The sequence below is a fragment of the Pseudonocardia sp. NPDC049635 genome (assembly GCF_040659795.1).
Classification (GTDB): Bacteria; Actinomycetota; Actinomycetes; order Mycobacteriales; family Pseudonocardiaceae; genus Pseudonocardia.
Genome location: NZ_JBFAON010000020.1, coordinates 1 through 57,170 on the forward strand (window position 1 = coordinate 1; position 57,170 = coordinate 57,170).

Here is a 57,170-nt window from a genome sequence, read left to right on the forward strand (position 1 = left end):
TCTACCCGACGCTCTTCCGATCTGCCCGCGCCGCGCGCGAGCTGGCGGGCGCGGGCGAGCGCCCGCGTGGCAGGTCCGGCCGGCCGTCGGACGCGCTGACCGCGCAGGAGCTGCGGATCGCGCGCCTGGTGGCCACGGGCGCGACGTCCCGGGAGGTCGGTGCGCAGCTGTTCCTGAGTTCGCGCACGATCGAGGCGCATCTGCGCAGCATCTTCCGCAAGCTGGGCATCTCCTCCCGCCGGCAGCTCCGGGACGTGCGGCTCCCCTGACCGGAGCCGCGGTGACGTCGCCCTCGCCGCCGCCGGTACGGCAGCGGTGGGCGGGGAGCCACGACATCGCGTCGTCCACCGGGGCTGTGCCGGTCCTCGCACGGTGCCGCTCACCGGTTCGGTGAACCGCGGTGCCGCCCTACGTGGCTTCTACCGACGCGAAGGCGCCGTCGGCGCCACGAGTGTGAGGCGGGAGGCACCGACCGGATCGACATCGAGAGCGACGGAGGCACCCACGTGGCACGGCCGGACAGCGAGGAGTCACCTGTGAACGTCCACGACCGGACAGCCGAGCGGAAGGTTGTGCGATGACCACGCAACGACGGCGGGTCGCCATCGTCACCGGCGCCGGGAGCGCACAGGGGATCGGGTTCGCGGCAGCTCGTCTGCTCGGCGCAGGCGGGAGCGCTGTGGTGATCACATCGACGACCGATCGCATCTTCGAGCGGGTCGCGGAACTGCGCGCCGCCGGTATCCGAGCGGAGGGGGTGGTCGCCGATCTCACCGATCGGGCCGACGTGGACGCCGTCGTGGGGCGCGCGTCGGATGCGTTCGGCGGCACGGACATCCTCGTCAACAACGCCGGGATGACCTCGGTGTCCGGCGCGAACGCCTCCGGTGCGATCGACGGACTGGCTCTCGCGGACTGGCACGCCTCACTCGACCGGAACCTGACCACGTCGTTCCTGATGATCCGCGCGGTGGCAGGCACCATGCAGGACGCCGGTTACGGCCGCATCGTCAACGTGTCATCGGTGTCGGGGCCGGTCGCCGCCTACGCCGGTGACGTCGCCTACCACGCGGCGAAGGCAGGCGTGGTCGGGCTGACGCGCGCGGTGGCGATCGACATGGCTGCCGCGGGCGTCACGGTGAACGCCGTCGCTCCGGGGTGGATCGACACGGCATCTGCCTCCGACCACGAGCGGGCGATGGGTGCGGCCACCCCCGTCGGCCGCTCCGGCACCGCAGACGAAGTAGCGAACGCGATCGCGTTCCTCGCCGGTGACGGCGCATCGTACATCACGGGGCAGCTCATCACGGTCGACGGGGCGAACTCCATCAGCGAGGAGCGCGGGCGATGGAGGACCCCGGCGTACTCCTTCCCCCGCGCGTGACGGCGCCCCGCGGCGGACGAGCGAGCCCGCGTGACGGCAGCGTCCCGGAGCCGGTCACCGCCGTCGCCGCCGACGAGTCGTGGGGCGTCGCGGGGGCGCCACCGGCTCCGGAGCGGAGCTCGACATCTCGTCGGCGTCGAAGACCGACATGATGACCGTGGCGGTGCTGGTGAAACCGATGGCGAGGGAGAGAAGGAGAGAGGGGACGAAGTCCGTCCGCGACGGGATCCAGCCGCCGAGGATCCACGGCAGGACGGCCAGGGCCACGACTGCGAGCGAGGTGAGGATCTCGTTCGCGGCCAGAGCGAAGGATCTCCTCGTCGCGCCCCGTTTCACGATCCGGCGGGTCGTGTCGACGGTGGCGGCCATGAGGGTCGCCGCGCACCCGGAGAACGCGACGACCGCCCAGACGGGATCCGCGCCGACCAAGGCGAGAGCAACCATCAGGGGCAGGCTGTAGGCGATGAGCACCCACCGGGTGCCGGCCCGCATGTACCGGTCCGGCGTGCTGCCTGCGGCGCCGCGGGACCGGTGCAGCGCCGAGTCGAGGTAGAAGAACACCGCCACGATGAACGTGCCGACGAGGGTCGCTGCGATGCCCGCAACGGCGAGCGGAACTCGTCGGTCACCTCACGCACCGTCGTCACCCTCCCTGCCCCGGTCGCTCCGCGGTCGGGTCCCAGACTCCCGGGGACGGCGCCCCGCGCGCGTCGGTGGAACTCCCTCATCCGGGCACCGAGCACGGCACGGCAGAAAGCGGTGTGCCTCGGTGAGAATCACCGAGATCGACCCGGTGCTCGGGGGCGGCGGGCGCGGACGGAGATCAGCGCGAGTCGTGTCGTAGGTGGTGCGGGCGTGCCGGGGCCGGCGCGGGCGCCGTGCCGTGAGCGAAGGGCCCCTGAGCCACGCCGCCGCAGCTCAGAGGCCCTCCGGGCGGCTCTGCTCAGTCCAGGTAGTCGCGCAGCACCTGGGACCGCGAGGGGTGCCGCAGCTTCGACATCGTCTTCGACTCGATCTGACGGATCCGCTCCCGGGTCACGCCGTAGACCTGGCCGATCTCGTCGAGCGTGCGCGGCTGGCCGTCGGTCAGGCCGAAGCGCAGCCGGACCACTCCGGCCTCACGCTCCGACAGCGTCGCCAGCACCGACTGCAGCTGGTCCTGCAACAGGGTGAAGGACACCGCGTCCACCGCGACCACGGCCTCGGAGTCCTCGATGAAGTCACCGAGCTGCGAGTCGCCCTCGTCGCCGATGGTCTGGTCCAGCGAGATGGGCTCCCGGGCGTACTGCTGGATCTCCAGCACCTTCTCCGGGGTGATGTCCATCTCCTTGGCGAGCTCCTCGGGAGTGGGCTCACGCCCGAGATCCTGGAGCAGCTCACGCTGGATGCGGCCGAGCTTGTTGATGACCTCGACCATGTGCACCGGGATGCGGATGGTGCGGGCCTGGTCGGCCATCGCGCGGGTGATGGCCTGCCGGATCCACCAGGTGGCGTAGGTGGAGAACTTGTAACCCTTGGTGTAGTCGAACTTCTCGACCGCACGGATCAGGCCCAGGTTGCCCTCCTGGATCAGGTCCAGGAACGCCATGCCGCGGCCGGTGTAGCGCTTGGCCAGCGACACCACAAGCCGCAGGTTGGCCTCGAGCAGGTGGTTCTTCGCGCGCTCACCGTCCCGGACGATCCAGCGCAGGTCGCGCCGCATCTGCGGCGAGAGCTTCTCGTTCGACTCGAACACCTTGCGGATGCGCTCCGCGCCGTAGAGGCCGGCCTCGATCCGCTTGGCGAGCTCGACCTCCTCCTCGGCGTTGAGCAGCGCGACCTTGCCGATCTGCTTGAGGTAGGCACGGACCGAGTCGGCGGAGGCGGTGAGCTCCGCGTCCTTGCGCGCCTGGCGCAGCGCCTCGGACTCCTCCTCGTCCCAGACGAAGTCGGCCGACTTCTGCTGGGACGCGCGGGTGGTCGGGGCCACGCGGTTCTTGCCGGTGTTGGTCTCGTCGTCGGCGTCGTCGTCCTCGTCCGGCTCGTCGACGGTGTCGGTCTCGTCGGCGGCCGCCTCGGCGATGTCGGCCTCGATGTCATCGGCCTCGATGTCACCGTCGTCGAGGACGACGGCGGCCTCGTCGAGCTCGACACCCTCGCCGTCGACCGGGTCGGCGCCCTTCTTCGGGGCCGCCTTCTTCGCGCCGGTCTTCGGAGCTGCGGTCTTGCGGGTACGCGTGGCCGCCTTCTTGACGGTGCCGTTCGCCATGGTGGTGGATGCGGTCGCACCGGACGTACGGCGGCTGCGGGATGCGGGACCCGACGTCGGTTCGACGGTCGAGTCGCTGCGTGCTGCGGAGTCTGCGGCTGCCACCTGGGCCCTCTCGCTACGTGCGCTGGAGTCGTTACGCGACCGGTTCACCGGGACGCCCACCGGGCGGCGGGATCGCGTGTCGGTCGGGATGTTCTGTCCTGGCATCGTCTCGGTCGCCGGCGTCGATGGTGGTCGCCGCGCGTCCCGGAGACGGGGTGCGTGTTCCATTGTAACTGCGCACCGCGGGACGGGACGCACCTCACGCCGCCCCGCGCGTCCGGGTGGTCGCGCCCGTGGTCGGATGAGGTGGTGAGTCCGTACCAGGCCAGCGATCCCGCCACCCTCCGTGCCGTCGCCGAACAGGTCGCGGCGGAGGCCGCCGAACACCTGCGCGGCCTCCCCGCCCCCCGGGACGCGGCGGGGGGCGGGGCCACGGGTTCGGTGTCCACGAAGTCCTCGCCGACCGACGTCGTGACCGCCTCGGACGCCTCGGTGGAGCGCTTCGTGCGGGACCGGCTGGCCCGGCTGCGCCCGGGCGAGCCGGTCTACGGCGAGGAGGGGGCCGGTGACGCGGCCGCCGCACGCTGGGTGGTCGACCCGATCGACGGCACCGTCAACTACCTCTACGGCCTGCCCTGGTACGCCATCTCGATCGCCGCCGTCGAGGCAGGCGAAACCGTGGCCGGGGCGGTCGCCGAGCCCGCCGCGGGGCGGCTCTGGTCGGCGGGGCGGGGCCTCGGCGCGACCTGTGACGGGCGCCCACTGGCGGTCGCGGCGACCACGGAGATCGCTCAGTCGCTGATCGGCACCGGCTTCGCCTACCGCGCGGAGCGCCGCGCCCGCCAGGCACGGATGGTCGCGCAGATGCTGCCGGAGGTCCGCGACGTGCGCCGGGCCGGTGCGGCGTCGCTCGATCTCTGCGCGGTCGCCGCCGGATGGCTGGACGGCTATCTCGAGCACGGCTGCAACTGGTGGGACTGGGCGGCCGGTGCGCTGATCGCCCGCGAGGCCGGCGCGGTGCTGCACATCGCCGTCGCACCGGGGACCTCCGACCTGGCCGGGGACGGCCGGACGGGCGCCGGGCTGGGCGGCGACGTCACGCTCGCCGCCGCCCCCGGCGTGGCGCACCAACTGGTCGAGCTGGCCCGCCGCAGCGGCGCGGCCCAGGTCTGAGCGCGGGTCAGCAGATCCCGTCGCGGGCCCTGGCCAGCACGCTCTCGTCAGCGCGCGAGCCGCCCTCGACTCCCGGCGAGGACAGCTGGTCCAGCGCGTCGCGCGCCGCGCGGCCGGGCGCGACGTCGGTGAAGGCGGTGCCGACCACCACGTCGACCACGGCGCCGGGGCGGTCGTCCCGGATGAGCTCGACGCACGGCAGGGCCAGCGCCAGGGTCGCCGCGGCCGGCTCGCCCTCCGCCCCGAACCGCATCTGCCCGATGCAGCTCAGGTCGCCGTCCGGGAAGGCCGGGTCGTTGCCGGGCGCGGCCGCCTCACCGAACTCCAGGTCCTTGAGCTGTGCGGCCACCAGGTTCGCCTGGCCGCGCTGGCCACCCGCGTTGAGCACCTGGAACCGGACGTCGCGCGGCGCGGCGGGGGAGAACCCGGCCAGCTCGGAGCGGTCCAGCTCGGTGCCGGGCAGGGCGCCGGCGGCGGGTGCCGGGCAATCCGTCGAGGACGGGCCGTTCGAGGCGGTGCTGAGGACCACCGTCCAGGTCGCGACGGCGAGCAGGGCCAGCGCCACCGAGGTCAGGACGATCGGCCGGGAGCGGCGGCGCTCGTAGGGCCGTTCGCGGCGGGAGGTGCCGGAGAACATCAGAACCGGCCTCCGTCCAGCAGGTGGTGGCCGAGCGCCACCAGCGGCCCGACCGAACCCTCCAGGCCCTCGGCCATCTGTGCGGGCACCGATCCGGCGCGCACCCGGGCGAGGATCCCGGCGAGCACCACGGCCAGCTTGAACGCGCCGAACGCGACGTACCAGGGCAGCGGCGCGGGGTCGATCCCGGTCCGGGCGGCGTAGGCGGCGACCAGCTCCCGGCGGGTGGGGAAACCGGGCAGCGACGTCGGCCCGGGCAGCGGCTGGGCGTCCGCCCAGATCCCGGCGTCCCCGGCCTGCTTCCAGTAGACGAGCAGCAGGCCCACGTCGGCGAGCGGGTCGCCGAGGGTCGACATCTCCCAGTCCAGGACGGCGAGGATCCGGCCCGGGTCCGTGGCGTCGAAGACGCAGTTGTCCAACCGGTAGTCACCGTGGACGATCGTGTGCCGCTGGGCTGCGGGGACGTCGGCGGCGAGCCGTTCGGCGAGGCGGGTGAGGTCGGCCTCGACGGCCTCCTCGACCGGGACCGGGTCGTCGCCGTCGCGGGCGGCGGCCCACTGTCTGCCCCACCGCCGGATCTGGCGCTCCATGAAGCCCTCGGGACGGCCGAAGTCCGCCAGTCCTACCTCCGCGGGATCGACGGCGTGCAGCGTGGCGAGCACGTCGACGAGCGCCTCACCGGCCCGCCGCCGGTCGTCCGGGCTGCTGGCCCAGCCGTCCGGGAGGTCGTCCAGCGGGACGACCCCGTCGACGAGCTCCATCACGAAGCAGGGTGCATCGGTCGGGCCGTCGGCGCCGTCCGGGCTCCCGGGACCTCCGTAGGTGGCGAGCACCGCGGGCACCGGTACCTCGGTGCCGGCGAGCGCGGCGATGACCCGCTGCTCACGGCCCATGTCGTGGGCCGTCGCAGCGACCTGCCCGACCGGCGGGCGGCGCAGCACCACCGAGCCGGCGGGGGAGTCGACCCGGTAGGTGAGGTTCGACCGGCCCGCGCCGATCGGCACCAGCTCGGCGGCGGTCCAGCGCTCGTCGTCGAGGACGGTGGCGAGCCACCCGCCGACCGCGGCGGGATCGGCACCGGGGGTGGGCGTGCGGGCGCTCGTCGTCACGCCGACCGACCCTAGTCGCGACGGCACCGGGCCTGCCGTCACGACACCCGGGAGTCCGTGGCGGCCGGCCGGTGGGGACCCCTCGCAGGCCGTTGCGGGAACTGGGCTACCCTGCCGCCCGCCGGTGGCGGACCGGTCCCTCCGGGCGGATCTGGGCAGTTCGAGGCCGAACCGTCGGTGGAGTGAGACCGGCGTCACTACCGACACCGGGCACAAACCCGCTCGCCGCGACGTTCCCCTGCGGCACGCGACGACCGAACCAGGCGAAGGACCCGCTGCTCACCGGGCCGGAGTGAGCAGCACAACGTGAATGGCAAGGGTGAGACCCATGGCGACCGACTACGACGCTCCGCGTCGCAACGAGGCCGATGAGATGGCCGAGGACTCGCTCGACGAGCTCAAGCAGCGCCGCAACGAGGCGCAGTCCGCGGTCGTCGACGTCGAGGAGACCGACACCGCGGAGAGCTACGAGCTCCCGGGTGCCGACCTGTCCGGCGAGGAGCTGACGGTGAACGTGCTGCCCAAGCAGGCGGACGAGTTCACCTGCGCCAGCTGCTTCCTGGTGCACCACCGCAGCCGGTTGGCCAGCTCCTCCGGCGGGCAGTACCTCTGCCGCGACTGCGCGGCCTGACCCGCGACCGACCTCGGACGGGCCCCGGCGGATTCCGCCGGGGCCCGTCCGTGTGCCAGGGCCGTCAGGGGGCCTGTGGATGCGGTGCCCGGGCGGCGATCGCGGCCCGCAGCTCCTCCGGGCGACGGCTGCTGAGCACCCAGTACGGCTCGTCGACGGCCGGGTCGGTGATCTCCACCCGGACCAGCGGGCCGACCCAGGCCCGGTGCAGGACGTAGGCCGTCGGATCGAGGTCCGGGCCCATCGCCTGCTGCTTGTCCTTCGGCTGCACCGTGTCGGTGACACCGACCTGCGACAGCAGCACCTCCCGGCCGTTGGAGACGAGCCGGCCGTCACGCACGGTGGTGCGGCTGCGACCCATCCACCACAGCACGCCGATGCACAGCGGGATCATCGTGGCGTAGCCGATCCAGGACCGCAGGCCCGGATAACCCATGTGGATCTGGGCGCCCAGGAGGGTGCCGAGGCCGCACGCCAGCAGGTACCACCACACCGGGACGGACAACCGCTCGTCGAACGCAGTGGGGCCGGACGTCGCAGAGTCGCTCTCCGGAAGCCGATCGCTCACGCCCCCCAGGGTAGCGTCGCCCGCCGTGCCCGGTTCCGCGCCCGCTCCCCCGGACGAGCCGTTGGTCGCACCGTCTGTCGACGTGTTGCTGACCCGCCTCGACCCCGACGTCCCGACGCCCGCCTACGCGCGGCCGGGGGACGCCGGGGCCGACCTGGTGACCACCGAGGACCTGGTGCTCGCGCCCGGTGCCCGGGCGCTCGTCGGCACCGGCGTCGCGATCGCCCTGCCGGCCGGCTACGCCGGTTTCGTGCACCCCCGCTCGGGGCTCGCCGCCCGGTGCGGGCTGTCGATCGTCAACGCACCCGGCACGGTGGACGCGGGTTACCGCGGTGAGATCAAGGTCTGCCTCGTCAACCTCGACCCGGCCGAACCGGTCACGCTGCGCCGGGGGGACCGGATCGCGCAGCTCGTCGTGCAGCGCGTGGAGACGGCCCGTTTCGTCGAGGTCGCGGCGCTTCCGGAGTCGGTGCGTGGCGCCGCGGGCCACGGCTCGACCGGAGGCAACGCCGCGCTCGGACCCGCTGGAGGCACCCACTGATGCCCGGACGCACACGGGGGCGGATGTTCGACATCCGGCCCGAACACGGGGTCGAGGACACCGGCACCGGGACCTACCCGGGTTACCCGGGCTACGGCGACTCCGACGTCGCGCCCTACGACGACTACGCCGACCACTACGCGGGCGCCGACGCCGCCCGGGGCCCCGCCGACGACCGTCCGCCGTACGGTGCCGGTGGGCCGACCGGTCGTCCCGGTGCGCCGGGTGACGTTCCCGGCCGCGGCGCCGGCGGCCCCCGGGGTGCTGTGCGGCCCGGCGAGGGCGGTCAGCCTCCGCGCCGCAACGGCTCGGTACACCCCGGTCCGGCGCACAACGGGTCAGCGCACAACGGGTCGGCGCACAACGGGTCGGCGCACAACGGCCCGGCGCGCACATCACCGCCGGAGCGCGCGGCGGTGCCGTCGGCGCGCCGGGGCACCTCCGGCCGGTTCCGCAGCGCCGCCCCCGACGAGCGCGACGGCCGGGTCGCCCCCGACGGCCGCTGGGACCGCTCCGAGCCGCCGCTGCTCAGCCACCGCAGGGAGGGCGACGAACCGGCCTACGCCCGCGACCAGACCCCTCAGGGCTTCGACGGCGGGGACCCGGACGACCCGGAATGGGGTCGCCCCGGCGCCCCTGGACGCGGGTACGGCCACGACGGTGCCGGTGGGTACGGGCCCGGTGACGACGACCGGTACGGCGGCGACGGGGCCGAGTACGACGAGGCCGAGTACGACGACGGGTACGACGAGGCCGGGTACGAGGACGACGAGGCCGACCAGTACGACGACGACGAGTACGGCGTCGGCGACGCCCCGCTGTCGGTGCCCCCGCCCGGCAGCGGTGGCCGCCCGCTCGGGCCTGCCGACGTCGAGGAGCTCGACCCGTCGATGACCGACGCGCTCGCGCGGGTCGATCTCGGGGCCATCCAGGTCCCCGTCCCCTACGGGGCCGAGCTCAAACTGGAACCCGCGGGTGCCGAGCGCCCGCAGGCCGTGCACCTGCTCCTGCCCGAGGGCCGGATCGCGGTGAGCGCACTCGCCGCCCCCCGATCCTCCGGGCTCTGGGCCGACCTGTCCGCCGAGATCGAGCAGTCGCTGCGCAAGGGCGGCGCGCGGATCCGCACCGTACGCGGCGACTGGGGCCGTGAACTGCACGCCCGTACCGAGAACGCGGCATCGGTGTTCGTCGGCTGCGACGGGCCACGCTGGATGGTCTACGGCGTCGCGACCGCGGCGCTGGAGACGGTCGAGGCGCTGGACGTGGAGCTGCGCCGGGTGCTGCGCGGCATCATCGTCGTCCGCGGCAAGTCGCCCTACCCGCCGCGGACGGTGCTGCCCCTGGAGCTCCCCGAACACATGCGGGAGAAGCAGCCCGAGGTCGCGCCGCAGAAGCCGAGCATCACGGTGTCCGTTCCCCGGCCCGCCGGGGAGTCGGGGCCGACGAAGGCACCTGCCACCGGCGCCACCCCCAGGACCGGCACGGGTGCCACCCCGCGGCCGGACACCGTGCCCCCGCGTGAGGACGCCCGCCCCGCGGCGGAGCGGCGGATCCCCGCCGCAGGTCCGGTGTCCGCTCCACTGCGCCGCCCGGACGGCGCCGGCCGGGACTCGCGGACCCAGGCCCTCCCGACGGTGGATCGCCGCGCCGCGCCGGTTGCGGCGGCCCCCGAGGAGACCGCCGCCGAGCGGACGGCCCTGGCCCGCCCGGTACCGCCGCCCGAGACACCCGCCGAGCGCACCGCGATCGCCGGGCGCACCCCCGCGTTCGACGAACCGGAGCCGCCGGTGCCCGGCGCGACCGGCCGCTACGGCAGGCCCGGGCGCCGCGCCGGGGCCGCGGGCCCGGCCCGCGGAGGACCCGCCCGGGAGGACCGGGAGCAGGCCCCCCCGCGACGGCGTACCGGTCCGACGACCGGAGCCGGCCGGGTCCCCGCCGCACCCGCGGCACAGGACCGGTCCCAGCCGATCCATGCGCCGCTCCCGGCGCACGCACCGGAGCCGGCGCGGCCGCCGGAGCCCTCGTTCCGTTCCCCCGAGCGGGACCCCGGCCCCGCCGAGCGGGACCGCGGGCCGGTGCTCCCGCCCGAGCCGCCGGTCCGCCGCGATCCCGCGGTGACCGCGCTGTCGGTGGCGGACCTGCTCGCCGAGGCGCAGGCCGCGCGGGAGGAGCCCGCCCGCGGCCGCGCCGGCCGGGACGAGCGTCCGGCGCCCCCCACCCGTGCGGCGGAGGACGCGCCGGTCGCAGCCGGTACCCCGACGGCCCCGGCCGCTGCTCCGGCGGCGGAACCGAGCCGGCGTTCCCGTCGCCGCCGCTCCGAGGACCGGGACGCGGTGGACCGGATCGACGCCGCCGAACTGCTCGCACGCCGCGACACCCCGGCCGCCGAGCCCCTCGGCCGCGACACCCCGGCCGGCGGCGGGCCGGGCCGGGACGTCCTGGACGGTGACGTCCCGGGCCGTGGCAGCCCGGCCGGCGAGATCCCGGGCCGTGGCAGCCTCGCCGCCGAGATCCCGGGCCGCGGCAGCCCGGCCGGCGAGATCCCGGGTCGTGGCAGCCTGGCCGCCGAGATGCCGGACCGTGACACCGCCGGCCGCGCCGCGGCGGTTCACGACGGCGCGGACGACCGGCCGGGACCGGCGACGGCGATCGAGGACATCCCGCTGTCGGACGTCCCGCTGATGGAAGCGACGCTCGACCGCGAGCCCGAGCCCGAGCCCGAGCCCGAGCCGGCGCCCGAGCCCGAGCCGGCGCCTGTGCTGCCGCGGCGCGACCGGCGCACCCGGCCGGTCACGGCCGACCGGCCCGAGCGGACCTCCCGCCGTCGCGGCGGGGAGGACCGGGCCGGTGCCTCCGAGGAGGGCTGGATGTCCGCGGAGATCGCCGCGAGCCGGCGTTCCGGCAGGCACGGCGAGGGGGCGGGCGGCGGGATGTCGGTGGCCGACCTCCTGGCCTCCGCCGCGCTGGACGCCGGACCCGGCGGGTCCCGCCGTCGCGCCGGTTCCGGCGCCGCAGCCCCGGCGGACAGGACACCTGCCGCCGACGCCCGTGCTCGCCCCGCCGCGGATCCCGGACCCGCAGGGGACGACCTGTTCCGGACCCGGTCCGCATCCGTGGACCGTTACCAGGACGGGGGCCCCACCTCGGCGGACGAGGCCCGCAGCGCCCTGCAGGACCTCCTGCGCAGCGCGTCGGCGGCGGGACCGGACCACACGGCCGCCGCGGCCCGCGAGGACGAGCCGGTCCGGCGGCGCAACGGTGTCACCGGCCTCGCCGACTACCGGGCGAGCCGCGCCATGGCGTCGGCGCGGGGGGCCGCGCGCGATGCCGGGGAGGATCCCGACGAAGTGATCGGGGAGGCGGGTCGCGCGGCCGGCGTCTCCGGCGCGACCGGGCAGTGGTCCTCCGGTCGGCGCGGCAACGTCACCGATCCCCGTGACCTCGGGAAGCACCGGCGGGACTGAGCGGCGGCCGGACCGCTGACCCGGCGTGAGCGGCCTCCCGGTGGCGACCACCGGGCGCAGCCGGGGGACCGGTGGCCGCCACCGGCGGCCTCCGGTGAGCCCGTGGTCGGTCGGGCACGATCCGGCAACCGCGCGCGTTACCCTGGCGACGCACCACCACGGCCCGGTGGGTCGCCACACGATGTGCGGCGCACCGGCCACGCGGCGAGGAGAGACATGGGCAGCACGGACGGCGGAGCGTTCCGCCGGATGCTCCGCAAGCTCACCAGCGACGTCGACGAACTCGACGCCCGTGACCTCGCGGAGGACGTCGAGGAGACCGGCGCGCGTCCGGCCCGCGACTGCGCCTGCGGCGAGGAGGTCACGATGCTGGGGCGGATCCGCAGCGTCGAGATCTGCCCGCAGAACGCCGACGCCACACTGAAGGCAGAGCTGTTCGACGGGACCGACGGCGTCACACTGGTCTGGATGGGCCGTCGGCGCATCCCCGGCATCGAGGCGGGCCGCACGATGCGCGTGCGCGGCCGGATCTCCGTCCGCGACGGCCAGAAGGTGCTGTACAACCCGTACTACGAGATCTGCCAGCCCCAGCAGTAGCCATCCACCCGCGGCGGCCGGCCGCGACGACCGATCGGATTCCGTGAGCGACCACCACGAGGCCCCGACCACCCGGCTCCCGCGGGTCGACCCGACACCGCCCGCCGACGAGCAGACCGGCCCCGTCGGGCCCCCCGTGCCGCACGGTGGATCGGGCCCGACCCTGATGGAGCAGATGGGCGGCCTGTCCGGGATCGTCGCCTCCTCGGTCCCGGTCGCGGTCTTCGTGCTCGTCAACCTGATCGCCGGGCTGCAGCCGGGGCTCTACGCGGCGCTCGGTGTGGGTGTCGCGGTGATGGTGTGGCGGCTGGCCCGTCGCGACCCGCTCCAGCCGGCCGTGTCCGGTCTGCTCGGCGTCGGCGTCTGCGCCCTGGTCGCGCGGCAGACCGGTGAGGCCCGCGGCTTCTACCTGCCCGGTCTGTTGATCAGCTCGTTCTTCGCGCTGACCGCGATCGTGTCGATGATCGTGCGGTGGCCGATCGCCGGCGTGATCTGGAACGGCATCAACTCGCGTGGCATGCAGTGGCGGCAGAACCCGGCACTGCTGCGGGCCTACACGATCGCCACCGGGCTGCTCGCGATCGTCTTCGTGTCCCGGGTCGTGGTCCAGGGACTGCTCTACGACGCCAATGCCGAGACCTGGCTGGGCATCGCCCGGCTCGCGATGGGTTACCCGCTGCTGGGCCTGGCGCTGCTGGCGACCGTGCTGATCGTGCGCCGGGCCGAGAGATCCGCCCGCGTCCGCGGGCCGGCCCCGCTCACGGGCGGGCCAGCGCAGCCTTGATCTCGTCCTCCACCGCCGTCGTCGCCACGAAGAGCAGCTCGTCGCCCGGCTCCAGGGCGTCGTCGGGTCGCGGCACGATCACCCTGCCGCCGCGCAGGATCGTCACCAGCGCCGAGTCCGGCGGCAGCGTCACCGACCGCACCGGACGCCCGGCGAGCGGGGTGTCCGCCGGCAGCGTCACCTCGACCAGGTTCGCCTGTCCCTGACGCAGCGTCAGCAGCCGCACCAGGTCGCCGACGGCCACGGCCTCCTCGACGAGCGCCGCCAGCAGCCGCGGGGTGGACACGGCGACGTCGACCCCCCAGTTGTCGCCGAACAGCCATTCGTTGCGCGGGTCGTTCACCCGGGCCACCACACGGCGCACCCCGAACTCGGTCTTCGCCAGCAGCGACACCACCAGGTTCACCTTGTCGTCACCGGTCGCGGCGATCATGACGTCACAGCTCTCGACGCCGGCGTCCTCCAGCGACGCCAGCTCGCAGGCGTCGGCGTGCACCCACTCGGCGTCCGGGACGGCACCCGGGTCGAGCTGGGCGAGGTCCCGCTCGATCAGCATCACCTGGTGCCCCGACTCGACCAGCTCCAGTGCGATGGAACGGCCGACTGCGCCGGCCCCGGCGATCGCGACCCGCATCAGTCCTCCTCCGGCGGCGCCGCGGCGGCCGCCGTGACGTCGCTGACGGTGCCCGACACCGCGGCCACGTACACGGTGTCCTCGGCCTGCACGATGGTCGTCGCCCTCGGCAGCACGCCGCTGCCGAACCGGACGATGAACGCCACCCGCGACGCCGTCGCCTCCTCGAGATCCCGGACCGACCGTCCGACCCATTCCTCGTGCAGCGGCAACGGCAGCACCGCCACCGTGCCGGTGGGTTCGCGCCACGCCGTGGCGACACCGTCGGGGAGCAGCATCCGCAGCAGCCGGTCGGTCGTCCACGGCACGGTGGCCACGGTCGGGATGCCGAGCCGCTCGTAGACCGCGGCCCGCTTCGCGTCGTAGATCCGGGCGACGACCCGGTCCACGCCGTAGCTCTCCCGGGCCACCCGGGCGGCGATGATGTTCGAGTTGTCGCCGGACGAGACGGCGGCGAACGCGTCCGCGCCGTCCAGACCGGCCTCGTCGAGCACGCTGCGGTGGAAGCCGAACCCGACGACCTGCCGGCCGCGGAAGTCCGGTCCGAGCCTGCGGAACGCCTGCGGGTCCCGGTCGATCACCGCGACCTCGTGGCCGAGCCGCTCCAGACCGGAGGCGAGGGACGAGCCGACGCGTCCGCATCCCATGATCACGACGTGCATGGCGGGCTAGGTCCTTCCGGCGGGCGGGCGGCCCGGGACGTTCGGTTCGTTCCGGCTGTGCCGCATCGGCGGCGCCGGGGTGCGCGCGGGCGAACGCTATCGCGTCGCCGCGTCGGGCGAGGCATAGGCTTCGCCCGTGTCCAAGCTCGCCGTCGGCCTGAAGCGGCTCGTGGTCGGCCGACCACAGCGCAGTGACCGCCTGACCAGCACCCTCCTGCCGAAGCGGATCGCGCTGCCGGTGTTCGCCTCCGACGCCATGTCGTCGGTCGCCTACGCCCCCGAGGAGATCTTCCTGACGCTGTCGGTGGCGGGCGTCGCGTCCTACGTGATGTCGCCGTGGATCGGGCTGGCGGTGGCCGTCGTCCTGCTGACGGTGGTGGCGAGCTACCGGCAGAACGTGCACGCCTACCCGTCCGGCGGGGGTGACTACGAGGTCGCCACGGTCAATCTCGGCCGCAACGCCGGGCTCACCGTCGCGAGCGCGCTGCTGGTCGACTACACCCTCACCGTCGCCGTCTCGATCTCGGCGGCCGCCGCGAACATCGGCGCGCTGGTGCCGTTCGTCGCCGAGCACAAGGTGCTGTTCGCGGTCTCCGCGATCGCCGTGCTCACCGCGATCAACCTGCGCGGCATCCGCGAGTCCGGGGCGGCGTTCGCGATACCGGTGTACGCGTTCGTGCTCGGGGTCGGCACCATGATCATCTGGGGGCTCACCCGGATCCTGATCCTCGGCGACGAGGTCCGGGCCGAGAGTGCCGATCTGCACCTGGTCGCCGAGGGCGACGCCTTCACCGGGCTGGCGCTCGTGCTGCTGGTGCTGCGGTCGTTCACCCAGGGCGCCGCCGCGCTCACCGGGGTCGAGGCGATCTCCAACGGCGTGCCCGCCTTCCGCAAGCCCAAGTCCCGCAACGCGGCGACGACGCTGCTGCTGCTCGGTGTCATGTCCGTCTCACTGTTCATGGGCCTGATCGTGCTGGCCCAGTTGACGCACGTGCAGATCGCGGAGAACCCGGCCCGCCAGTTCCCGGACGCACCCGAGGACTACCGCCAGCAGACGATGATCGCCCAGCTCGCGGACGCCGTGTTCGACGGCTTCCCGCCCGGCTACTTCTTCGTCATCGTGATGACCGCACTGATCCTGGTGCTGGCTGCGAACACCGCGTTCAACGGTTTCCCGGTGCTCGGCTCGATCCTGTCCCAGGACCGCTACCTGCCGCGTCAGCTGCACACCCGGGGCGACCGGCTGGCGTTCTCCAACGGCATCGTCGTGCTCGCGGTGTTCGCGATCATGCTGGTCGTCGGCTTCCAGGCCGAGGTGACCCGGTTGATCCCGCTCTACACCGTCGGCGTGTTCGTCTCCTTCACGCTGTCCCAGGCCGGGATGGTCCGGCACTGGAACCGCGAGCTGGAGCTCGGCCCGGAACCGCCGCAACGCCGCCGGATCCGCCGCAGCCAGGCGATCAACGGGTTCGGGGCCTGCATGACCGGCCTCGTCCTGCTCACCGTGCTGATCACCAAGTTCACCCTCGGAGCGTGGATCGCGATCGTCGCCATGGCCGGCTTCTTCGTGCTCATGCGCGGCATCCAGCTGCACTACGACCGGGTCGCCGCCGCGCTGGTGGCCGACGAGACCGACGACGTCCTGCCCTCGCGCAACCACGCCGTCGTCCTGGTGTCCACGCTGCACAAACCGACCCTGCGCGCGCTCGCCTACGCCCGCGCGACCCGGCCGGACATCCTGGAGGCCGTCACCGTGAACGTCGACGACTCGGACACGAAGAAGCTGGTCGACCAGTGGCACCGCCGCGGGGTCCCGGTGCCGCTCAAGGTCGTGGAGTCCCCCTACCGGGAGATCACCCGGCCCGTGCTGGACTACGTGAAGCGGATCCGCACCGACTCCCCGCGTAACGTCGTCACCGTCTACATCCCCGAGTACGTCGTCGGGCACTGGTGGGAGCAGGTCCTGCACAATCAGAGTGCGCTGCGGCTCAAGACACGGTTGCTCTTCCAGCCGGGGGTGATGGTGACGAGCGTGCCGTGGCAGTTGCCGTCGTCGTCGCGGGCCAGGGCGCTGTCGCCGCTGCAGGCGCCGGGCGCGTCCCGCCGGGGGTACCCGGAGGGCGCCACCGGCCCGGGGGAGGACACGGCGACGACAGCGACCGGACGCGCGCGGACGGGTACCGCCCGGAAGAAGGAGGGACACCGGTGACCGACTGGACCGACCGGATGCTGGAGCTGCTGGTCGGCCCGGTCGCGCACGGCGGGCACTTCGTGGCCCGGGTGACCGAGGACGGCACCCCCGGTGCCGCCGGTGACGGCCGCGTCGTGTTCGTCCGGCACGCGCTGCCGGGGGAGCGGGTCAGGGCCGTGGTGACCGAGGACCCGGGCGGCGCGTTCTGCCGCGCCGACACCGTCGCCGTACTGGATCCCTCCCCGGACCGGGTCGAACCGCCGTGCCCCTGGGCCGGCCCCGGTGGTTGCGGTGGCTGCGACTTCCAGCACGCGAGGCCCCCGGCGCAGCGGGACCTGAAGACCGCGGTGCTGCGCGAGCAGCTGGAACGGCTCGCCGGACCGGCCGCCGAGCTGTCGGCGGTGCCGTTGCGCGAGGTCGTCGTCGAGGAGCTGCCCGGCGGACCGCTCGGCTGGCGGACCAGGGCCCGGCTCGCCGTCGACGACGCAGGTGTCCCCGGCCTGCGCGCGCACCGCAGCCACGACGTGTGCGAGATCGCGGACTGCGCGCTGGTCCCCGCGGGCGCGCTGGACCCGGTCCTGGAGCAGCGGTTCGAGCCGGGCACCGAGCTGGAGGTGACGGTCGGTGCCGACGGTGCGGCCCGGGTCGGTGCCGGGGCGACCGTCCGGGCCGCCGGCCGGACCTGGGAACTCTCGCCCGGTACGTTCTGGCAGGTGCACCCGGCCCTCGCCGACATTCTCGCCGGGGTGGTCGGCGACTGGGCGGACGCCCCGGCCGGCGGTGTCGGCTGGGATCTCTACGGCGGCGTCGGGCTGCTCGGCTCCGTACTGGCCGGCCAGGTCGGGCCGGACGGCACGGTGCTCGTGGTGGAGTCGTCGCAGTCCGCCGTGCGCGACGGCCGGGCCGCGCTCGCCGACCTGCCGCAGGTCTCGTTCGTGCCGGCCCGGGCCGAACGCCGGATCGCCCGGCTCACCCCGTCCCCCGACGTCGTCGTCACCGACCCGCCGCGCGCCGGGCTCGGCGCCGCCACGGTGCGCGCGCTCGCGCAGCGCGCTCCGCGCCGGGTGGTGCACATCGCCTGCGACCCCGCCGCTCTCGGCCGCGATCTCGCGCTGTTCGCCGGGTCGGGGTACCGGGTGGCGGCGCTGCGCGGGTTCGACGCGTTCCCGATGACCCACCACATGGAGGCCGCCGTGCTGCTCGAACGGCTGGGCTGAGAACGCGCCGCGGCGTCCGGCGGCGGAGCTGCCGCCCCGATTCCGGGGCCGGGGCGCGGCCCGCTACGCTGGAACGGCAAGCGTATCCGCCGAACGTTTCACGCCCTCGTATTCCAATTGGCAGAGAAAGCGGTCTCAAACACCGTACAGTGTGGGTTCGAATCCCACCGGGGGCACCGTCCAGGGGACCACCGGCTCGTTCCGGTTCGGGTCCCTCCGGCGTCCGCCGGCGGCCGCGTACCGCGGAGGAGGCGGATCCGGGCGTCGCTGCCGTGGAGGTCCTGCTCCCGGCCCCGGGCCGTGGCGGTCGCCCCCGGCGGGTCTCGGTACCCGTCGGCGCCGGCGCGGGCCGACCCGGCGCGCGGCGTGCCGGGTCCGAGGTCCCGGCGATCGCGGCGGGTCGCCGGAAGCGGTCACCCGGCCGGTGACGGCCGGCACGATCGAGCATCGGAACCTGTCGGTTCGGACGGGTAAGGCGTTCACGTCGGCGTGTTTCCGCACACGAAAGGCCGAAGTCACACGACCCGTGGAGGAGTGCGCGAGTAGCCTCGAGGTCCGGTCTCGAACCCCGTATCGCAGTGCACCCCATGATCTCAGACCACATACGTACCCGAAGGAGTTCCCCGGTGACCGAGAACGTTCCCGCAGAGACGCCGGCCGAGGGCGGCCCGCAGCCCGGGTGGCGGGTGCTGGTCGTCGAGGACGAGGCCCTGATCCGGATGGACCTGGCCGAGATGCTCGCCGAGGAGGGCTACCAGATCGCCGGTGAGGCGGGTGACGGCGAGGCGGCCGTCAGCCAGGCCCGCGAGCTGTCCCCGGATCTGGTGATCATGGACGTGAAGATGCCCAAGAAGGACGGCATCGAGGCGGCCGCGACGATCGTCGAGGAGAAGATCGCCCCGGTCGTCATGCTGACCGCCTTCAGCCAGCGCGACCTGATCGAGCGGGCCCGCGACGCCGGCGCCATGGCCTACCTGGTCAAGCCGTTCGCCCGGCACGAACTGGTGCCCGCCATCGAGCTCGCCGTGTCCCGGTTCGCCGAGAAGAAGGCGCTCGAGGACGAGGTGGCCACGCTCAACGAGCGCTTCGAGACCCGGAAGGTGGTCGACCGGGCCAAGGGCCTGCTCATGACCCACCAGAAGATGTCCGAGCCCGAGGCGTTCCGCTGGATCCAGCGCACCGCCATGGACCGTCGCACCACGATGAAGGCGGTCGCCGAGGCCGTCGTCGACGGGCTGGCGCCCGCCAAGTCGTCCTCCTGACGCACCAGCTCCCCGCAGCCCCCGCAGCCTCCCGGCGGCGGGGGCTGCGCTCGTCCGGCCGGTGACGCCAATCGCACCTACCCGCCCCGGTGTTACGGCGTCGACAGTTTCAGAACGATTTCGATTCGGCTTCTCCGGTTCACCGAGAAACGGAGTGGTCACCGCCGGTGTCGCGGCCGCCGCCGGGAAAGATCATTACGTGACGTTCATGAGTCAGATCATCACATTCGTGTCACGAGTGGTGACCGGCTCCCATTTCCTGGTGCGCGCGTACTAGTTTTCCGCCATCCTCCCGCGCCACTTCGACGGCGGGGGGCGGTCGAAGGGGAACCTGAATGACGCGATCAACGTGGCGATTCGCCGCTCTGGCCGGGGTGACGACGCTGGTACTGGCCGGCTGCGGCGGCGGTGGGGACACCGGTGCCGGCGGGGAGGACACGGCCGGGAGCGAGGCTCCGGCCGCCGCGGGCCAGGAGTGCACACCACCACAGGCACAGCCCACCGGTAATCCCAGCACCGAGCCGCTGAAGATCGGCACGCTGCTGCCGGAGACCGGCAGCCTGGCGTTCCTCGGTCCACCGGAGTTCGCCGGTGTCGAGGTGGCGATCCAGGAGATCAACGAGGCCGGCGGTGTCCTGGGCAACCCGGTCGAGCACCTGCGCGGTGACTCCGGTGACGACACCACCGACATCGCCAACCAGACGGTCGACCGGCACCTGGCCGCCGGGACCCAGGTGATCGTCGGTGCCGCGGCGTCCGGTGTGTCCAAGCTGGTGATCGACAAGATCACCGGTGCCGGCGTGGTGCAGTTCTCGCCGGCGAACACCTCGGACGAGTTCACCTGCTGGGAGGACGCCGGACTGTACTTCCGGACCGCTCCGCCGGATGTCCTCCAGGCGCAGGCGCTCGCGCAGCTGATCACCTCCGACGGTGGCCAGCGGGTGAGCATCCTGGCCCGTAACGACCCGTACGGTGCCGGTCTGGCCGACAACACCGAGCAGAACCTGGTCGCAGCGGGAATCCCGCAGGACCAGATCCAGAAGCTCATCTACGACCCGAACGCGGCGTCGTTCAACCCGGAGATCGACCAGGTCGCGCAGTTCGCGCCGGACTCGGTCGCGGTGATCGGCTTCGACGAGTCGAAGCGGATCATCACCCGGATGAGCGAGGTCGAGATCGGACCGGCCCAGGTCGGGGTCTACGGCACCGACGGCAACATGGGCAACGCGCTGGGCGAGGGCCTGCCGCCCGGACTGTTGGAGGGCATGAAGGGCACCACGCCGCTGACCGAGCTCTCCGGGGACTTCGAGGAGCGGTTGCGGGCCGAGGACCCGGGCCTGACCGACGTCAACTATGCCGGTGAGTCGTACGACGCCGTGATCATCTCGGCGTTGGCGGCCGAGGCGGCGCAGTCGACCAACGGGGCCGACATCGCGTCGGAGATCAACGGGATCACCAAGGACGGCGAGAAGTGCTCGACCTTCGCCGACTGCAAGGCGATCCTCGACCAGGGCGGTGACGTCGACTTCGACGGCGTGACCGGCACCCTGGACTTCACCGACGCCGGTGAGCCCGGTTCCGGTTCCTACGGTGTGCTCACCTTCACCGCGGAGAACACGCTGAGCGACGAGACCACCTTCATCCGGGTGGGCGCTCAGGGCTGAGCCCGGCGCACGACCGACGACGAGGGGGCGGGCCACCACCGGTCCGCCCCCTCGTCGTCGTGCCGCACGCCCGGCCGCGGTACCCGTCGGCGCCACCCCGCCGGGGCCCGGACAGACGGCGGCGCCGCCGACCGCGGTGCTGGTCGGCGGCGCCGGGACGGTGTGGCGTCAGCCCTTCTTCTCGCTGCTCCCGGCCAGTGTGCCCAGGTAGAGTTCGATCACCTTCGGGTCGTTCAGCAGCTCGGAGCCGCCCGCGGTGTAGGCGGCCCGGCCCTGGTCGAGGACGTAGCCGCGGTCGCAGATCTGCAGGCACCGGCGGGCGTTCTGCTCGACCATGATGACCGAGACCCCGGCGGCGTTGATCCGCTTGCAGCGCACGAACACCTCGTCCTGCAGCATCGGTGACAGGCCGGCCGACGGCTCGTCGAGCAAGAGCACCGAGGGCTCCATCATCAGGGCCCGGCCCATCGCGACCATCTGGCGCTCGCCGCCCGAGAGCGACCCTGCCTTGGTCTTCCGGCGCTGGCCGAGCATCGGGAACAGGTCGGCGACCTCGTCGAACCGCTTCGCGAACGACCGGGGACGCAGGAACACCCCCATCTGCATGTTCTCCTCGATCGAGAGCGAGGGGAACACGTTGTCCCGCTGCGGCACGTAACCGACGCCCTTGGTGACCAGGACGTGCGCCTTCGCGCCGGTGATGTCGGCGTCGCGCAACCGGACGGTCCCGGTCCGGACCGGGATGAGGCCGAACATCGCCTTGAGCAGCGTCGACTTGCCGGCGCCGTTCGGACCGATGATCCCGACGATCTCGCCGTCGCGCAGGAAGAAGTCGCTCCCGGTGAGGATGTCGACACCCGGCACGTACCCGGCGACGAGCGAGTCGATCCGCAACAGGGCACCCTCGGCGAGCCGGTTGTGCACCTCGGGGGTCGCGGCCTGTTCCGGGGTCATGACGGGTGTGGCGTCGCTGTGCTCGCTCATGTGCGCTTCCCCTCCGCGCCGCCCGCCTCGGGCGGTGGACCGTCCAGCCCGCCCTCGGCCTCGACGGCCTCCATCTCGGCCACGATCTCGGCGGTCTCGCCGACCGGGTTGCCCTCGGCGTCGAACTCCAGGACCTGGTCGTGGTGCGAGCCGAGGTAGGCGTCGACGACGGCCTGGTTCGACGACAGCGCCGAGGGCGGCCCCTCCGCGATCACCTGCCCCTGGGCCATGACGACCACCCAGTCGCTGATGTCACGGATGACGTCCATGTCGTGCTCGACGAACACCACGCTCATGCCCTCGTCGCGCAGCGACTTCACGTGGCCGAGCAGGCTCTGGGTGAGCGCCGGGTTCACCCCGGCCATGGGCTCGTCGAGCATGACGACCTTGGGCTTCATCATCAGCGCCCGGGCCATCTCCAGCAGCTTGCGCTGCCCACCGGAGAGCGACCCGGCGAGGTCCTCGGACTTGGTGTCGAGCTTGAAGCGGGCCAGCAGCTCCCGGGCCTGCTCGGTGATCTGACGCTCCTGCGCTCCCCAGCCGGTGAACAGGGCACCGAGGAAGCTCTCACCGCGCTGACCGGTGGCACCGAGCTTCATGTTCTCCATGACCGTCATGCCGGCGAGGGCCTTGGTCAGCTGGAAGGTCCGGACCACGCCGCGGCGGGCGACCCGGTGCGGCGGCAGCTTGTCCAGCGGGGTCCCGTCGTACACCCAGGAGCCGGTGTCGGCCCGGTCGAAGCCGGTGAGCAGGTTGAACAGGGTCGTCTTGCCCGCCCCGTTCGGCCCGATCAGGCCGGTGATGGCGCCGCGCTGGAACTCCAGGTGCGCAACGTCGACGGCGGTGAGACCGCCGAAGGTGCGGGTCACACCGTCCACGGTGAGTACCGGGTCCGGCTTGGCGACGCCCGGTTCCGGGGCGACGCCCGCGAGGGCGTGGCCCGGATCGGGGACGCCCGCCGGTACGACCGGGATCACGGCCGTCTCGTCGGCGCCACCGCCGCGGGCGGCCCCGGTGTCGTCGGCGGTGTGGTCGGTGTGGTCTGTGTGGTCGTCGGGGTGGTCGTGGGTGCGGTCAGCGGCCATCGCCGAGCACCTCCCTCCGGCGTCCGAAGATGCCCTGTGGTCGGAACACCATCATGAGCCCCAGGAAGACGCCGACGAGCACGAAGCGGATCGCACCGACGTCCTGGGACGAGATGAAGGGCAGCAGCGGGTTCTCACCGGCGGTGGCCTGGCGCAGGAACGCGTCCGACACCGACAGCAGGAACCAGAACAGCATCGCGCCGACCACCGGGCCGAAGACCCGCCCGGCGCCACCCAGGATCAGCGCGGCGTAGGCGAAGAAGGTCTGCGGCGGCGAGTAGAAGTCCGGCGTCAGCGACTGGGTCGCCAGGGCGAACACGATGCCGCCGAGGGCGCCGAACACGCCGCCGAGCGCGAGCGCCTGCATCTTGTAGGCGAACACGTTCTTGCCGAGGGCGCGGGCGGCGTCCTCGTCCTCCCGGATGGCCTTGAGCACGCGGCCCCACGGGCTGCGCACGAGCAGCCAGGTGAGCAGCACGCACAGCCCGACCACGGTCCAGCCGACGAGGATCGACCACAGGTCGGGCCCGCGCACGGTGAGCCCGAGGATGGTGTAGGTCGGCTGGGTGAACGGGTTGGCGGCGGCGAACGCGTCACCGAAGCCGGTGAGGCCCTGGGTGCCGCCGGTGAAACCGGTCTGCGACGTCGACCGGGTGACCAGGCGCAGGATCTCCGACGCCGCGATCGTGACGATCGCCAGGTAGTCGGCACGTAGCCGCAGGGTCGGGATGCCCAGGATCAGTGCCAGCGCGACACCGCAGGCCATGCCGATCAGGACACCGAGCCAGAGCGGGGCCCCGTAGTTCGCCACCGAGATGCCCATGCCGTAGGCACCGACCAGCGCGAAGCCGATCTGGCCGAAGTTGAGCAGGCCGGTGTACCCGAAGTGGATGTTGAGGCCGAGTGCGAGCAGCGCGAAGAAGATGGCCGACGGGCCGATGAGCTGCGAGAACCCGACGGTGAGGAGCTGTCCGAAGTCGATCATGATGTCCCCCTCAGCCGATCCGGGCCTTGGACCCGAGCAGGCCCTGCGGTCGGAACACCAGGATCACGATCAGCACCGCCAGACCGCCGAGGTACTTGAGGTCCAGCGGCAGCACGAGCGTGGAGAGCTGCACCAGGATGCCGACGATCAGGCAGCCGAGCAGCGCACCGTAGGCGGTGCCCAGGCCCCCGAGGATGACCCCGGCGAACATCAGCAGCAGCAACCGGAAACCCATCTCGTACTGCACGGTGCTGGAGAGCTCGGAGAGCGCGAACAGCACACCGCCGAGGGTGGCCAGTGCCCCGCCGAGCATCCAGACGAACAGGATCACCCGGTCGACGTTGATGCCGGAGGACGCGGCCAGGTCCCGGTTGTCGGAGACGGCCCGCATCGCCTTGCCGATGCGGGTCTTCTGCAGCAGCAGCGCGACCGCGACCAGCACCACGACCGACACGATGATCGCCGACAGGTCCTTGTCGGTGAGCGCGATCGGCCCGTAGTTGCGGACCGTCTGGGCGGTGTAGTCGGCGAACGACTCGGACCGCCCACCGAAGATGATCAGGACCAGGTAGCGCAGCGCGATGCTCAGACCGATCGAGACGACGAGCTGCGCGATCAACCCGGCGCCCCGGCGTCTGAGCCGTCGCCATATGCCGAGTTCGTTGGCCGCACCGAGGAGTGCGCCCACGAGCATGGCGACGATGGTCGCCGGGATCAGCTGGACCCCGCCGCCCACATTGATGAACCAGGCGACGACGGCACCGATGGTGACCATCTCGCCGTGCGCGAAGTTGGTCAACCCGGTGGTGCCGAAGATCAGCGAGAGGCCGACCGCGGCGATGCCGATGACCAGGCCGAACCGGATACCGTCGACGAGCAGGCGCAGAAAGGTGGCGAAGCCACCGCCTGCGTTGCCCGCGACCTCCTCGCCGAACCGGAAGACCACGGTGTTCAGCGCGCCGTCGCTGACCTCGCGGGTGGTCTCGCCCTGCAGCACCTCGGTGCCCTCGGGGAGCGTGGTCTCGTCGAGCCGGAACGTGTAGCTCCCGGCGGTGGGGACGGTCAGCTCCCAGCGGCCGGTCGCGTCGGAGACGGCCTCGGCGGCCGGGGCGCCGTCGAGCTCGGCCAGGATCGTGACGTTCGGCAGCGGCTCACCGTCCTGGTCGCGCAGCGTGCCGCTGACGTCGATGCCGTCGGTCTGCTGGGCGGGGGAATCCGTGCCCTGGGAGGCGGTCTGCGGGGCCGTCGTGGGGGTCGCGGCCGCGGCGAGCGCGGTGCCGGACAGCGCGAGCCCGCCGATGAGCACGACGAGCAGGCCGATGAGCCAGCGTGCGGTGGCCGGGGCCGATGGGCGTCGCGGGCCGGCGCCTGCGCGGACGGCCCCGGCGCTGTCGGCGCGCTCGCGGCGCGGAGTACGGGGTGGTGACAACGTTCGTCCGTCCTCGTGGGTCGTCGTGCCGGCACCCGGGTGGGTGATCGGGCGAACGTAGCCGAGGAGAGGACTGGTACGAACGTCTCGAACCAGGCCGTAGCCGAGACGTAACCCGTGTCCAGCTGTTTGCGACGATCAGGACACGCGGGGTCGTGTGTCGCGGTGCAGGCAGGTGAGCCGAGCGGTGCAGACGCGGCGGCCGTCGTCGTCGACGAGCACGATCTCCGACGTGGAGGTGGATCGTCCGACGTGGAGCGGCCGGGCCGTCCCGGTGACGTGGCCGGAGGTGGCCGAGCGGTGGTGGGTGCAGGCCAGCTCCAGGCCGACCGGGAACCGCTCGGGCAGCGCGTGCAGCGCGGAGAGGGTGGAGCCGAGGGTCTCGGCGAGCACGCCGTTCGCGCCGCCGTGCAGGAGTCCGAACGGCTGCAGGTTGCCCGCGACCGGCATCCGGCCGACGACCTCGTCGAGACTCATGGAGACGATCTCGATCCCCATCCGCTCGTTCAGCTGGCCACCGGCGTGTTCCGGCGGGATCGGGGGGAGCTGGGCGGGATCGATCGGCACCAGGGCACCCTAAGCCTCGGCCGGCCTGCCCGGACGAGCGGTTCCGGACACATCACGGCGTGCGCACTTGCCGTGGCCGCACCGGTCGGCGATCTTGACCGTGCCCGCCGCGGCACCGGAACAGGAACGGGAGAGTGCATGGTCGACGACGTCAGGCCCACCGCGACCGAGGCATGGTCGATGCTGCTCGAGGGGAACCTGCGCTGGCAGCGTGACGAACGCAAGGAACCGCGCCGGTCCGCCGAGGAGCGGGCCGCGGTGCTCGCCGAGCAGAAGCCGGCCGCCATGATCCTGTCCTGCTCGGACTCGCGGGTGCCGGCCGAGCTGGTGTTCGATCTCGGACTGGGCGACCTGTTCGTCGTCCGGACGGCGGGCCAGGTCGTCGACGACGCGGTCCTGGGGACCCTCGCGTTCGGCGCCGGCGCGCTCGGCATCCCGCTGCTGGTGGTGCTCGGCCACTCGCAGTGCGGCGCGGTGAAGGCAGCGGTCGAGGTCGCCGGGGGAGCGCCGGCGCCCGCGCCGGCCACCCTGGGTGCGCTGGTGCAGGACATCGTGCCGGTGTGCGCCGGCGCAGCGGCCGGCGACGAGGGCATCGCGGCGGCGGTCGACGCCAACGTCCGCCGGGTGGTGGCCCAGCTCACCGCGGACCCGTCGCTGTCCGGGGCGGTGTGCAACAACCGGCTGATGATCGTCGGCGCCCGTTACGACCTGCCGACCGGAGCGGTGCTGGAGGTCTGAGCCCGACCGGGCCTGCGGGTCACGAAGATCGCCGTGCCGGGGAACAGCTCGCCGCGCAGCGGCGACCACTGTCCCCAGATCCGGTCGTGCCCCTCCGGCCACTCCGGCTCGACCAGGTCCTCGAGCACCAGCCCGGCGGCGACCACGTCGCGGATCCGGTCGCCGAGCGTCCGGTGGTGCTCGACGTAGGTGGCCCGGCCGGTCGCGTCGACCTCCAGGTACGGCGTGCGGTCGAAGTAGGACTGGGTGACGGTCAGGCCGTCCGGTCCGGGATCGTCCGGGAAGGCCCAGCGCATCGGGTGGTTCACCGCGAACACCCAGCGTCCGCCGGGCCGCAGCACCCGGTGCACCTCGCGCATCACCCGCGCCGGGTCGGCCACGAACGGGATCGCCCCGAACGCCGAGCACGCCAGGTCGAACGTGCCGTCGGCGAACGGCAGGTGCTCGGCGCCGGCCTGCACCAGCGGGACGTGCGTGCCGAGCTCCCGGTTAAGCCGGGCGGCGTGCCGGAGCATGCCTGCGGAGACGTCCAGGGCCACCGGGTGCGCGCCCTGGGCGGCGAGCCACCGGCTGCACGGCGCCGAACCGGCGCCGACCTCGAGCACCCGTGCTCCCGGCAGCGCCTCCGCCGGGGCGAGGAGCCGGGCGTCGGCCTCGTGCAGGCCCTCCGGGCACCAGACGAACTCGGCCTCACCGATGTCGGTCCCGTGCTCGGCGAGGTAGTCGTCGGCGTCGGCGTCCCACCACCGCCGTCCCGCCCGCTCGGACTCGGCGCTGCCGACCCGGCGGCGGGCCAGTCCGGTGGTGCCGAGCGCGGACTCGGCGGTGCTGTGGTCGTCTCGGGTGCTCATGACCACCCGATCGTCGCAGAAGTCACCGGTCGCGGGCCCGCACGCCCCGCTCACCCGTTCACCGGACCCGCATTGCCCGAGTGATTCCGGTCCGCGTAGCATGTTCTGCGCACTGTGGTCAACGTGGCGGACGACCGTCGACAGCGGGCTCGCCGACTCGACCGTTCCACCGCACACGGTCCCGGCCACGGAATCGACGCCAGAGGGTGACAGTTAGAACGTCACAGCTACACACACCAGAAGCGGGGGCTGCTGCAGCAGCGTCCGCGCCGAGACCGCCAGAGAAATCCATCGGAGCACCCCACTACATGTCCACCGACACCACCGCCGCCCCGACCACGCCGCAGGTCGCTATCAACGACATCGGGTCGGAGGAGGACTTCCTCGCCGCCATCGACCAGACGATCAAGTACTTCAACGATGGCGACATCGTCGAGGGCACCATCGTCAAGGTCGACCGTGACGAGGTCCTGCTCGACATCGGCTACAAGACCGAGGGCGTCATCCCCTCGCGGGAGCTGTCGATCAAGCACGACGTCGACCCCGCAGAGGTGGTCGAGGTCGGCGAGTTCGTCGAGGCCCTTGTTCTCCAGAAGGAGGACAAGGAGGGCCGCCTGATCCTGTCCAAGAAGCGCGCGCAGTACGAGCGCGCCTGGGGCACGATCGAGGCCCTCAAGGAGGCCGACGAGCCGGTCGAGGGCACCGTCATCGAGGTCGTCAAGGGCGGCCTCATCCTCGACATCGGGCTCCGGGGCTTCCTGCCGGCGTCGCTGGTGGAGATGCGCCGGGTGCGCGACCTCCAGCCCTACGTCGGCCGCAAGATCGAGGCCAAGATCATCGAGCTGGACAAGAACCGCAACAACGTGGTCCTGTCCCGCCGCGCCTGGCTGGAGCAGACCCAGTCCGAGGTCCGCAGCGAGTTCCTCAACCAGCTGCAGCGCGGCCAGGTCCGCAAGGGCGTCGTCTCGTCGGTGGTCAACTTCGGTGCGTTCGTCGACCTGGGCGGTGTCGACGGCCTGGTGCACGTCTCCGAGCTGTCCTGGAAGCACATCGACCACCCGAGCGAGGTCGTCGAGGTCGGCCAGGAGGTCACCGTCGAGGTCCTCGACGTGGACCTGGACCGCGAGCGTGTCTCCCTGTCGCTGAAGGCGACCCAGGAGGACCCGTGGCGGCTCTACGCCCGGACCCACGCGATCGGCCAGATCGTGCCGGGCAAGGTCACCAAGCTGGTGCCGTTCGGCGCGTTCGTCCGCGTCGAGGAGGGCATCGAGGGCCTGGTGCACATCTCCGAGCTGGCCGAGCGCCACGTGGAGATCCCGGAGCAGGTCGTCCAGGTCGGCGACGACGCGATGGTCAAGGTCATCGACATCGACCTCGACCGGCGCCGCATCTCGCTGTCGCTGAAGCAGGCCAACGAGGGCATGACGGTCGACACCGAGTTCGACCCGACCCGCTACGGCATGGCCGCCGAGTACGACGACCAGGGGAACTACATCTACCCCGAGGGCTTCGACGTCGAGACCGGTGACTGGAAGGAAGGCTTCGACGAGGCGCGCGCCGCCTGGGAGAAGCAGTACGCCGAGGCGCACACCCGCTACGAGCAGCACATCGCGCAGCTCCGCAAGGCCGCCGAGGCCGAGGCGGCGGGTGGCGACGACGTGGCTCCGGCGAACTACTCGTCGGGCGGTGACACCGAGGAGCGCTCGTCCGGCCAGGCCGAGAGCAGCAGCGGTGGTTCGCTCGCGAGCGACGAGCAGCTCGCCGCGCTGCGGGAGAAGCTCTCCGGCGGAGCCTGATCCGGCGCGGTCCGGCCCCGCTCCGGGCCGGACCACGATCCGCACCGAGCCCCGGCGACCCGCGTGGTCGCCGGGGCTCGGCGCGTCTGCGGCAGGGTCTCCCGGGTGGTGCACGAGTGGGTGAACAGGTCACGACGGCCCGGTTCCGTTGCGCGGCGTGTCGTTCGATACGCGCCGAGGGCAGGTCACGTTTCGGCACCGGTCCATGACTCTCCGGGTGCGTCCGCGGAGTCGATCTCGGTATGCGGCCTAGATTGTGCGCATGGCCGGCTGCTCCGTCCGCCGGACGCGATCCGGCACGTCCCCGTTCACGCCCGCGAGCCGCTCGCGGCGCGGCCAGGCCGCTCTGCTCGCCGGCGCGGCCCTGCTCACCGGCGTCCTCAGCGGTTGCGGAATCGCCTCCGGGGATTCCGGGATCGCCGTCCCGACGTTCGCCGCGGAGCAGAGCACGGCTGCCGGTGCCGACGGGCCGCCCCCGATCGCGTTGCCCACCGACTGCGCGCGGCTGATGGACCCGGAGCAGGCCGGGGCGCTGTTCGGGCAGGTGCTCGGCTCGGTGTCGGTCCAGACGGTGCGTGGGGTGCCCGAGCCCTCGGTGAACCGCACCGAGCGGACCGCCTGCACCTACCGGGCCGGCGGGCAGGCCTTCGACGGCCCCGGGAACCGCGGCCCGGTGCTCTACCAGCTCAACATCGGCCGCTACGGCGACGCCGCATCGGCGACCCGGCAGTGGCAGCTCAACACCAACGCCGAACGGTCGAACGCGATCGCCTCCCGCGACGTCACCGTCGGCAGCGTCCCCGGGGTGCTGATCGAACGACCGGACGAGTCGACGCTGGCGCTCGTCTACGGCGTCGACACGCTCACCTTCGTGCTCCCGGTCGCGGCTCCGGGGCAGAACCGTCCGGCCTCCGAGACCCTGCCCGACCTAGCGCAGCGGATCATCCCCGCACTCACCCCGACCCAGCCGCCCGCGGCCGCACCGACGCCCCCCGCGGCGACCCCCGCGGCGACGCCGGAGCCCGCGGCACCGGCACCGCAGGCGGGCCGGGCGCCCGCCGGGGGCCCGACCGGCACCACCTGATTACGGTGGGCCCGTGCTGCGGACAGGGCTGACCGGAGGTATCGGAGCGGGCAAGTCGACGGTCGCCCGGCGACTCGTCGAACGCGGGGCGGTGCTGGTCGACTCCGACCTGCTGGCCCGCGAGGTGGTCGCCGCCGGGACCAACGGGCTCGCCGCGATCGTGGCGGAGTTCGGCGACGGGGTGCTCCGCCCGGACGGGGAGCTGGACCGGCCCGCGCTGGCCTCGATCGTGTTCGGCGACGCCGACGCCCGCCGCGCCCTCGACGGGATCGTGCACCCGCTGGTGCGCGCCCGCTCCGAGGAGCTGGTCGCCGCCGCGCCGCCGGAGGCGATCGTCGTGCAGGACGTCCCGCTGCTCGTCGAGAGTGCGATGGAGACGGCGTTCCCGCTGGTCGTGGTGGTCGGGGTGGACGCCGAGGAACGGATCAGGCGGCTGGTGTCGGCCCGCGGGATGTCCGAGGACGACGCCCGCGCCCGGATCGCCGCGCAGGCGACCGACGAGCGCCGGCGAGCCGCCGCGGACGTCTGGCTGGACAACTCCGGCCCGGAGGAGGACACCCGCCGCCGGGTGGACGCGCTGTGGGACGGGCGGCTCGTCGGGTTCGAGGAGAACCTGCGTCTGCGTCGCCCGGTGCCGGACGGGCCGCCCCAGCTGGTCGATCCCGACCCGGACTGGCCCCGGCAGGCCCGCCGGCTCGCCGGGCGGATCGAGCGCGCCGTGGGGGAGCGCGGCCGCGGCGTGGAGCACGTGGGAGCCACGGCCGTGCCGGGCCTGCCCGCGCGCGACGTGCTCGACCTGCAGCTCGCGGTGGAGTCCCGGTCGGACGCCGCCGACCTCGGTGACCGGCTCGCCGGGGCCGGGTTCCCGGAGGACCCGGGTGCCGTCCCGGACGGGGCGGGAACGCTGCGGCTGCACCGGTCCGCGGACCCGGGGCGGCCGGCCGTCGTCGTCGTGCGGGTGCACGGATCCCCGGCCTGGCGGCACGCGCTGGGCACCCGGGACCGGCTGCGGGCCGACCCGCGTGCCCGCGACGGCTACACCGAGCGCCGGCGCGCCGCCGCTGCGCTGTACGGGTCGGATCCGGACTCCCGTCGCTACACCGCGCACACGTCCGCCTGGCGCGCTGACCCGGACGAGTGGCCTTCCTGACCAGGTTCACACGGTTCGTGACGGGTGCGTGAAGAGCCACCCGTTTCTGTAACGGCGTCCGCTCGTTGGTCGATTCAGGCGGGCAAGGAGCATCGGCGCTCGGTGTCCCGCCGAGGCAGGGGCGGGATTTCCGCCGATCGCGCCGGTCCGCCGGTGCGATCGCGCGAACCCGGGTTGCGGCGACGAGAGGGCGCGGGGTTGACCACGGTGGTGCATCGATACGGGGCGGACGGCGGAGGAGCCGGGCCCGGTCGCGCCCCGGACCTCCCCAGTCCGGCGCAGCACGAGCCGGCCCGGCCGGGTGCCGGGACCGAGCACATCGACCACGACGCCTGGACCGGTGGCGCCGAAGAACCCCCGCCGATCAGCGGCGCGATGGTGCAGCAGCACCGCACGCTGCCGCACGGGGAGCTGCGCGCGGGCTTCGGCGCCCACCTGGAGACCCACTACCCGCGGCTGGTGGCCCAGCTGTACGCGATCACGCTGAACCCGCAGGAGGCACACGACGCCGTCCAGGACGCGTACTCCCGCGCCTGGCGCCGCTGGTCGGCCCTGTCCGATCGCGGGGCGGCCGGGTACGGCGAGCACGAGGACCCGGCCGTCGGCTGGATCCGGCGGGTCGCCATCCGGACCTCGATGCGCGGGCGGTTCCTGCGCCTGCGCCGACGCCGCCGACCGGCCGCGGAGGAGACCGACCCGCGGACCGGGGCGCTGTTGGAGGCACTGGGCAGGCTCGCCCCGGCGGACCGCCGGGCCGTGGTGCTGCACCACATGGCGGGCCTGTCGGTGGCCGCGGTCGCCGAGCTGGAGGCGGCCGACGAGTGGGAGATCGGCCGGCGGCTCGCCAGGGGACGCGAGGTCGTCACCGAGGGGATGGCCGAGGTGCTGGAGGAGATCGTCGGGGCGCCCGCACCGTACGTGGCCCGCCCCGCGTACGGCGGTCACCGCGGGTACGGCCCGCACGCCGCCGAGGGGGGACGGGGATGAACGGCTACGAGGACATCGACCACGAGTTCCACCGGCTCGACGACGTGCTGGCGGCGGCGGTGCCGCTGCCCGCCGTCGACGACGTGATCGCCCGCGCCACCGGGGCGCGGCGGGCGACCTCGGCCGCCGCGGCAGCGGTGCTGACCGTCGGCTCGCTGGGCGGGCTCACCGCGGTCGCGACGGCAGCGGCGCCGGAGGGCAGCTTCGTCGGCTCGCCGTTCGCCATCGCCTCGCCCGGGAGCACGGCACCGGCGCCGGAGCGGATCGTCACCGGTGAGCAGCCCGGTGGCGCGCCCGCCGGTGATGCGGTCCCGCCCGCGTTCGACCCGGGCACCGCCGCGACCGGAGGCGTCCCGGGCGTCCCCGCACCGGGTGCACAGCCCCCGGGCGGACCCGCGCCGGTCGCCCCGGCGCCGCAGCCGGGCGGCGGGGCAGCGCCGCCGCCGGGCGGTGGCGTGAACCCGCCACCCGGTGGCGGGGTGGCCCCACCGCCGTCGTCGACCCGGCCGTCGGTCACGCCACCGCGGCCGACCGGCCCGCCGCCCACGACCAGGCCGCCGGAAGGATCGCCGGACCCGACCACGCCGCGGCCGACCGACCCGCCGGAGACCTCCGCACCGGAGGAGACCGACACGCCGGACCCGACGACCCCGCCCACCTCGAGCTCGAACGACGAGGGCTCGCCGGACCCGTCGACGTCGAACTCGGCGGCGCCCACCAGTGGCTCGGAGAGCCCGTCGCCGACCGGACCCTCGGGCTCGTCCACCAGCGCGGTGGGGCAGGGCCCGGCCCAGCACCCGGCGCTCTGAGCCGTGCTCAGCCCGCCAGGTCGGCGGGCGGCGCGGGTTCGGTCCGCGGCCCGAGCACGATCCCGTGCCCGGCCAGCCACGCCTCGTGGTCGTGGCCGTTGCGGGCCAGCTCGGCGAGCACGGTGTGCGAGCGTTCCAGCGCGTACTCCGCGGTCGCCCGGTCGAGCAGACCGGCCGCGACCGCGGCGACGAACTCGTCGACGTCGAGCAGCTCGGTACCACGGCCCCGGCGCACCACCAGGTCCAGGTACAGGTCGGTCATCCGGAGCAGTCCGCCGTCCCGGGTGATCCGGGCGATGTCGATGTAGATGTCCTGGTCACGCTCGTGCCCGGGGCGCCACCGCCAGTCCGACAGGCAGACCCCGAGGTCGGGGATCAGCCAGGACTCGATCCACCAGGCGTTCGGCCGGGCGACGACCGGGCGGGACAGGTAGAGCCCCCAGGCCTCCTCGCGGAGCGTCTGGATGTCGCGGCGGGTGCCCTTGGTGTCGTACTGGACGCGGTCGCCGACATCGACGATCTGGGTCTTGGGCGGATGCACGGGAGGCATCCTGCCGGTGCCCGGCCGGGCTGTCAGGGGCGTGCGGCGGGAAACTGTCGGGGGACGCTCGTACCCTTGAGGGCATGGCATTCGCGACGGAGGTCCCGGGCAGCGCGGCGGACCCGCACGGAGACCCCGAGAGGGCGACCGGGCTGCCGCTCGCGCACTCCGAGCACCGGCCGGTCGGTGACATCGAGCGGAAGGCCGGGCGGTTCCGCGTCGTCAGCGACCTGCAGCCGGCCGGTGACCAGCCGGCCGCGATCGCCGAGCTGGACCGCAGGCTGCGGGCGGGCGAGCAGGATGTCGTGCTGCTGGGTGCCACCGGCACCGGCAAGTCGGCCACCACCGCCTGGCTGATCGAGAAGCAGCAGCGGCCGACGCTGGTGATGGCACCGAACAAGACCCTCGCGGCGCAGCTGGCGAACGAGCTGCGCGAGATGCTCCCGCACAACGCGGTCGAGTACTTCGTGTCGTACTACGACTACTACCAGCCCGAGGCCTACATCGCGCAGACCGACACCTACATCGAGAAGGACAGCTCGATCAACGACGATGTCGAACGGCTCCGCCACTCGGCGACGATGAACCTGCTGTCCCGGCGCGATGTCGTCGTCGTCGCGTCGGTGTCGTGCATCTACGGCCTGGGCACGCCGCAGTCGTACCTGGACCGGTCGGTGTCGCTGAAGGCGGGCGACGAGATCGAGCGCGACCGGTTGCTCCGGCTGCTCGTCGATGTGCAGTACACGCGCAACGACATGTCCTTCACCCGCGGCACGTTCCGGGTCCGCGGGGACACCGTGGAGATCATCCCGGCGTACGAGGAGCTGGCGCTGCGGATCGAGTTCTTCGGCGACGAGATCGAGGCGCTCTACCATCTGAACCCGCTCACCGGTGACACCATCGAGCAGGTCGAGGAGATCAGGATCTTCCCGGCCACGCACTACGTCGCCGGACCGGACCGGATGGAGCGGGCCGTCCGCGACATCGAGGCCGAGCTGGAGCAGCGGCTCGCGACCCTGGAGAACCAGGGCAAACTGCTGGAGGCCCAGCGGCTGCGGATGCGCACCCAGTACGACGTCGAGATGATCCGCCAGGTCGGCTTCTGCTCCGGCATCGAGAACTACTCCCGGCACATCGACGGGCGCGGCGCGGGCACCGCCCCGGCCACGCTCATCGACTACTTCCCGGACGACTTCCTCCTCGTCATCGACGAGTCACACGTGACGGTGCCCCAGATCGGAGGCATGTACGAGGGCGACATGTCCCGCAAGCGCAACCTCGTCGAGTACGGGTTCCGGCTCCCGTCCGCGGTCGACAACCGGCCGCTGACCTGGGAGGAGTTCGCGGACCGGATCGGTCAGACGGTGTACCTGTCGGCCACCCCGGGCCCCTACGAGCTGAACCGGACCGGCGGTGAGTTCGTCGAGCAGGTGATCCGACCGACCGGGCTGGTCGATCCGGAGGTCGTCGTGAAGCCCACCAAGGGCCAGATCGACGACCTGGTCGCCGAGATCCGGGACCGTACCGAGCGCGACGAGCGGGTGCTGGTCACCACGCTCACGAAGAAGATGGCGGAGGACCTCACCGACTACCTCCTGGAACTGGGGATCAAGGTCCGCTACCTGCACTCCGAGGTCGACACGCTGCGCCGGGTCGAACTGCTCCGCCAGCTCCGTTCCGGCGAGTACGACGTGCTGGTGGGCATCAACCTGCTCCGCGAGGGCCTCGACCTGCCCGAGGTGTCGTTGGTGGCGATCCTCGACGCCGACAAGGAGGGCTTCCTGCGCTCCGGGACGTCGCTGATCCAGACAATCGGCCGGGCCGCCCGGAACGTGTCCGGCCAGGTGCACATGTACGCCGACACGATCACGGACTCCATGCGCTACGCGATCGACGAGACCGACCGCCGCCGGGCCAAGCAGATCGCCTACAACACCGAGCGCGGGATCGACCCGCAGCCGCTGCGCAAGCGGATCGCCGACATCCTCGACCAGGTCTACCGGGAGGCCGAGGACACCGAGGCGGTCCCGGTCGGCGGGTCCGGCCGGAACGCCTCGCGGGGCAAGCGGGCCGCCGGCGAGGCAGGGCGGTCCGGCGCCGCGGCGCACAGCTCCGGGGTGGTCGCCGGCAAGGACACGGCCGGGATGCCGCGTGCCGAGCTCGCCGACCTGATCCAGCAGATGAACGACCAGATGCTCGCCGCCGCCCGGGACCTGCAGTTCGAGCTCGCCGCCCGGCTCCGTGACGAGATCGCCGACCTGAAGAAGGAGCTCCGCGGCATGGACGCGGCCGGGGTGCAGTAGTCCGCGGCCGGCGGCGGGGCGGCGCCCGGGTTGTGCGGCCGGGTCCGCGCGGGTCGCGACGGGTGCCCCGCTACCGTGGACCACCGTTCCCGCACACCCGGCCGCCCGGCACGCTCCCCGCGTCGCCCGGACCCGGCCCGCCGCGCAGCGGAGGAGCCCGCGTGACCGTCACCCGCACCACGCCCGACCCGGACGTCCCGCCCGGGGCGGGCCCCGACGGGCAGCTCGGCGTCGTGTCGTGGCTGCGCAGCGCGGCGACCGCGTGGGTGACCCTGCTGCTGACCGTGCCGCTGCTGGCCGCGTCGCTGTACTGGTCCTGGATCCGGCTCCGGAACTACGCGCTCGACCTGGACATCTACCGGATCGGGGTGCAGGTCTGGCTGGCCGGCGGGGACATGTACGGCGAGCTCCCACCGCCGCTGCACGGCCCGGTGCTGCCCTTCATCTACCCGGTGTTCGCGGCGATCGCGATGATCCCGCTGGCGGTCGTCCCCTACGCGGTCGCCTTCACGACGCAGTTCGTGGTGTCGGTCGCCTCGTTGGCGGTCTGCATCGCCCTGGCGATCCGGGTCGCCTGGCCGGCCGGGGGCTGGCGGGGCGGGGTGGTGCTGGGCGTCCCGGTGCTGGCCGCGGCGCTGCTGACCGAACCGGTGGCGCAGACGTTCGCGTTCGGTCAGATCAACCTCGTTCTGATGCTGCTCGTCCTCGTCGACTGCCTGGCCCCGCGCACGCTGTGGCCGCGCGGGATGCTGCTCGGCCTCGCCGCGGCGATCAAGCTGACACCGGCCGGGTTCGTACTGTTCCTGCTGGTCCGCCGGGACTGGAAGGCGTGCGCGGTCGCCGTCGTCACCGGGGTCGTCGCGACGCTGATCGGCTTCGTGGTGGACCCGGCCTCGTCCTACCGGTACTGGTTCGTCAGCGGTCCCGCGTCCGGGGTCAGCGGATCGACGTTCTTCTCCAACGAGACCGTGCAGGCCGTGCTGGCCCGCCAGGAGGTTCCCGAGCCCTGGTTCACGGTGCTCTGGCTGGCCGTCGTCGCGGTGCTGCTGGCGCTGGCCGTCCCGGTGATCCGGCGCTCGGAGCCGGTGCTCGCGCTGGCCGCGACGGCGGCGGTCGTGCTCATGGCGACGCCGACCGCCTGGTCGCACCACTGGGTCTGGGTGGTCCCCGGCCTGATCGCGATCGGCGCGCACGCCGTCCGGCACCGCTCGGTGGCCTGGGCCGCGATCGGCGCCGTGATCGCCGCGATCTTCTACATCGCGCCGTTCCGCTGGATGCCGAACGTGTGGGGTGTCGAGATGAAGTGGAGCCTGTGGGAGCAGGTGCTCGGGGCGAGCTACGTCATCCCCGCGGCGATCGCGCTCGGGCTGGGTTGCTGGTACGTCACCCGCGGGCCCGGTCGTCCGGGCGGCCCGCAGGCCCCCGAGCCGGAGCGGTTGCGCGTCGGCGGGTGACCCGCCGGCCCGACCGGAACCGGCCCGCCCGGCCGGCTATGGCGCGCGCCACACGGCGGACCTAACCTGGGCCCGGTGGAGGTGCACCCTGCCGGCGACGCCCGGGACCAGGCGAGCATCTGCGCGGTCCGGCCGGGCACCGACCTGGGCCGGCACGCCCGGATGCTCTCCCGCCTGCACGAGGCGGCGCTGTCCGGTGACAAGGCGCCCGGTCGCGCCCGCAGCCTGGTCGCGCGTTCCTGGGACCGGGTCCGCGCGCAGGGTGTGGACCCCGACGCGGGTGATCCGCCCGGCCCGCTCGATGCGGGCACCGTCGAGCGACGGCGCTCGGAGTCCCCGCTGGTCCCGGTTCTCCCCGCGCTGCGCTCCGCCCTCACCTCGGTCGCCGAGGACGCCCGGCACGTCATGGTCGTCACCGACGCCGACGGGGTCCTGCTCTGGCGGGAGGGTTCCACCGCGGTGCGCCGCCGCGCCGACACGCTCGGTTTCACCGAGGGCGCCGACTGGTCGGAGACCTCGGTCGGCACGAACGCCATCGGCACCGCACTTGCCGAGGGCGGCCCGGTACAGATCTTCTCCGCCGAGCACTTCGTCCGCAGCCACCACGGCTGGACCTGCACCGCGGCCCCGGTGCACGACCCGCGCAGCGGTGAACTGCTCGGCGTCGTCGACGTCTCCGGGCCGGCCGAGACCATCCATCCGACCACGGTCGCGCTGGTCGACACCGCCGTGCGGCTCGCCGAAGCGGGATTGTGGCACCGGCACGAGGCCCGGCTCGACGCACTACGCACCATCGGTGCGCCGATGCTGGCACGGACCTGCGGGCCGGGGCTGGTCGTCGACGACCACGGCTGGGTGGCCGCCGCGACCGGGCTGCCCGCGGTGGAACGGGTCGCCGTCCCGGCCGCGGACCGGTTGCTCGCGGTGCACGGGCTCGGGCCGTGCCTGCCCGAACCGGTGCCCGGCGGCTGGCTGCTGCGCCCCGCGGGGGCGGCCGGGGCGCAGCGGATGCGGCTGAGCCTGGAGCTGGACGGGCGCCCGCCGAACGCCGTCGTCGAGGGCACCGGCCGCTGGGTGCACGCGCTGTCGACCCGGCACGCGGAGGTCCTGGTGCTGCTCGCGTCGGCGGGCGCGGGCGGGCTGGACGCCGCGGCGCTGTCGGAGGGGCTCTACGGGGACCGGGCCCACCTGGTCACGGTCCGGGCGGAGATGTCGCGGTTGCGCCGCCGCCTCGGCGGGATCCTGCTGGCCCGGCCGTACCGGGTCGCTCCCGAGGTCGAGCTGGACCTCGCCGGGCTGGCGCACAGCCGCCTCGTCCGGGAATCGACCGCCCCGGGAGTCGCCGCCCTGGCCCGGGACTGAGCGGGAGCACCACCGCCCCGCGCGCCCCGCCCCGAGCACCGCCGGCTCGCCGAGATGCAGCTCAGCGGGCCACAGAGATCGAGTTCTCCCGCTGCGCTGCATCTCGGCGCGTCGGGCGGCTCGCCTCTCAGCTGGTGATGTCCTTGCGGCTGAAGTGCCAGGCGGCCGCGCCCATGAACACCGTCGCGTAGCAGATCGCGGAGAACGCGCCGTAGGTCATGTCGGCCCAGTCGGCGTCGTTCGCGAGCAACGCCGACCAGGCGTCGCCGTAGTGGGTCGGCAGGAAGTTCCGGATGATGCCGAGGTCCTCGATCTGGTCGATGATCTGCGACACGATCGACGCCATCACGGCTCCACCGACGGCGCCCAGCGGGGCGTCCGTGCTCACCGACAGCAGCAGCGCCAGCCCGGCGACCCAGCTGAGCTGGACCACCAGGAAGAGCGCGCCGAGCATGACCCGCCCGACCGCTGTCCAGAACGGCAGCGACTCGCCGAGCGGGGACACCAGGTCCCCGGTGCCGTAGGCGACGGCGCCGACCACCAGTGACGCCACCGGCAGCAGCAGCAGCGCCGCCACCGACAGCAGCCCCGCGACGATCGCCTTCTGCCGCAGCAACCGGGCCCGGGGGACCGGCACGGCGAGCAGATAGCGCAGCGACGACCAGGACGCCTCCGCTGCCACGGTGTCGCCGAAGAACAGCGCGACCAGGACGACGAGCAGGAAGCTCGCCGAGGCGAACAGGGTGAACACGGCGAAGTTGGCGGCGCTGCCCGACGCCAGGTCGACCAGGTTCGGCCCGGAGGCCCGGCCGTCGTCACCACCGCCGAGGGAGAACGCGGCCAGCAGGATCAGCGGCATCGCCAGGACCAGCGCGAACACCACCTGGGTTCGCCGCCGCCCCAGCTGGCGGGCCAGCTCGGTGCGCAGCGGCAGCGTCCGGCCGGGAACGGCGGGCGGGGCGGCACCGCCCGCGACCAGGTCGCCGACGTGTCCGCGGCGGGTGGAGAGCTGACGCTCGTCGCTCGCCGTACGGTCCGTCACCGCATGCCTCCGCTCACGTCCCGGCCCTCGGGCCCCACCAGGTCGAGGAACGCGTCCTCCAGACGTCCGCGCGGTCCGGCCGCGCTCACCGCCACCCCCGCGGTGACCAGCGCCGTCACCACCTCGGCACGGCCCACGTCGTCCAGCTGGGCGTGCACGACACCCGGCTGCTCACCCGGGACGACGTCGCTGACGCCCTCGATCCCGGACAGCACCTCGACCGCCCGCCCGGCCGGCTCCACGGTGAACGCCGATCCGCCACCGGCCGCGGTGAGCTCGGCGACCGTGCCGGCGGCGACGACCGTGCCCCGGTGCATGACGACCACGTCGGTGCAGGTCTGCTCGACCTCGCTGAGCAGGTGGCTGGACACCAGCACGGTCCGCCCGCCGGAGGCGTAGCGGCGCAGCAGTTCACGCATCGCGTGGATCTGGGGCGGGTCGAGGCCGTTGGTGGGTTCGTCGAGGATCAGCAGCTCCGGCAGCCCGAGCATGGCCTGCGCGATCGCCAGCCGCTGCCGCATTCCCTGCGAGTAGGTGCCGACCTTGCGGTGCACGGAGTCGCCGAGCCCGGCGATCTCGAGGGTCTCCGCCATCCGGGCCTGCTCGACGGGGCGGCCGGTGGCCTCCCAGTACAGTCGCAGGTTCTCCGCGCCGGACAGGTGCGGCAGGAAACCGGGCCCCTCCACGAACGCGCCGATCCGCGACAGCACCGCGGCCCCGGGCCGGATCGGGCTGCCGAACGCCCGCATCTGCCCGGACGTGGGTGCGATCAGCCCCATCAGCATCCGCAGCACGGTGGTCTTGCCGGCACCGTTCGGGCCGAGCAGGCCGAGCACCGCGCCGCGCGGGACGGTGAACGACACGTCGGACACCGCCCGGAAGCCGTTGCGATAGGTCTTGGCGAGCCCGTCGACCTCCAGCGGCGGGGCGTCGGCGTCGTCCGGACCGCCGGCCTCCGGATCGGCGCGGGCGGCCCGGCGCCGGGCCAGCAGCCACAGCACGAACGCACCGGTGAGCACCGCGGCGGACGCGAGTACCGGCCACAGCGGGACGGTCCCGGTGCTCTCGGTGCGGCCGGGCACCTCCGGGACGGCCAGTACCGGGTCACCGGCGAGAGCGACCTGCCAGACCGCCGGGTCGGTGCCGGAGGCGAATCCCCGGTCGGTCGTCGACAGTTGGACCATCAGCCTGCTGCCCGACGGGACGGGGGCGACGACACCGGGCAGCGTCACCGTCGTCCCGACCGGGGTGCCGTCGGCGGGGACGGCGACCCGGATCGGGGCGACCGCATTGCCGAGCAGGGTGCTGCGACCGTCCGGGGAGACCGCGGTGATCGAACCGAACAGCACCGCGGTCTCGGGCGCCGGCTGGCCGGGGACCCGGGAGACCTCGACGGTGACGCGCGCGGAACCGGAGGGCTGCATCGGCTCGGCGACCGGCTCGGAGACGAACCGGGCGGACTGCCCGGGCGCGGCGAGCCCGGACAGCGAGCCCAGCGAGCCCAGCGTCGATCCGAGACCGGGCAGCGATGTGGTCGTGGCCGGGTTGCCACCGGGCGGGTGCACGACGAGCTGCCGGTCCCCGGACAGCGGCACCGCAGTGGTGGGGGTCTCGCCACCGGTGAGACCCGGGTACGCGTCGGCGAGGACGGTGCGACCGGTGGGCGTGTCGCCACGGGTCCGGACGTTGCTGCGCACCTGGTAGGCGAACGGTGCCTCGGCCAGCGCCCCGGACGTGGCGTCGGCGGCCGGCAGCCCGCGCAGGTGCTGGTCGAACCAGTCCCCGATCCGGCTGCGGACCTGTGCGTCCGCGGCGCCGCCGTCGTGGCCCCCGGCGAACCACAGCACCGACACCGAGGTGCCGGCCGCGGCGATCTCACGGGCGTTGGCGTCGGCCTGGTCGAGACCGAACAGGGTGTCCTGCTCGCCCTGCACGAGCAGCGTCGGCGCGGTGATCCGGTCGGTGACGGACGCGGGCGAGGCCCGGTCCATCAGCGCCGCCAGTTCCGGCGAGAGCCGGCCGGTCCGGGCCGCCTCCGAGTAGGCGGCGCACAGCTGTGGTGCGAAGCGGCCGCAGGTCAGCTGAACACCGGGAGCGGGGACGGCCGGCGCGTCGCCCGTGGCGGCCGGCGCGCTCGCACCGGGGCCGGCCACCGCGGCGCCGTCCGGCCCGGCGCCGCCGGCTGCGTCTGCCGTGTCCGGCTCCGCGCCGCCCGGGCTTCCCGCGCCGGGACCGGCACCGTCCGGCCCCGCCCCGTCGGCGCCGCCGCCGAACGAACCGGCGCCGCTGCCGCCCCCGTCGCCCGGCCCGGCACCCCCGCCGGTGACCCGGCCACCGGAGCCGAAGAAGACCCCGGCCCAACCGCTCTTGAAGACCCCGTCCGGTGCCGCCGCGGCGGCGGCCGGAGTTGCGGGTAGCCCGCTGCCGGCGGGGGCGGCGTTGTTCGGGAACAGCGACTGGCCCAGGTCGTTCCAGGTGATCGCCGGTGCGATCGCGTCGACGCGGTCGTCGTGACCGGCGAGCAGCAGCGCGAGACCACCGCCGTAGGAGCCGCCGGTCACGCCCACCCGTGGATCGCCCTCGCCGTCGCGCTGCACCTCGGGGCGCTCGGCGAGCCGGTCGATCAGCCGGGAGGCGTCGGCGACCTCCCGGTCCGGATCGTTCAGGCCGATGAACCCGCCCGACGCGCCGAACCCGCGGGCGGTCCACGTCTGCACGACGTAACCGCGTTCGGCGAGCTCCCGGGCGTCGTCGTGCACGCTGTCCTTGCTGCCACCGAACCCGTGCGCGACCAGCAGTGCCGGCGCGGGCGCCGCCGCGGAGGCCGAGGCCGGCACGTACAGGGAGGTGTCGATCTCCACTGTCCCGGGCTCGCCCGGGCCCACGGGCACCTCCACCCGCTCCTCGGTCACGGCGATGCTCCCGCCGTCGTCACCGGTGGCCGCGGCAGCGACCGGTGCGGCTGACACCAGCAGGCCCGCGACGAGCAGGGTGATCAGCGAGCCGGGGGAGGCCCGGCGGAGGAGGGGGCGCACGTGCACCTCACCGAAACTACGCAGACCGCGACGGGCGTGCCGTCCCGCCCCCGCGGTGCGGGTGCCGACCCAGGGGTGCACGGAACCGGCGAACCGGACGGACGGGGACACCCGACGGCCACTGCACGGTGCCCTCGATCACCCCGTCTCGCGACGCAATCCGCCGAGGAGGAGACTCGACCCCGAGCAGCACGGAGGCACTCCGTTCGCGCGGCGTCGTCGTCCCGTCCCGGTGCCGCCGGCAGCGCCGTCGTGGCGTGAGGAGACCTCGGGCTGCTCGGTGCGGCCCGGTCCTGGAGGAACTACGTGAACGTCCCCCTGTGGGTATGGCTGGTCACGATCGCCGGCTTCGTCCTGGTGATCGGGTTCGACCTGTTCGTGAACGACCACAAGCCGCACGTGGTGACCCTCGGCGAGGTCACCCGCTGGGTGGTCCTCTACGTCGCGCTGGCCGTCGCGTTCGGCGTCGGCGTGTGGCTGGTGGCCGGCGGTGGGTACGCCGGGGAGTTCTTCGCCGGGTACCTGACCGAGTACTCGCTCTCGGTCGACAACCTGTTCGTCTTCCTGATCATCATGTCGGCCTTCAGGGTGCCGGTGATCCACCAGCACCGCGTGCTGCTGGTCGGGATCGTAATCGCGCTGGCCATGCGGAGCGTCTTCATCGCGGCCGGCGCCGCCGTGATCGACCGCTTCAGCTGGGTCTTCTACCTGTTCGCCGGGTTCCTGGTCTACACGGCCTTCTCACTGGTCAGACGGGCAGCCGGCGGGGACGACGAGGAGTGGCAGGAGGGCCGGGTGCTGCGGCTGGTGCGCCGGGCCTTCCCGGTCACCGAGGACTACCACGGCGCCCGGACCACCGTGCGGATCGACGGGAAGCGCTGGCTGACCCCGATGCTGGTCGTGATGATCGCGATCGGCGTCACCGACATCATGTTCGCGCTGGACTCGATCCCGGCGATCTTCGGCCTGACCCAGGAGCCGTACCTGGTGTTCACCGCGAACGCGTTCGCGCTGATGGGGCTGCGTCAGCTGTACTTCATGCTGGGCGGCCTGCTGAACAGGCTGGTCTTCCTGTCCTACGGGCTGGCCGTGCTGCTCGGCTTCATCGGCGTCAAGCTCGCGCTGCACGCGTTGCACGAGAACGAGCTGCCGTTCCTGAACGGCGGTGAGCCGCTGCCGGTTCCCGACATCGGGACCGGCCTGTCGCTGATCGTCATCGTCGGCGTGCTGGTGGTCACCACGGTCGCGAGCCTGGTCGCGGTCCGGATCCGGCCGGAGCTGGCCGAGCGGAGCGGCCCGATCACGGCGCCGCCGCTGGCCCGCACGAAGGAGGAGGCAGCGCGGTTGGTCGCCGAGGACGAGAAGGCCGACCACCACGTGGCCGCGCCGCGGACGCGACCGGGCGGCTGACGCGCCGGTCGCCGCCGCACCGGCCGACCGGGCCGGGGCCGGTCGGGGGACCCCAGGACCTCCGGCCGCCGAGGCGATGCCGTCCCGGCGCCGTGCCCATGGTGCTCGCGCCCCGTCGGCGCGGTGGCCCCTCGGGGGAAGGACGGCCGGTCAGGTGTCGCCGAGCCCGGCCCAGAACGCGGTGAGGACGCCTGCGGCCCACCGCGGGTCCTCGGCCATCCACCAGTGCCCCAGGTCCGCCGACACCACTGCCGCTCCGGCGCGCGCGGCCGCGGCCCGGCGCTGCTCGTCGGTGCCGACGTTGCGGTCCGCGGCCGCCAGCACCGCGAGTCCCGGGCGGCGCGCGGCCCGCTCCAGGTCGCGGCCGAGGTCGGCCATCGTCGGCTGCACCGCCGACCGGTAGAGCGACAGGACGGCGGTCGCCATGTCCGCGGTCATGCCGGCGGCCAGCTCGGCCGACACCGAGGCCGGGACGCCGATCCCCTCGAGCATCGCCTTCCGCTCCGGCGGCGGCGGCGAGAACTGGGACCGGACGAACTCCTCGCCGGCCCCGGGTGCCTGCCAGCGTTCGGCGAGCGGATGCCAGGTGTAGTCCGGAGCGAAGATCCCGATGGTGTCGGTGGCCCAGCTGCGCAGCAGCTCCGGTCTCCGCATCGCGACCGCGACGACGTGGTTGCCGCCCCAGTCGTGCCCCACCAGGTCGACCGGCCGGGCGAACCGCTCCAGCTCGGCCTCCAGCCAGGACCGGTAACCGGGCACGGTGGCCTCGAAGTCCGGTGGCAGCGGCGCGCCGAAACCGGGCGGGGAGAGCCGCACCACGTCCTCCCGGCCGAGGACGTCGAGCAACGGGTTCCACACGGCGGCGGTCTCGGGGTTGCCGTGCACGAGTACGACGGTCATCGGCCTCCTGCCTCCGGTTCGTCCCCGGGCGACGAGGCGGCGAGGCCTCTCCGGTCGTCCGCGACGGCGGGGCCCGGGTCCGTCACTGCGCTCAGGTAGAACCGTGCGCGGTCGATGCGTCCGTCGCGGGTCGTCATGATGACCGGCCCGCACAGCACCACCGCTCCGCCGTCCGGCCCGGTGCCGGTCATGTCCCACTCCGACCAGAGCTCCGGCCCGGCGGTGGCCCGCCGCAGCACTCGGGCCCGCAGGTCCGGGAGGCGGGCCAGGATCGCGGTCCAGTTGGCGTGCACCCGGTCGGATCCGACGAAGCCCTCTGCCGGGCGGTGCGGTGTCTCGGCGCGGTAGTCCTCGGTGAAGCAGGCGGCGATCCGCCGCGGGTCGTGCGCGTTGATCGCGACCGCGAGACTCTCGATCGGGTCGCTGTCGTTCGGGTCGGGCACTGTCACGGCGTGGGTGCCTCCTCGGTCGGGGCCCGGCTCCCGGCGCTGTGCGCGGGTGCCGTCCGAGCGAGGAGAATCCATGCCGCAGCGGCACGCTCAAGTCGACGACGACGAGTGTGGCGCGGCTCATACCGGGCGCGGTCCGCCGAGCCCCGGCGCGGTCGGGCTCCCCGGCGTGATCGAGTTCTGCGCGGGCGCACCCGGTTCCCAGGGGCACCGCGGCGACGGGTGTGCGGTCACCGCCCGTTCTCCAGGTGGTGCAGGGCGACGTCGTCGACCCGGCCGCCGTCCAGCGTCAGCGTCATCCAGGTGTGGGTCGGCATCCGCCGCCGGTCGGTGGGGGAGCCGGGGTTGAGCAACCGCAACCCGCCCGCGGTGGAGTCCCACGGGATGTGCGAATGCCCGAACACGAGCAGGTCGGTGTCCGGGTGCGCGCGCAGCGCCCGCCGTTCGCGGCCCTGCCGGGCGCCGGTCTCGTGGGTGACGGCGACCCGCACCCCGTCGATCACCACGCGGGCCGTCTCGGACAGCCGGGCGCGGAGTTCGGCGCCGTCGTTGTTCCCCCAGCACGCCACCAGCCGGGAGGCACGCTCGGTCAACCGGTCGAGCAGTTCGGGCACACACCAGTCGCCCGCGTGCACGACGACGTCGGCGGCGTCCACCGCCGACCAGACCGGCCCGGGCAGGTCCTTCGCCCGGGCCGGGAGGTGTGTGTCGGAGATCAGCAGCAGCGAGCTCAGTTGACGCCCACCAGGTCGACGACGAAGACCAGCGTCTCGTGGGGCGCGATGACGCCACCCGCGCCGCGCTCCCCGTAGCCCAGGTGCGGCGGGATGACGAGCCGGCGGCGGCCGCCGACCTTCATCCCGGTGACGCCGGTGTCCCAGCCGGAGATGACCTGACCGGCGCCCAGGCCGAAGCGCAGCGGCTGGCCGCGGTCGTAGGAGTTGTCGAACTCCCGGCCGGTGGACTGGGCGACGCCGACGTAGTGCACGGCGACGGTGTCACCGGGCTTGGCCTCGGTGCCGTCGCCGACACCGAGGTCCTCGGCGACCAGGTCGGTGGGCAGCGGGCCGTCGACGATCTCGACGGCGGGCTTCTGCGGTGCGGTCACGGGGCGCTCCCTGTGCGGCGGTTCCGACGTCGGTCGGCTGTCGCGGGCGACCATGCCAGAGCCGGGGCGTCGGGTGCGCAGGGGGACACCGTGACGCGTTGTGCGCCTGAACGAGGTCGAGGCGCGGACAGGTCCACGTGGAGCGTGGACCACCTGCCGGTCTCACCCGCCGTCGTGCGCATGGACGAGCTCGCCGTCGATGTACGTCTGGAGGACGACCGTCGCCCCGATCTCGTCGACCGGCACGGCGAACAGGTCGCGGTCGAGAACAAGATAGTCGGCGACCTTCCCGGCCGCCAGCGTCCCGCGGTCACCGAGCTTGCCACGCGACTCCGCCGGGACCCGCGTGACCGCGGCCAGGGCGGAGTGCAGATCGATCGGAGAGGTCGCGTGCTGCACCGTGCCTTGGATGGCCGGGAAGAGGTTCGGGTCGGGTGTGTTGATCCAGTCGGATCCCAGGACCATCCGCACCCCGTGGTCGAGCATGTTCCGGAACGCGAACTTGTGCGCCATGCCGAAGGCGTCGAGGTGCCATACCGCAGGTGACATCTCCGCCGTGACGTTCAGCGGCGCGAGGCGCACCATGTCGGAATCCGTCACGAACGCGGCATGGGCGAGCTCGTGCATCGTTCCGTCGGGGTTCTCGGCGCGAAGTCGCTCGATCGCGTCGAGTGCGGTACGGGTCGCCCCCTCCGCGGCGCAGTGAATCTTCACGGTGCGGCCCGCGGCGTCGAACTTGCGGAGCATGTCCAGCAACTCGTCTTCCTGGACGAGGAGCCAGTCGGTGTCGACCGAACCGTCTTCCCGCAGCCCGGCGACGGTGCTCACGGGAGGCATCGGGGCACCGTCCAGCCACACCTTGACGAAATTGGTGTCGACATGCTCGGATGCCCACGCCGGAGCGTCGTCGAGCAGCGCGTCCAGTTCCTCGTCCGTGCCCATCCCGAAGCCCTGGTTCCGCCACACCAGGTGCGCGTCGACACGGAGCTTCAGCTCACCGTCCTGTTCGAGCGCGCGGAGCGCTTCCAGTTCCGGCCTCGACGCCGACGCCTCCTGGACCGAGGTGATGCCGTACTTGAGGCAGTTGTCGATCGCCCATTTCATGGCGTTCCGGTAGACCTCCTGTGTCCGCGGCGGGATGGCCTGGCGGACGCTCCACCCGGCCTTCTCGATGAGCTCACCGGTGAGCCGCCGCTCCTCGTCACGGAGGAACATCCCCCCGGGCATGTCCTCGACGTCCTCGGTGATACCGGCCGCGTCCAGTGCCTTCGTGTTCGCCACGCCGTGATGGATCGAGTAGTCGTACAGGTAGACGGGGGTGTCGGGGAACGCGTCGTCGAGGTGCTTGCGGGTGAGCCGCTCCGTGCCGTCCGCCGGCGGGGAGACGTCGCCACCGACGATCCAGGGGAACTCGTCGTGCGAATGCGTGGACGATGCGTGCGGCGAATGCAGTTCGAGCAGTTCCTGCACGATCTGCTCACCGCCCGCGCCGACGGACACGCGATCCTCGTACAGGAACTTCAGGCCACCGAACAGGAGGTGGATGTGACTGTCGTGGATGCCGGGCATCAGCATCCTCCCGGCCAGATCGACCGCCGTCGCGTCCGGTCCGGCGATCGCCGTGGCTTCGGTCGCGCCACCCACGAAGGCGACTCTTTTCCCATCGATCACGATGGCCTCGGCGAAGGGGGCGTGCGGATCCGCGGTGTAGATGCGGCCGTTGGTGTACACAGTGGACATCGACGTCTGCTTTCGTCTTCGGGGCGCGCGGGCTCGACGGGTCGAACGAGACCGGTGATGTGCAGGAAAGTGCGATGTGCGGCAGGGGTCCGGAGCGGGAGATGGAGGTTCGCGAACGGGTGTGATCGCCCTGACACGGCCACCGTATCCCACCGCCAGGTCGGGTACGGCCGACTGTGACGAACCGGCCCTTTCGGACAGCCTCTCCGGAGCGCAGCGGCAGTTCTCCGCGCTCGGACGCCGGGTGTCGGCCGTCGTCCGCGGCGACGGCCGCATCGTCGTCGGCCGATGGGCAGTGGGCGCGGTGACGGCACGCCGGGTGCGTGGTCGACAGGTCCTTATCGGACGTCCTCGGTCGACGATCGGTTCCGGGGCCGGAAACGCGACATGGTGCTCCGGTTCGCGGTGAAAATCAACACTGTTGTCGGTGACGCATGTTTGCGAGCATCTGGTCCGTAGCGGCTCCTGGGCGTTCGCTCCGGAATCATGCTGCCCGGATGACAGTTCGTGCGTGACGACCGCGGTCGGGTCCCGTGGTGCGTCCGCGCTGGTCAGAGTGACCAGACTCGTGGGAGGGCTCGATCGCCGATGATGTCGATCCTGATTTTCGCCGCCGGTGCCGCACTGTTGATCTACAGCGCGGAGAAGCTGATCACCTATCTCGTCGGGGCCGCCCGCGGGCTCGCGATCTCGGTGTTCCTGCTCGCCGTCATCTTCACCGGAATCGAGTTCGACGACCTCGTATTCGGGGTCGCCCTGAATCTGGAAGGAATGGAGGAGGTCGCGCTCGGCGTCGTCTTCGGCACCGTGACCTCCATGGTCGGGGTGGTACTGGCACTGGCGGCGTTGCTGGTGCCGTGCCGGGTCGAGGTCCCCAAGGACTACCTGGTGCTCTTCGCGGTGTCGCCGCTCGTGCTGGTCGGGCTGGCGTTCGTCGGTGAGGTCGGCGTGGGTCTCGCGATCGGGCTGATCGCCCTGTTCGTGGCCTTCGTCGCCTATGTCGCGGTCCGCGAACGCACCCGCGCCGTGCCGGTCTTCCGGGACAGCGAGGTGATGGAACGGGCCGGAAGCGTCCGCGGCGGTACGGCGTCCGACGATCTCTCCTACACCGGCGACATCCCGATCACCGCGAAGCGGCACCTGCCCGGCTGGGCGCTGCTCGGGCTGGCGTTCCTGTCCCTGGTCGGGCTGATCATCGGTGCCTGGGTGATGACCGAGGGCACCGAGGGGATCCTCGACGAGTTCGGCATCGCCGGCACGGTGTTCGGTGCGACCATCGCGACCCTGGTGCTGACCCTGGAGGACATCTTCCTCACCGTGGAACCGGCCCGGCGCGGCGCACCGCTGATCGGCATCGGCAACGTGATCGGCTCCGTGGTGTTCTCGGTGACCGCGAAGCTCGGGATCATCGTGCTGGCCGGCGGCGACATCGAGGTGACCGACGACGTCTTCGTCTGGCACCTCCCGGCGTTGATCCTGCTCATCGCGTTCTCCACCTACGCACTGTGGACCGGGCGGTTGCGCCGCTGGCACGGTGTGGTGCTGCTGGTGGCCTACGTCCTGTACTGGATCGTCAGCTTCGTGGTGTTCGGGGTCCTCCCGGCCGACGACGACTGATCAGCGAGCCGTCGCTGCCTACCGGTGCGGACGGGGTACCAGCTGCAGATCGACCGGGAGCGGCCGGTTCGCCTCGCCGACCGCCTCGGCGACCAGGTGATGGTCGGGGGAGAGGTGACAGACCGGGTCGGTGGCGGCCGGATCACCGGTCAGCTGGAACGCCTGGCAGCGGCAGCCGCCGTGGTCGAGCTCGCGGCGGTCGCAGGTCCGGCACGGGTCCTGCATCCAGCTCGCACCGCGATAGGCGGTGAACAGCGGCGCCGACTGCCAGATGTCGGCCAGCGAGGCGTCCCGCACCGACGCGCGGGGCAGCGGCAGCGTCTGGGCGGCCGGGCAGGGCAGGGCGTCACCGTCGGGCGCGACCGTGAGCTGGCGCTGGGCCCAGCCGCCCATGCACGGCTTGGGGTAGCGGCTGTAGTAGTCGGGCAGGACGTGCACGACCTCCATCCGCCCGGCCAACCGCTCCCGGGCCGCCGTGACGATCTCCTCGGCGCGGTCGAGCTGCTCACGGGAGGGCAGCAGCGCCGTCCGGTTCCTCCACGCCCAGCCGTAGTACTGGGTGTTGGCCAGCTCCACCCGGTCGGCCTGCAGCTCCTCGACGAGATCGAGGATCGGACCGACCCGGTCGATGTTCTGCCGGTGCAGCACCACGTTGACCGTCAGCGGCCAGCCCAGCTCGCGGACCAGCCGGCACGCCTGCAGCTTCCGCTCGAACGACGGGATGCCGGCGATCCGGTCCGAGGTGGCCGGCTCGTCGGCCTGCACGCTGACCTGCACGTGGTCCAGGCCCGCCGCGCGCAGCTCCTCGGCGCGCCGCGGGGACAGCCCCATCGCACTGGTCACCAGGTTGGTGTACATCCCGAGCCCGGCCGCGGTGCGGACCAGCTCGGGCAGGTCACGGCGCAGCAGCGGTTCACCGCCGGACAGGTGACACTGCAGGACGCCGAGGTCCGCCGCCTCGGTGAAGACCCGCTGCCAGTCCGCGGTGCCCAGTTCGTCGTCGTAGCGGGCCAGCTCGATCGGGTTGGAGCAGTAGGCGCAGGCCAGCGGGCAGCGGTAGGTCAGCTCGGCGAGCAGCCCGAACGGGCGAGGCGCGGCCGAGGCGGTGCTCGTGTCCGTGCTCATGTCCGTGCTCATCCCATGTCCACCAGGTTCCGGTCGGCGAGCCGCTCCAGGTACCCGCGCACCTGCTCGCCGACGGTGAGCTCGTCGGCGCCGTCGTGCCCCTCGACGAGCGCGGCGACGATCTCGTCGACCGTGCGCTCGCCGTCGCACAGCCGCAGCACCGCATGACCGGTCCGGTTCAGCACGACGACGGTCTCCGGCCCGAGCAGCACCCAGCCACCGGTCGGCCGGTCCGGCCGCATCCGGACGTGCCGGCCGAGCCGGGGCCGCGCCTGCCCGCTGATCACCTCGGCCGCACCTCCCTCGCCGCTGCGGGGGACGGGAACCGTGGCGGCCCCGTCACGCGTAGGCATGGTCGATCCCATCCATGATGGCCCACAGGACGTCGCACTTGAAGGACAGCGCGGCCTCGGCGGCGTCCTGCTCGGCCGCGGTCCGGCAGTGCTCCACCACGATCTCCAGGGCGTGCTCGGAGTCGCGCGGCGCCTGGAGGAGCCGGTTGCGGAAGTACTCCAACCCGCCCGGCTCGATCCAGGTGTAGTACTTCTCGAACGCGGCCAGCCGCTGCGCCATCAGGTCCGGGGCGAACAGCTCGGTCAGCGACGAGGCGACCGCCTCGACCCACGGCCTGCGCCGGGCGAAGTCGACGTAGGCGTCGACCGCGAACCGCACCCCGGGCTGCAGGTGCCGGTGATCGAGGATCTCCTCGCGGGTCAGCCCGCACGCCTCGCCGAGCCGCAGCCAGGCCTCGATCCCGCCGGAGGTGGGGCCGTCGTCCACGGTGCCGTCGTGGTCGGTGATCCGGCGGATCCAGCGCCGCCGGACGGCGACGTCCGGGCAGTTCGACAGGATCGCCGCGTCCTTGACCGGGATGGCCTCCTGGTAGGCGAACCGGTTCGCGACCCAGCCGCGGATCTGCTCCGGGGACAGGGTGCCCTCGTTCATCCGCACGTGGAACGGGTGCGCGCTGTGATAGCTGCGGGCGTGCGCGCGCAGGCGGTCCACCAGCGCTGCGGGGTCGGGGGACGCGGTCACTCAGACCTCCAGTTCCAGCCCGTCGTGGCCCACGGTGACGCCGGCCTTCTCGACCTCGGCGCGCTCGTCGGAGTCCTCGAGCAGGATCGGGTTGGTGTTGTTGACGTGCACGTAGACGATCCGCGGCAGGTCCAGCGCGGTGAGCACGTCCAGGCTGCCGCCCGGCCCGCCGACGTGCAGGTGCCCCATGTCGTGCGCGGTCTTCGCGGCGAGCCCGAGCCGGACCAGCTCGTCGTCGTGCCAGGTGGTGCCGTCGATCAGCAGCAGGTCGGCGCCGGCGAGCTCGTGGAGCACCTCGGCGGTGAGCGCCTGGACACCGGGCAGGTACACCGCGGCCCGTCCGGTGCCGGTGTCGGTGAACCGGTACCCGACGACGCGACCGCTGCCGTTCCCCGAGGTGCCGAACCGGTCGTTCTTGCCGGTGGGCGCGTCGAACGCGCGGTAGCTCAGGCCGCCCAGGTCGTGGACCGTGCCGGGGACCACCTCGGTCCAGGTCACCGGGCAGAAGCGTTCGAGCGTGGGCAGCAGGCCGGTGCCGTCGACCAGGGTGCGGTGGGTGGCGGCGGTGGCGTGCAGGTGCACCCCGCCGCCCTCGCGCAGCAGCACCAGCCCGAGGGTGTGGTCGATCTCGGCGTCGGTGAGCAGCACGCCCTGCAGCGGGGTGCCTCGGTGGCCGACCGGGTGCAGCGCGGGGGTGTCGGTCAGCTGGGTACGGATGTCGGGTGAGGCGTTGACCAGCCACCAGCGCTCGCCGTCGGGACTGACGGCGATGGACGACTGGGTGCGCGGTGTCGCGGGCCGCGACCCGTCGCGGACCGCGCGGCAACCGGGACAGCCACAGTTCCACTGCGGGAATCCGCCGCCCGCGGCGGAACCCAGGACACGCACCCTCATCGGTCCCCTCCTCGTCGGTTCCCCGGACGTGGCAGGGACGCCGGACCCGGTCCGGCGCCCCTGGACGTCACCGGCGTCACGCCTCGGTGCGGGCGATGTACATCGTGACCTCGGGTGCGCAGCCGATCTCCTCGAACTCGGGCGCCTCCCACTCGGTGGTGGAGTCCATGTTCACCTCCTCTCGTGCGGGTCTGCGGACAGGTGTGGGGCCGGGTCAGTCCTCGGGCAGGGCGAAGCAGAACAGCGCGTCACCCGCGGCGGCGCCGAGCAGGCCCGGCAGGAACCCTTCGATCCAGCCACCCCAGCCGGTCGGTACGGCGATGTACTGGCGGCCGTCCACGCTGAACGGGGTGGGGCTCGAGTGGTGCCCGCTGCCGCACTGGAACGACCACAGCTTCTCGCCGGTGTCGGCGTCCAGCGCGACGAACTCACCGGTCGGCGTGCCCTGGAAGACCAGCCCGCCCGCCGTGGTCAGGGTGGACGCGCACATCGGGTACTCGTTGTTCCAACGCCACTTCTCCTCCCCGGTGAGCGGGTCGATGGCGGCGACGAAGCCGTAGAAGTCCTCGATGTCCACGGCGACACCGGCACCCCAGTACGGGATCGACTCCTTGAACTCACGACGTCGGCGGGTGGCGGTCGCCCCGACCTCCTGGACCGGGACGTAGATCAACCCGGTGTTCGGGTTGTAGGACATGTGCGTCCATTCCTTGCCACCGGCCGGTCCCGGCCAGAAGTGCACCGGGACGCCCTCCTCGTCCGGGTAGATCTTGGGCGTGACCTTCCCGTCGGGGGTGATCTCGCCCCAGGTGATCCGGTCGACGAACGGGAAGACCCGCACCAGCTCGCCGTTCGTGCGGTCGAGGACGAAGAAGTACCCGTTCTTGTCGGCGTGCGCGAGCAGCTTGCGCCCGTCGGGTGCGTCGAAGAGCAGGTTCTCCATCGTGGAGTCGTAGTCCCACAGGTCGTGCGGGGTGAACTGGTAGTGCCACCGGATCTCGCCGGTGTTCACGTCCACCGCGACGACGCTGTCGGTGTAGAGGTTGTCACCGGGGCGGACACCGCCGTCGAAGTCCGGCGCCGGGTTGCCGGTGCCCTGGTAGAGCAGCTCCAGCTCCGGGTCGTAGGTGGGGGTGACCCAGCAGTTCGCACCGCCGCGCTGCCACGCCTCACCGTCGTCCGGCCAGGTCTCGGAGCCGGGCTCACCGGGCTTCGGGACGGTGTAGCAGCGCCAGCGCCGCTCACCGGTGTGCGCGTCGAAGGCGTCCAGGTGCCCGCGGACGCCGAACTCCCCGCCGGCGCTCCCGACGATCACCAGGTCCTTCACGACCAGGGGGGCGACCGAGCCGCTCTCCCCGGCGCGGACGTCACCGTTGGTGGTGTCCCAGACCTTCTCCCCGGTCGTCGCGTCGAGCGCGATGATGTGCGCGTTGAGGGTGTACATGTAGACCTTGCCGTGCCCGACGGCGAGGCCGCGGTTGACGTTGCCGCAGCACAGCGACACGTCGTAGGGCGAGGCGTGCTTGTAGCGCCACAGCTCCTCGCCGGTGGTCGCGTCGATCGCCCAGGCCTTGCCGTCCGGCCCGGAGACGTACATGACCCCGTCGACGACCAGCGGGGACGCCTCGAACGAGTAGGTCGAGGCGCCGGACTGCATGCCGGTGGCACCGGCCTGGAAGACCCAGGCGGGGGCCAGCCGCCGGACGGTCTCCTTGTTGATCTGGTCCAGCGAGCTGTACCGCTTGCCGTCGTAGGTGCCGTAGTAGGTGAGCCAGTTCTGCGGCTCGGACGTCGCCGCCCGGATGCGCTCGTAGTCCACGTTGGTGGTGGCGGGGGCGATCCCCTTCACCGCGCTGAGCTGGGTGTGCGGGATCGCCTCGCCCGCATCGACGTAGTCGGTCATCTGGTGCTCCTGTTCTACGGGCGCGGCTGCGGGGGACGGTCGAGCTTCGCGTGGTCGGGGACCTCACCACCCATGACGAGGGCACCGGTCAGGCCGCGGCCCTCGTCGTTGCCGCTCTGGGATCCGTAGTAGTAGGTGCCCGGCCCGTCCAGGTTGAGCCGGGCGGTTCCCTTCGCGTGGTTGACCAGCCAGATGAACTTGGGGTCCCCGTTGCTCGGCAGGACGGCGCAGTGGGTGTTCTTGTCGTCGTTGATCAGAGTGAGCTCGATGTCACCGCCACGCGGGAAGATGAGGATCGAGGGTTCGTAGCGCAGCTCGTCCTCCGGGATCCGGATGGTCGCGCGCATCACGCCGTCGGTCCCCTCCTCGGCGTACCCGATGCTCCCGGTGTTGAGCAGCCGGCCGAGCGCTGTCCTGTTCTGGCCGTCGAGACCGGCCGCGGCCAGCTCGGCCGATCGATCTTCGGTCGTCGTCATTGACATATCCTCCCGAGCGAAATTGTCGGCGGTGCCGTGATCACTTTCACACTGGGTCGAGGTGGGCGTCAACCCCGGGCGGTAGCTCATTCACGGGAAAGATCGCGGGCCGGTCGGATGTCTCCTCGAATGGCCAATCCCGGTCCGCGCCCGGGCCCGGCGGATTGCACGACGGACCGCTGTGGCGCGCGCGGCCGGGTCGGGTGGTCCTGCCGGTCGAGCCACGTGGGGCGACCGGTCGACGGCTGCCCACAGGGCCGAGGTCACCGGTGATCGTCCAGGTCAGCGCGATGGCGACGGTGCTGTTCCGGGTCACGGGCGCGGCTGCCACCCGGCGCCGGCCGCCCGCGCCGGTGGGGGATCTCCGGCCCCTCGCCCGGTACGCCGGAGCGGCAATTCTGCGGTGGCCCGCGCGACGGTTCCGTGTCCCGTTCCGGGGGCGTGCGCAGTCGATCGCCGAACACCGTGCAGGCGCATTGTGATGGCAACTATTCGGGTGTCTGCACTCCCTTTCCGACGGAATTTCCGATGCTCGTCGGGTGCTTCCCCCCCGAAAGCGCGACGGGCGCGGCCGAGCGGTTCGGGACCCGGGACCCGGCCGGGCTCCCGCGCGCGGCCCGGTGCTCCGGCGGCGCCGTGACGTGCGATGTTCGGCCGCTTCGTGATCGTTCGCCCGGTCGTCGCGGAACCGGCGGTGTCCGGTGTGGATACCGCCCGAGTGCGGCTCGCCCACCGGTCCGGTGATCGCCGAGCCCCGGCATTCCCGGCCCGTCACCGATGCGACGACGGGAATGAAACACATGTTTCTCATCGACGTCCGGCGAGGCCGGCCGGAGGCGAGCGGGTGACTCATTCGCGAGCCGGCGGTGCGCGGGGCGGCGGCGCCGATCCGCCGCGGACGGGTCCGCCGGGCGGTGTCACGGACCGCCACCGGCACCATGCCGCTCGACCTCACCTTCGGGAGAGGTGCCGGAGCCGGAGCGGGCCGGGCCGGCGGGCCGGGGATCACCAGAACTTGATGCCTGCGGCCTTGAGCCGCCGCCGGTGCTGGCGCATCGCGGTCTCGATCGCGTCGGTGGTGATGAGGTCGCCCCAGACCTTCGCGGCGGTCTCGCCCTGCTCGAGCATCGCGTCGGCCTCCTCGGGACCGATGTCGGCGCTCTGCACGATCCGCGAGCCGAAGCCGATGTGCCAGCGTTCGTCGCGCAGCACGAGCTCCATCCCCTTGTGCACGCCGGGCAGCCCGACCGAGAGCCCGTCCAGCGTCGCGAGCATGGCGTGCTGACCGGCGAGCAGGACCACCCCCTCGATCACCATGTGGTAGAGACCGACCGCCCCCGTCAGGTCCTGGCGGCCGTCGGCGAGCCGGCGGGCGGTGTCGGGCAACCGCACCTCGAACAGGTCGACGAGCTCGGTGGCCGCCCGGTCCCGCAACACCTCCAGCCGCCGGGCGGGGCTGTCCCCGGGAACGCCGGCGACCTCGGCGGCGACCAGGTCGAA

52 protein-coding genes and 1 tRNA gene (1 of these 53 running past the window's edge) are annotated in these 57,170 nt (G+C 73.0%); 24 read left to right on the plus strand and 29 right to left on the minus strand.

Annotation, left to right across the window (positions count from 1 at the left end; translation table 11 throughout):
* Together AB0J24_RS21345 and AB0J24_RS21350 are read left to right on the plus strand one after the other, a co-directional pair.
* A partial coding sequence (locus tag AB0J24_RS21345) for a helix-turn-helix transcriptional regulator (RefSeq protein WP_358683952.1) occupies positions 1-269 on the plus strand: 269 nt, incomplete at its 5' end.
* A gap of 308 nt (positions 270-577) precedes the next feature.
* The gene (locus tag AB0J24_RS21350) at positions 578-1,384 is read left to right on the plus strand and encodes an SDR family NAD(P)-dependent oxidoreductase (protein ID WP_358683954.1); all 807 of its coding nucleotides are present in this window, start codon (positions 578-580) and stop codon (positions 1,382-1,384) included.
* A gap of 54 nt (positions 1,385-1,438) precedes the next feature.
* On the opposite strand, the gene AB0J24_RS21355 is transcribed toward AB0J24_RS21350, so the two are convergent.
* Positions 1,439-1,951: a hypothetical protein gene (locus AB0J24_RS21355; RefSeq protein ID WP_358683956.1), complete on the minus strand. Its 513-nt coding sequence runs from the start codon at positions 1,949-1,951 to the stop codon at positions 1,439-1,441.
* A 376-nt stretch (positions 1,952-2,327) separates the two neighbouring features.
* Positions 2,328-3,905: an RNA polymerase sigma factor gene (locus tag AB0J24_RS21360; protein ID WP_358683958.1), complete on the minus strand. Its 1,578-nt coding sequence runs from the start codon at positions 3,903-3,905 to the stop codon at positions 2,328-2,330.
* Positions 3,906-3,986: 81 nt separating this feature from the next.
* Between AB0J24_RS21360 and AB0J24_RS21365 the strand changes: the two genes are divergently transcribed.
* Positions 3,987-4,850 carry an inositol monophosphatase family protein gene (locus tag AB0J24_RS21365; protein ID WP_358683960.1) on the plus strand — a complete coding sequence of 288 codons (864 nt, stop codon included), beginning with the start codon at positions 3,987-3,989 and terminating at the stop codon, positions 4,848-4,850.
* Positions 4,851-4,857: 7 nt separating this feature from the next.
* Here AB0J24_RS21365 and cei read toward each other — a convergent pair whose 3' ends face one another.
* The gene (cei, locus tag AB0J24_RS21370) at positions 4,858-5,487 is read right to left on the minus strand and encodes an envelope integrity protein Cei (protein ID WP_358683962.1); all 630 of its coding nucleotides are present in this window, start codon (positions 5,485-5,487) and stop codon (positions 4,858-4,860) included.
* On the minus strand, positions 5,487-6,596 hold the full coding sequence (locus tag AB0J24_RS21375; protein WP_358683964.1) for a phosphotransferase family protein: 1,110 nt from the start codon (positions 6,594-6,596) through the stop codon (positions 5,487-5,489). Before AB0J24_RS21375 ends, cei begins: the two co-directional genes overlap by 1 nt.
* Before the next feature lie 328 nt (positions 6,597-6,924).
* Here AB0J24_RS21375 and AB0J24_RS21380 point away from each other — a divergent pair, with 328 nt between their 5' ends.
* Positions 6,925-7,227 carry a DUF4193 domain-containing protein gene (locus AB0J24_RS21380; protein ID WP_186359275.1) on the plus strand — a complete coding sequence of 101 codons (303 nt, stop codon included), beginning with the start codon at positions 6,925-6,927 and terminating at the stop codon, positions 7,225-7,227.
* 64 nt (positions 7,228-7,291) lie between these two features.
* Here AB0J24_RS21380 and AB0J24_RS21385 read toward each other — a convergent pair whose 3' ends face one another.
* A complete protein-coding gene (locus AB0J24_RS21385; RefSeq protein ID WP_358683966.1) occupies positions 7,292-7,795 on the minus strand; it encodes a DUF3093 domain-containing protein in 504 nt (167 codons plus the stop codon).
* A 25-nt stretch (positions 7,796-7,820) separates the two neighbouring features.
* Between AB0J24_RS21385 and dut the strand changes: the two genes are divergently transcribed.
* The 4 genes from dut to AB0J24_RS21405 all read left to right on the plus strand — a co-directional run bounded on the left by dut (position 7,821) and on the right by AB0J24_RS21405 (position 13,181).
* On the plus strand, positions 7,821-8,336 hold the full coding sequence (dut, locus tag AB0J24_RS21390) for a dUTP diphosphatase (RefSeq protein ID WP_358683968.1): 516 nt from the start codon (positions 7,821-7,823) through the stop codon (positions 8,334-8,336).
* Positions 8,336-11,800: a DUF3710 domain-containing protein gene (locus AB0J24_RS21395; protein WP_358683970.1), complete on the plus strand. Its 3,465-nt coding sequence runs from the start codon at positions 8,336-8,338 to the stop codon at positions 11,798-11,800. Before dut ends, AB0J24_RS21395 begins: the two co-directional genes overlap by 1 nt.
* 216 nt (positions 11,801-12,016) lie before the next feature.
* Complete coding sequence (locus AB0J24_RS21400) at positions 12,017-12,397, plus strand: OB-fold nucleic acid binding domain-containing protein (RefSeq protein WP_358683972.1); 381 nt, start codon at positions 12,017-12,019, stop codon at positions 12,395-12,397.
* Between the two features lie 43 nt (positions 12,398-12,440).
* Positions 12,441-13,181: a DUF3159 domain-containing protein gene (locus AB0J24_RS21405; RefSeq protein ID WP_358683973.1), complete on the plus strand. Its 741-nt coding sequence runs from the start codon at positions 12,441-12,443 to the stop codon at positions 13,179-13,181.
* On the opposite strand, the gene AB0J24_RS21410 is transcribed toward AB0J24_RS21405, so the two are convergent.
* Positions 13,156-13,815, minus strand: a complete 660-nt coding sequence (locus AB0J24_RS21410) for a TrkA family potassium uptake protein (RefSeq protein WP_358683974.1) — start codon at positions 13,813-13,815, stop codon at positions 13,156-13,158. The genes AB0J24_RS21405 and AB0J24_RS21410 overlap by 26 nt on opposite strands.
* Positions 13,815-14,477, minus strand: a complete 663-nt coding sequence (locus tag AB0J24_RS21415) for a TrkA family potassium uptake protein (protein WP_358683976.1) — start codon at positions 14,475-14,477, stop codon at positions 13,815-13,817. Before AB0J24_RS21415 ends, AB0J24_RS21410 begins: the two co-directional genes overlap by 1 nt.
* 136 nt (positions 14,478-14,613) lie before the next feature.
* Between AB0J24_RS21415 and AB0J24_RS21420 the strand changes: the two genes are divergently transcribed.
* The 5 genes from AB0J24_RS21420 to AB0J24_RS21440 all read left to right on the plus strand — a co-directional run bounded on the left by AB0J24_RS21420 (position 14,614) and on the right by AB0J24_RS21440 (position 20,811).
* Positions 14,614-16,686, plus strand: coding sequence for an APC family permease (locus tag AB0J24_RS21420; protein ID WP_358683978.1), 2,073 nt, complete (start codon positions 14,614-14,616; stop codon positions 16,684-16,686).
* 17 nt (positions 16,687-16,703) lie between these two features.
* Complete coding sequence (locus AB0J24_RS21425) at positions 16,704-17,885, plus strand: TRAM domain-containing protein (protein ID WP_358684113.1); 1,182 nt, start codon at positions 16,704-16,706, stop codon at positions 17,883-17,885.
* Between the two features lie 102 nt (positions 17,886-17,987).
* A tRNA-Leu gene (locus AB0J24_RS21430) sits at positions 17,988-18,061 on the plus strand.
* 450 nt (positions 18,062-18,511) lie between these two features.
* Positions 18,512-19,147: a response regulator gene (locus AB0J24_RS21435; protein ID WP_358683980.1), complete on the plus strand. Its 636-nt coding sequence runs from the start codon at positions 18,512-18,514 to the stop codon at positions 19,145-19,147.
* A 335-nt stretch (positions 19,148-19,482) separates the two neighbouring features.
* A complete protein-coding gene (locus AB0J24_RS21440) occupies positions 19,483-20,811 on the plus strand; it encodes an ABC transporter substrate-binding protein (protein ID WP_358683982.1) in 1,329 nt (442 codons plus the stop codon).
* A 168-nt stretch (positions 20,812-20,979) separates the two neighbouring features.
* Here the strand turns inward: AB0J24_RS21440 and AB0J24_RS21445 are convergent, their stop codons facing one another.
* From AB0J24_RS21445 to AB0J24_RS21465, 5 genes are all read right to left on the minus strand, one after another.
* Positions 20,980-21,795, minus strand: a complete 816-nt coding sequence (locus tag AB0J24_RS21445) for an ABC transporter ATP-binding protein (protein ID WP_358683984.1) — start codon at positions 21,793-21,795, stop codon at positions 20,980-20,982.
* Entirely contained in the window at positions 21,792-22,880 is a 1,089-nt protein-coding gene (locus AB0J24_RS21450; protein ID WP_358683986.1) for an ABC transporter ATP-binding protein, read from the minus strand. The genes AB0J24_RS21445 and AB0J24_RS21450 overlap by 4 nt, the downstream gene beginning before the upstream one ends.
* Positions 22,870-23,865 carry a branched-chain amino acid ABC transporter permease gene (locus AB0J24_RS21455; RefSeq protein WP_358683988.1) on the minus strand — a complete coding sequence of 332 codons (996 nt, stop codon included), beginning with the start codon at positions 23,863-23,865 and terminating at the stop codon, positions 22,870-22,872. The genes AB0J24_RS21450 and AB0J24_RS21455 overlap by 11 nt, the downstream gene beginning before the upstream one ends.
* 10 nt (positions 23,866-23,875) lie before the next feature.
* Positions 23,876-25,294, minus strand: a complete 1,419-nt coding sequence (locus tag AB0J24_RS21460; RefSeq protein ID WP_358683990.1) for a branched-chain amino acid ABC transporter permease — start codon at positions 25,292-25,294, stop codon at positions 23,876-23,878.
* Positions 25,295-25,432: 138 nt separating this feature from the next.
* The gene (locus AB0J24_RS21465; RefSeq protein ID WP_358683992.1) at positions 25,433-25,861 is read right to left on the minus strand and encodes a hotdog fold thioesterase; all 429 of its coding nucleotides are present in this window, start codon (positions 25,859-25,861) and stop codon (positions 25,433-25,435) included.
* A gap of 138 nt (positions 25,862-25,999) precedes the next feature.
* Between AB0J24_RS21465 and AB0J24_RS21470 the strand changes: the two genes are divergently transcribed.
* Positions 26,000-26,599, plus strand: coding sequence for a carbonic anhydrase (locus AB0J24_RS21470; protein ID WP_358683994.1), 600 nt, complete (start codon positions 26,000-26,002; stop codon positions 26,597-26,599).
* Here the strand turns inward: AB0J24_RS21470 and AB0J24_RS21475 are convergent.
* Positions 26,563-27,450, minus strand: a complete 888-nt coding sequence (locus tag AB0J24_RS21475; protein ID WP_358683996.1) for a class I SAM-dependent methyltransferase — start codon at positions 27,448-27,450, stop codon at positions 26,563-26,565. The genes AB0J24_RS21470 and AB0J24_RS21475 overlap by 37 nt on opposite strands.
* Positions 27,451-27,758: 308 nt before the next feature.
* On the opposite strand from AB0J24_RS21475, the gene rpsA reads away from it, so the two are divergent.
* The 5 genes from rpsA to AB0J24_RS21500 all read left to right on the plus strand — a co-directional run bounded on the left by rpsA (position 27,759) and on the right by AB0J24_RS21500 (position 33,276).
* The gene (gene rpsA, locus AB0J24_RS21480) at positions 27,759-29,246 is read left to right on the plus strand and encodes a 30S ribosomal protein S1 (protein WP_358683998.1); all 1,488 of its coding nucleotides are present in this window, start codon (positions 27,759-27,761) and stop codon (positions 29,244-29,246) included.
* A gap of 262 nt (positions 29,247-29,508) precedes the next feature.
* Positions 29,509-30,330: a hypothetical protein gene (locus AB0J24_RS21485; RefSeq protein ID WP_358684000.1), complete on the plus strand. Its 822-nt coding sequence runs from the start codon at positions 29,509-29,511 to the stop codon at positions 30,328-30,330.
* 13 nt (positions 30,331-30,343) lie between these two features.
* The gene (gene coaE, locus AB0J24_RS21490) at positions 30,344-31,480 is read left to right on the plus strand and encodes a dephospho-CoA kinase (protein WP_358684002.1); all 1,137 of its coding nucleotides are present in this window, start codon (positions 30,344-30,346) and stop codon (positions 31,478-31,480) included.
* Positions 31,481-31,687: 207 nt separating this feature from the next.
* Positions 31,688-32,467: a hypothetical protein gene (locus AB0J24_RS21495; RefSeq protein ID WP_358684004.1), complete on the plus strand. Its 780-nt coding sequence runs from the start codon at positions 31,688-31,690 to the stop codon at positions 32,465-32,467.
* The gene (locus tag AB0J24_RS21500; RefSeq protein WP_358684006.1) at positions 32,464-33,276 is read left to right on the plus strand and encodes a hypothetical protein; all 813 of its coding nucleotides are present in this window, start codon (positions 32,464-32,466) and stop codon (positions 33,274-33,276) included. The genes AB0J24_RS21495 and AB0J24_RS21500 overlap by 4 nt, the downstream gene beginning before the upstream one ends.
* A gap of 7 nt (positions 33,277-33,283) precedes the next feature.
* Here AB0J24_RS21500 and AB0J24_RS21505 read toward each other — a convergent pair whose 3' ends face one another.
* A complete protein-coding gene (locus tag AB0J24_RS21505) occupies positions 33,284-33,817 on the minus strand; it encodes a DUF402 domain-containing protein (protein ID WP_358684008.1) in 534 nt (177 codons plus the stop codon).
* An 83-nt stretch (positions 33,818-33,900) separates the two neighbouring features.
* Here AB0J24_RS21505 and uvrB point away from each other — a divergent pair, with 83 nt between their 5' ends.
* From uvrB to AB0J24_RS21520, 3 genes are all read left to right on the plus strand, one after another.
* Positions 33,901-36,120 (plus strand): excinuclease ABC subunit UvrB, encoded by a 2,220-nt coding sequence (gene uvrB, locus AB0J24_RS21510; RefSeq protein ID WP_358684010.1) that lies wholly within the window; start codon positions 33,901-33,903, stop codon positions 36,118-36,120.
* A 161-nt stretch (positions 36,121-36,281) separates the two neighbouring features.
* Positions 36,282-37,574: a glycosyltransferase family 87 protein gene (locus AB0J24_RS21515; RefSeq protein WP_358684012.1), complete on the plus strand. Its 1,293-nt coding sequence runs from the start codon at positions 36,282-36,284 to the stop codon at positions 37,572-37,574.
* Positions 37,575-37,649: 75 nt separating this feature from the next.
* Positions 37,650-38,936 (plus strand): GAF domain-containing protein, encoded by a 1,287-nt coding sequence (locus AB0J24_RS21520; RefSeq protein ID WP_358684014.1) that lies wholly within the window; start codon positions 37,650-37,652, stop codon positions 38,934-38,936.
* Positions 38,937-39,063: 127 nt separating this feature from the next.
* Here AB0J24_RS21520 and AB0J24_RS21525 read toward each other — a convergent pair whose 3' ends face one another.
* Together AB0J24_RS21525 and AB0J24_RS21530 are read right to left on the minus strand one after the other, a co-directional pair.
* A complete protein-coding gene (locus tag AB0J24_RS21525) occupies positions 39,064-39,978 on the minus strand; it encodes an ABC transporter permease (protein WP_358684016.1) in 915 nt (304 codons plus the stop codon).
* Positions 39,975-43,013: an alpha/beta fold hydrolase gene (locus tag AB0J24_RS21530; protein WP_358684018.1), complete on the minus strand. Its 3,039-nt coding sequence runs from the start codon at positions 43,011-43,013 to the stop codon at positions 39,975-39,977. Before AB0J24_RS21530 ends, AB0J24_RS21525 begins: the two co-directional genes overlap by 4 nt.
* Positions 43,014-43,319: 306 nt before the next feature.
* Here AB0J24_RS21530 and AB0J24_RS21535 point away from each other — a divergent pair, with 306 nt between their 5' ends.
* Positions 43,320-44,423, plus strand: a complete 1,104-nt coding sequence (locus AB0J24_RS21535; protein ID WP_358684020.1) for a TerC family protein — start codon at positions 43,320-43,322, stop codon at positions 44,421-44,423.
* Positions 44,424-44,573: 150 nt separating this feature from the next.
* Here the strand turns inward: AB0J24_RS21535 and AB0J24_RS21540 are convergent, their stop codons facing one another.
* The 5 genes from AB0J24_RS21540 to AB0J24_RS21560 all read right to left on the minus strand — a co-directional run bounded on the left by AB0J24_RS21540 (position 44,574) and on the right by AB0J24_RS21560 (position 48,620).
* Complete coding sequence (locus AB0J24_RS21540) at positions 44,574-45,323, minus strand: alpha/beta fold hydrolase (RefSeq protein WP_358684022.1); 750 nt, start codon at positions 45,321-45,323, stop codon at positions 44,574-44,576.
* Entirely contained in the window at positions 45,320-45,772 is a 453-nt protein-coding gene (locus AB0J24_RS21545; protein ID WP_358684024.1) for a nuclear transport factor 2 family protein, read from the minus strand. Before AB0J24_RS21545 ends, AB0J24_RS21540 begins: the two co-directional genes overlap by 4 nt.
* A gap of 230 nt (positions 45,773-46,002) precedes the next feature.
* Positions 46,003-46,506 (minus strand): metallophosphoesterase, encoded by a 504-nt coding sequence (locus tag AB0J24_RS21550; RefSeq protein ID WP_358684115.1) that lies wholly within the window; start codon positions 46,504-46,506, stop codon positions 46,003-46,005.
* A complete protein-coding gene (locus AB0J24_RS21555; protein WP_358684026.1) occupies positions 46,503-46,880 on the minus strand; it encodes an FKBP-type peptidyl-prolyl cis-trans isomerase in 378 nt (125 codons plus the stop codon). Before AB0J24_RS21555 ends, AB0J24_RS21550 begins: the two co-directional genes overlap by 4 nt.
* A gap of 162 nt (positions 46,881-47,042) precedes the next feature.
* Positions 47,043-48,620: an amidohydrolase gene (locus tag AB0J24_RS21560; protein ID WP_358684028.1), complete on the minus strand. Its 1,578-nt coding sequence runs from the start codon at positions 48,618-48,620 to the stop codon at positions 47,043-47,045.
* A gap of 591 nt (positions 48,621-49,211) precedes the next feature.
* Here AB0J24_RS21560 and AB0J24_RS21565 point away from each other — a divergent pair.
* A complete protein-coding gene (locus tag AB0J24_RS21565; protein ID WP_358684030.1) occupies positions 49,212-50,237 on the plus strand; it encodes a sodium:proton exchanger in 1,026 nt (341 codons plus the stop codon).
* Positions 50,238-50,255: 18 nt separating this feature from the next.
* On the opposite strand, the gene pqqE is transcribed toward AB0J24_RS21565, so the two are convergent.
* The 8 genes from pqqE to AB0J24_RS21605 form a co-directional block, all read right to left on the minus strand.
* Entirely contained in the window at positions 50,256-51,362 is a 1,107-nt protein-coding gene (gene pqqE / locus AB0J24_RS21570) for a pyrroloquinoline quinone biosynthesis protein PqqE (RefSeq protein ID WP_358684032.1), read from the minus strand.
* A gap of 8 nt (positions 51,363-51,370) precedes the next feature.
* The gene (gene pqqD / locus AB0J24_RS21575; RefSeq protein WP_358684034.1) at positions 51,371-51,715 is read right to left on the minus strand and encodes a pyrroloquinoline quinone biosynthesis peptide chaperone PqqD; all 345 of its coding nucleotides are present in this window, start codon (positions 51,713-51,715) and stop codon (positions 51,371-51,373) included.
* Entirely contained in the window at positions 51,702-52,397 is a 696-nt protein-coding gene (gene pqqC, locus AB0J24_RS21580; RefSeq protein WP_358684036.1) for a pyrroloquinoline-quinone synthase PqqC, read from the minus strand. The genes pqqD and pqqC overlap by 14 nt, the downstream gene beginning before the upstream one ends.
* Positions 52,398-53,291, minus strand: a complete 894-nt coding sequence (gene pqqB / locus AB0J24_RS21585; protein ID WP_358684038.1) for a pyrroloquinoline quinone biosynthesis protein PqqB — start codon at positions 53,289-53,291, stop codon at positions 52,398-52,400. It abuts the gene before it with no gap.
* A 76-nt stretch (positions 53,292-53,367) separates the two neighbouring features.
* Positions 53,368-53,460, minus strand: coding sequence for a pyrroloquinoline quinone precursor peptide PqqA (gene pqqA / locus AB0J24_RS21590; protein ID WP_085914394.1), 93 nt, complete (start codon positions 53,458-53,460; stop codon positions 53,368-53,370).
* A gap of 45 nt (positions 53,461-53,505) precedes the next feature.
* A complete protein-coding gene (locus AB0J24_RS21595) occupies positions 53,506-55,194 on the minus strand; it encodes a PQQ-dependent dehydrogenase, methanol/ethanol family (RefSeq protein ID WP_358684041.1) in 1,689 nt (562 codons plus the stop codon).
* A 14-nt stretch (positions 55,195-55,208) separates the two neighbouring features.
* Positions 55,209-55,670 (minus strand): MSMEG_3727 family PQQ-associated protein, encoded by a 462-nt coding sequence (locus AB0J24_RS21600; protein ID WP_358684043.1) that lies wholly within the window; start codon positions 55,668-55,670, stop codon positions 55,209-55,211.
* Between the two features lie 1,005 nt (positions 55,671-56,675).
* Positions 56,676-57,170: the 3' portion of a ribonucleotide-diphosphate reductase subunit beta gene (locus tag AB0J24_RS21605; RefSeq protein ID WP_358684045.1), read on the minus strand. The gene runs 267 nt beyond the window's last position; 495 of the gene's 762 nt are visible here — the last part of the coding sequence; the start codon falls outside the window, past its right edge; it ends in the stop codon at positions 56,676-56,678.

Coding starts and splice junctions, on each gene's coding strand:
- AB0J24_RS21350 (WP_358683954.1), top strand. CDS start 578: ATGACCACGCAACGACGGCGGGTCGCCATCGTCACCGGCGCCGGGAGC.
- AB0J24_RS21395 (WP_358683970.1), top strand. CDS start 8,336: ATGCCCGGACGCACACGGGGGCGGATGTTCGACATCCGGCCCGAACAC.
- AB0J24_RS21600 (WP_358684043.1), bottom strand. CDS start 55,670: ATGACGACGACCGAAGATCGATCGGCCGAGCTGGCCGCGGCCGGTCTC.
- cei (WP_358683962.1), bottom strand. CDS start 5,487: ATGTTCTCCGGCACCTCCCGCCGCGAACGGCCCTACGAGCGCCGCCGC.
- AB0J24_RS21415 (WP_358683976.1), bottom strand. CDS start 14,477: ATGCACGTCGTGATCATGGGATGCGGACGCGTCGGCTCGTCCCTCGCC.
- AB0J24_RS21425 (WP_358684113.1), top strand. CDS start 16,704: ATGCTGGAGCTGCTGGTCGGCCCGGTCGCGCACGGCGGGCACTTCGTG.
- AB0J24_RS21455 (WP_358683988.1), bottom strand. CDS start 23,865: ATGATCGACTTCGGACAGCTCCTCACCGTCGGGTTCTCGCAGCTCATC.
- AB0J24_RS21475 (WP_358683996.1), bottom strand. CDS start 27,450: ATGAGCACCCGAGACGACCACAGCACCGCCGAGTCCGCGCTCGGCACC.
- AB0J24_RS21445 (WP_358683984.1), bottom strand. CDS start 21,795: ATGAGCGAGCACAGCGACGCCACACCCGTCATGACCCCGGAACAGGCC.
- uvrB (WP_358684010.1), top strand. CDS start 33,901: ATGGCATTCGCGACGGAGGTCCCGGGCAGCGCGGCGGACCCGCACGGA.
- AB0J24_RS21565 (WP_358684030.1), top strand. CDS start 49,212: ATGTCGATCCTGATTTTCGCCGCCGGTGCCGCACTGTTGATCTACAGC.
- pqqA (WP_085914394.1), bottom strand. CDS start 53,460: ATGGACTCCACCACCGAGTGGGAGGCGCCCGAGTTCGAGGAGATCGGC.
- pqqE (WP_358684032.1), bottom strand. CDS start 51,362: ATGAGCACGGACACGAGCACCGCCTCGGCCGCGCCTCGCCCGTTCGGG.
- AB0J24_RS21380 (WP_186359275.1), top strand. CDS start 6,925: ATGGCGACCGACTACGACGCTCCGCGTCGCAACGAGGCCGATGAGATG.
- AB0J24_RS21360 (WP_358683958.1), bottom strand. CDS start 3,905: ATGGAACACGCACCCCGTCTCCGGGACGCGCGGCGACCACCATCGACG.
- AB0J24_RS21500 (WP_358684006.1), top strand. CDS start 32,464: ATGAACGGCTACGAGGACATCGACCACGAGTTCCACCGGCTCGACGAC.
- AB0J24_RS21410 (WP_358683974.1), bottom strand. CDS start 13,815: ATGCGGGTCGCGATCGCCGGGGCCGGCGCAGTCGGCCGTTCCATCGCA.
- AB0J24_RS21540 (WP_358684022.1), bottom strand. CDS start 45,323: ATGACCGTCGTACTCGTGCACGGCAACCCCGAGACCGCCGCCGTGTGG.
- AB0J24_RS21400 (WP_358683972.1), top strand. CDS start 12,017: ATGGGCAGCACGGACGGCGGAGCGTTCCGCCGGATGCTCCGCAAGCTC.
- AB0J24_RS21560 (WP_358684028.1), bottom strand. CDS start 48,620: ATGTCCACTGTGTACACCAACGGCCGCATCTACACCGCGGATCCGCAC.
- AB0J24_RS21485 (WP_358684000.1), top strand. CDS start 29,509: ATGGCCGGCTGCTCCGTCCGCCGGACGCGATCCGGCACGTCCCCGTTC.
- pqqB (WP_358684038.1), bottom strand. CDS start 53,291: ATGAGGGTGCGTGTCCTGGGTTCCGCCGCGGGCGGCGGATTCCCGCAG.
- AB0J24_RS21450 (WP_358683986.1), bottom strand. CDS start 22,880: ATGGCCGCTGACCGCACCCACGACCACCCCGACGACCACACAGACCAC.
- AB0J24_RS21440 (WP_358683982.1), top strand. CDS start 19,483: ATGACGCGATCAACGTGGCGATTCGCCGCTCTGGCCGGGGTGACGACG.
- rpsA (WP_358683998.1), top strand. CDS start 27,759: ATGTCCACCGACACCACCGCCGCCCCGACCACGCCGCAGGTCGCTATC.
- pqqD (WP_358684034.1), bottom strand. CDS start 51,715: ATGCCTACGCGTGACGGGGCCGCCACGGTTCCCGTCCCCCGCAGCGGC.
- AB0J24_RS21470 (WP_358683994.1), top strand. CDS start 26,000: ATGGTCGACGACGTCAGGCCCACCGCGACCGAGGCATGGTCGATGCTG.
- AB0J24_RS21595 (WP_358684041.1), bottom strand. CDS start 55,194: ATGACCGACTACGTCGATGCGGGCGAGGCGATCCCGCACACCCAGCTC.